This is a genomic window from Enemella evansiae (genome assembly GCF_002250705.1).
GTDB lineage: Bacteria > Actinomycetota > Actinomycetes > Propionibacteriales > Propionibacteriaceae > Enemella > Enemella evansiae.
Window position 1 is genome coordinate 1 of sequence record NZ_NMVP01000002.1, and the last position, 56,717, is coordinate 56,717.

Here is a 56,717-nt window from a genome sequence, read left to right on the forward strand (position 1 = left end):
ACCAGCCCGGCGCCGATCAGCGCGCGCGCGGTGGCCCGCTGTTCGCCGAACGGGCGCTGCTGCGGTACCGCGACCAGCCGGGCCCCGGCGGCCCCCGCGTCCGCCACGGCGTTCTGCCCGGTCTGGCAGACCACCACCTCGGCCCGGCACAGCGCCGGCCACGGGTCGGCCAGCCAGGTCCCCTCGGCGCCGCCGAGCAGCTGCCACTGCCAGCCGTCACCGGCCGCGCCACCGGCTCCGGCGGTACGCCAGGGCTGCGTCCCATCGGCGGGGTCCGAGCCGCCGGTACCGCCGAGCAGCAGCACCCGGCCCGGTTCCGGATCGGCGACCCGCGCCCGCCCGGCGAACCGGGAGAGCCCGCCGACGGCGTGCAGCCGGTCGCGGTGATCGGCCAGGTGGCCGGTGTCGTACCAGTCCGCGGGCCAGGGGGCGAGCAGCGCGTCGGCGAGGGTGTGAACCCAGCGGTGCGGCGGGTCGTCGCGCTCCCCCGGCAGCACCATGGTGATCACCGGGATGCCGTGCAACCGGGCCAGGCCGGCCACCTCCACCGAGACATCCACCACCATCGCCGCCGGCCGGTGCCGCTGGATCCAGGCGGAGATGGCGGCCATCCGGTCCCGCAGACCCGGGTGCCGGCGCGGCACCCAGTGCAACACCCCGCGCGCTGTCGGATCCTCCTCGGCGGGGTCGCTGCCGGCGGGGTCGCTGCCGAGCTCGGGCGTGGTCCAGTCCGGGGGCAGTTCGACCCAGTCGGCGAACGGGCCCGGCTCGGGCGGGCGTTCCCGGGAGGTGAGCAGGGTGACCGGCCGGTCCAGTGCCGCGGCCACCACCCTCGCGCGGGTCAGGTGGCCGGAGCCGTGATGGTGGGCGTACCAGCCGATCACCGAACCCATCAGGCGGATTCCTCGGCCACTTCGCTCGCCAGCTGGTCGATCATCGACCGCGAATCCGACCAGCGGCCGGCGGTCACCCCGGCGAGCTCGGCATAGCACCGCTCCAGCAGGTCGATCCGGCGCGCGACCGAGAAGCGTTGCTCGGCGGTCCGGCGGGCGATCCCGCGCAGCGACGGGTCGGCGGCCAGGTCGCGCGCGGCATCGGCCAGCGCGGCCACGTCATCGGCCGGTACCAGCCGGACCGCGGGGGTCCGCTCCCCGGTCTCCCGCAGCCCACCGCGGGCGAAGGCGGCGACCGGCGTTCCGCATGCCAACGCCTCGGGCAGCACCAGCCCGAAGGGTTCCTCCCATCCGGGAGTGACCAGGGCGCAGCGGCTGCCGCCGACCAGCTCGACGAGTTCGATGGCGCTGCGCTCCCCGACGTACTCGATCCCGTCGCCGAGCGCGGGCCGCAGCACCCGCTCGAAATAGCGCGGGGCGCCGATCCGGCCCGCCAGCTGCAGCGGCAGTCCCGCACGGCGGGCCGCGGCGACGGCCAGATGGGGCGCCTTCTCCGGGACGATCCGGCCCGACCAGACCAGCCCGGTACCACCGGGACCGGGCCGCCACAGCGTGGTGTCCACCCCGTTCAGCAGCACCCGCGAGGTGACCCCGGCGCGGGCCCAGCTGGCTCGGGTGTGCTCACTGACCGAGAAGAAGGCCTGCCGGGCGCGGCTCTGTCGTGGCCGCGCGGCATGCAGCCCGGCCAGCATCTCCGGCAGGACCGGGGTGTGCAGGGTGGTGATCATCGGCAGCCCGAGGCGGCCGGCGAGCCGCAGCGGTGCACCGGACAGGCTGTGGTTGTGCAGCACGTCGACCCGGGGGCGGATCGCGGCCAGCGCTCGCATCGCCCGGGCGTACACCGCCTCCTGACGCAGCAGCCCGCCCGCCGGCAGCCGGTCGTCGCTGCGGTCCGCGCCGACCGGCCAGCGCAGCGGGGTGAAGGCGAGCTCTGGATAGCGCGGGTCGAGCTGTTCGGAACCGTGCGGGGCGACGAGCAGCACCTCGTGGCCGCGGGCCCGGAGCAGGCGTACCTGATCCATCACATGGCCCTCGAGACCGCCGGGGGCGGGCTGGCGCAGCGGGTATCGGTAGGGGCCGAGGACCGCGATCCGGAGCGGCCTCATGCGGGGACCCCGCGGCGGGCCACCTCACGCCACAACCGGGCGTGCCGCTCGGCGACGGCCTGACGTTCGGCGAGCCGGGTCGCGCGGTCCGCCGGGCGGACCCGGTCGCGGCCGGCGAGCAGCCGGGCCAGCGCGGCGCGCAGCGCCTCCCGGTCACCGGGGGGCCAGCTGGCGAGCAGGGCCGGGTCGGGTTGCTGATCGGCGTGCTGGCCGATGTCCGGGACGGCGACCGGTACGCCGAGGTCGCGGCACAGTTCGAGCAGCCCGGAGTGGGTGCCGTGGGCGTAGGGCAGGACGAGGACGCCGAGAGTGACCAGCCAGCGTTCCAGTTCGGCCTCGGTGAGCGGCTGGTGTTCCCACCAGCGGACGTGCGATCGGGCGGCGTACGCCGTCAGCGGTCCCCGGACGCCGGGATGGACGCTCACCGTGCAGACTTCGCCGAGTTCCGCAGCCACCGCGACCACATCGGCCACCGCACCCAGATCGGTCCCGGCGCGCAGCGATTTGAGATGCAGTCCGATGCCGGCGGGCGGCGCCGCGGGGGCCGGTGCCGGGTGGTCGAGCAGGGTCGGGTGCGGCAGCACCGTCGCCTGTCGGTCGTGCTCGGCGGCGATCAGCCGCGCGGCCCCGTCGGTCAGGGTGACCACCTCATCGGCGGCTGCCAGCAGCAGGGCGAGCTGCTGCTGGTGCCGCGTCTGGTCGGTGAGCTGAGGGTTGGCCAGGTCGTGCACGGTCACCACCAATCCGATCCGGAGCTCGCGTACCACGGTCAGTACGCGGGCCAACTCGTCGACGGTCAGCGATTCGTAACCGAAGTGCACATGTAGCACATCAGGCCGCTCGGCGCGCAACCAGTCCTCGGTGAGCACCACCGGCGGCCACCACTGGCCGGGCGGGCGGCCCGCGGGGATCGGATCGGGCAGGACCCGGACCCCCGGTGTCGACGGGGTGATGCCCCGCACGTACGGGTGCCCGGCGGGTACCGATGCGACCCGCAATGCGCTCTGAGAATCCATGTCGCCCTGTAGGTACCCGAGGGGGGGCTGGCCGATACCGTGAGCGGATGCAGGATGATCCGATCCAGGTGGTGCTGGGCCCGCCGGAGCACGGGGTGACCCGCTACGCCCGGCAGCTGGCCGATGCCGGCGGCGGGCCGGTGCAGGTGCAGCGGCAGCTCGTCGACGCCGCGCCGCCCGCGGCGCCGTACCATCTGCAGCTCACCCCGCAGCTGGTCGGGCCGACCCCGGAGGAGGCGGCCGAGCGGTTGGTGGAGTGGTGTGCGCGGTCGCCGGCGCGGCCGACGATCACCCTGCATGACGTGCCGCAGCCCTCCGACGGGGCGCAGATGTTCCCCCGGAGGGCGGCCTGTGTCCGCCGGTGGTTGGGGCTGGCGCGGGCGGTCGCGGTGAGCAGTGCACACGAGGCGGCGCTGGTGCGCGAGTTCGCGCCGGAGGCGGCACCGACGGTGCTGCCGTTGCCGGTCGACCCGCCGCCGGATCCGCTGCCCCCCGCCCCGGACGGCAGCCTGGGGGTGCTCGGGTTCATCTATCCGGGCAAGGGCCACCAGGAGGCGATCGGTGCCGCGGCGGGTCGGGAGCCCCGGCCGCCGGTCCGGTTCCTGGGCGCTCCCAGCCCCGGGCACGAGGACCTGGTGGCCGAGCTGCGCGGCACCGCGGACCGGTCCGGCGTACCGCTGGAGGTCACCGGGCATCTCGACGAGGCCGCCTGGGCGGCGCAGATCGCGCGGGTCGGTGTCCCGCTGGCGCTGCACCGGCACCTGTCCGCCTCCGGGTCGATCAATTCCTGGGTCGCGCATCGGCGCCGGCCGTTGGTGCTGCGCTCCTCCTACGCCGAGGAGCTGGCCGCCCTGCGACCCGGGACGCTGCAGCTGATCGAGGTCGAGGAGATCGATGACGCGGTGGCCGCCGCGCTGGCCGATCCGCGGCGCACCGTGCTGCCCGCCGATCTGCCGCTCGGCCCGGACACCGCGGCGACGCTGACCGGGTACCGCCGGTTCTGGGCGGCCGCCGGATGAGCGCTGCCGCGGAGCTGCCGCAGGCCCCGGTACCGATCCCCGGTGGCTGGACGGTGCCGGAGAACCGTTGGGACCTGCTGGCCGGGCTGACGCAGGAGCCGCCGACGGTCAGCGTGGTGGTGCCCTACTACCGCGACCAGGCCGGGCTCGATGCGATCGTCGCGGCACTCGAGGCCCAGCGTTACCCGACCGACCGGATCGAACTGATCGTCGCCGACGACGGGTCCCCCGAGGCACCGCGGGTCGCGAGCGGGCTCGCCCATCGGGTGGTCCGGCAGGAGGACCGCGGGTTCCGGGCCGCCGCCGCGCGGAATCTCGGGCTGGCGGTGGCCGAGGGAACGGTGGTGGCGTTCCTGGACGGTGACTGCGTACCGGAGCCGGGCTGGTTGGCGGCCCTGACCCGGTTGCCGGCGCTGGCCCCGGAGGCCCTGGTGGTCGGCCGCCGGGAGCATCGCTGGCTGACCGGTCCGCGTGCCGGGGAGCCGATCGAGGCGCCGCGCTGGTTGGCGGACGGGTACGCCGCCAGCGGTGATCTGCTGCGTGCCGACGATTCGTCGTGGCGGTTCGTGATCAGCGCGAATCTGGCCGGTACGCGGGATTTCCTGCGGGAGCTGGGTGGTTTCGACGGTTCCCTGATCGGTTACGGCGGGGAGGACTGGGAGTTCGCCGAACGCGCCTGGCACGCCGGGGCGCTGCTGGCCCACGAGCCGGCGGCGGTGGTGCTGCACGACGGGCCGGACTGGGCCGGGCGTCCCGAGGACCGACGGTCGGCGAAGAACGCGGAGTCGCTGGCGCTGGCCCGTCGGATGCGGCATCCGATGGCGCGGCCGCTCGGTTTCGGTGCGGCGACGCTGGCGGCGCGACTGCGGTCGGGTACGCCGGCCGCGGCCCTGGTCTGTGTGGACAGCCTGCTCCGTGCCCATCCGCGGACCGCGATCGCGGTCGGGGCGGAGCTGGTCGCCGAGCTGCCGCCCGATCCGCGGGTGGTGGCCGAACTTCCCACCACACCTTCGACCACCGACCCGATCTGGCACCTCGCGATCGACACCCCGGTCCGCTTCGACGACACCCTGCCCCGGTCACTCGCCCGGCTGGCCGGCAGTGCCGACGCCCCCGGCATCCTGCTCGCCCCCGGCATCCGGCTCACCCGGGCCCGTGCCCTGGCCCGCGAGCGCCGCGCCGGCCGGCCGCTGTTCCGCACCGAGACCGTCCCCGCCCTTGCCCATCGGTTGCCCGCCGAGGTCGACCTGGAGGGCTGGTTCGGTGGTTGGTGGCCCTGAATCGGCCGCCGGTGGCAGCTCTGGCCCCTCCGCCCACGGTTCGAGGTCGGTTCCGCACCGACAGGGACAGCTCGGTACGCAGGGGCCGAGCACGTCGCAGTCCGACGGGCAGGTGCAGACGAACGGCGTCGGGGCGGGGACGGGCAGCAGACCCAGCGCTCGCTCCTGCTCCCACTTCGCCCGCCGCCGCTCCCGGCGCGCGTGCTCCGCGGCGATCACGTCCTGCGCGGTCGGATGATCCACCGGCACCTCACCTCGCCGCGCACGCGACTGCTCGCGACGCGCGCGCCGCGGGGCGCATGGAACCAGCCCGGAGAAATACGGATCGATCAGCTCCACATCGAGATGCGCGGGGAGGAAGCGGCCCTGTCTGTCGCGGACGGTGTCCGCCTCACCCATCGGCCGCACCGCGTTTCCGTCGGCATCGAGAACGTGCAGGGTGAACCCCGCCAGCTCCAGGGCGGCCACCAGTTCCGGTACCCGCGGTGAGCGCTGACCGGTCTCCCACCGGGCAAGGTGCGATGCCGACACTCCCAGCCGTTCCGCGAACTCTCGTTGATTCAGGTCCAGCGCGCGGCGCACCCGCCGCAACACTCCGCCGACATCGACCATGGATCAACGATGCCCCGCCGGGCGCCGTTTCGGCGTGCTCGGGTGTCTCCCCGTTGTTGTCCGACTCCGCGTTGTCCGAGTCCGCGTTGTCAGAGTCCGCAGGTGGCGTTGGGTTTTCTCCTCAGGCGCCCCCGCGAACGTGTACGGAAGTGCTGCCGTCCTGGCAGCACTTCCGTAGCGTTCTGAGCCACTACCCAGGAAGAGGACCGATCGGCGCGCCGACCAAGCCGGTCAGCAGCCGTGCCTGGGCCTGGCGTTCGGCGAGCAGCTGGGCCTGGACGTCGTTGGTGATCGCGGCGCGCAACAGCCGCTTGGTCTCGCGCAGCGCGGCGTCGGGGATCTCCAGGATCGCGGCGACCACCTCGTCGGTGACCGCGGCCAGCTTCTCGTTGGGCACCGCCAGGGTCGCCAGTCCGGAGCCGACGGCCTCCCCCGCGCCGACGAACCGGCTGGTCACGCAGATCTCCAGCGCCCGCGAATAACCGAGGGTACGCACCAGCGGCAGCGTTCCCCCGAGATCGGGCACCAATCCCAGCGACGGTTCGCGCATCGCCAACCGGACGTCCTCGGTGACCAGGCGCAGGTCGGCGGCCAGCGCCAGCTGGAAGCCGGCACCGATCGCGTTGCCCTGCACCGCCGCGATCACCAGCGCATCCACCTCACCCCACGCGGTGAAGCCCTCCTGGAACCCCGCGATCAGCTGCTCGGTCTCCCCGGTGCCCCGATTGGCGGCCACCGACAGCACCCGCGGTTCGCCCGGAATCCCTTCCGGAGAAAGCATTCCGCGGTCCAGTCCCGCCGAGAAGTCCTGCCCCTCGGCGTTCAGCACCACCACGCGTACGCCCTCATCCAGGGTCCGCGCGATCTCCGCCAGCCGCGCCCACATCGTCGGCGTCTGCGCATTCCGCTTCTCCGGCCGCGCCAACGTCACCGTCAGCCGCGCCCCCTGCCGATCCACCTTCACACTTTCCCCGTTCCCCGAGCGAGCGGAGCGAGTCGAGGGGTCACTCACGGAAACCCTCCAGGAAGTCCGCGATCCGGCCGATCGCCTCGGTCAACACCTCTTCGTCGGGCAGCGTCACCAACCGGAAATGATCCGGCTCGAACCAGTTGAAACCGGTGCCGTGGGTGACCAGGATCTTCTTCGCCCGCAGCAGATCGATCACGAACGCCTGGTCATCGGTGATTCGGTAGACCTCCGGATCGAGCTTCGGGAAGCAGTAGAGCGCACCGCGCGGTTCGACACAGCTGACCCCCGGGATCTCGTTGAGCAGCCGGGACGCGAGCTTCGCCTGGTCGTGGTAGCGCCCGCCGGGGGCGACCAGTTCACCCACCGACTGGTACCCACCCAGTGCGGCCTGGATCGCGTGCTGGGCGGGCACATTGGCACACATCCGCATGTTCGACAGCAGCGTCAGACCTTCCAGGAAGTCCGTCGCCAGATGCTTCGGACCGGAGATCATCACCCAGCCGGCGCGATATCCGCAGACCCGGTAGGCCTTGGACAGCCCGCTGAAGGTCAGGCAGAGCACCTCGTCCCCGGCATAGGTCGCGACATGGTGGTGCACCGCGTCGTCGAAGATGATCTTCTCGTAGATCTCGTCGGCCATCAGCACCAGCTCGTGCCGGCGGGCGATGTCGACCAGACCCTTGATGGTCTCCTCCGAATAGACCGCACCGGTGGGATTGTTCGGGTTGATCACCACCAGCGCCTGGGTGTTGTCGGTGATCTTGGACTCGATGTCGTCCAGATCCGGATTCCAGCCGTTCTCCTCGTCGCAGCGGTAGTGCACCGGCGTACCACCGCACAACGTCACCGCCCCGGTCCACAGCGGATAGTCCGGTGCCGGGACCAGGATCTCGTTGCCGTTGTCGGTGAAGGCCTGCAGCACCATCGTGATCAGCTCGGAGACCCCGTTGCCGATGTAGATGTCGTCGACCTTCACATCGCGCAGACCACGCGACTGGTAGTACTGCGCGACCGCGGTCCGGGCCGGCCGGATGCCGCGCGAATCCGAATAGCCCTGGGAGTCCGGCAGGTGGTGCACCATGTCGGCGACGATCGCTTCGGGGGCAGCGAATCCGAAGGGCGCGGTGTTGCCGATGTTCAGCTTCAGGATCTGGTGGCCCTCGGCCTCCAACCGCTCGGCCTCGACCAGGATCGGACCGCGGACGTCGTAGCGGACGTCCTGGAGCTTCTTTGACTGAACGATCGGGCGCATGGGCCTCAGTGTGTCACTGCGCGCCGAAGAGCAGCTGATATTCCAGCGGTGTCGGTCGCACCGAGAGCTTCACCACACGCCGCGGCATCGCCAGCATCACCTCGTCCTCGGCGAGCAACTGACAGGCCTTCACCTGCCGGGGGCTGAGGAAGTATGCCCGGCGCAGGTTGTCGATCACCCGGTTGTCGGCCGAGTTGACCAGCGTCATGTCCACCGAGCGCAGCGTGCCCACGGCCTGCGCCTCCCGCAGGTCGGTGGTCAGCAGGACCGCCTGCCAGGCGCCGATGCCGGCCTGGCTGCCGTCGTAGAGATCGGTGTCGTCGACGATCAGCGACGGCCGATAGGGCAGCCCCGCCTCCGGCAGCCGCGCCGCCGCGCCGCCGGGCACCACGTCCACGGTGCCGCCGTGCCGGCGTACCCGCTCCACCAGGCCGAGCCATTCCCGCTCCTGGGTGGGTAACAGCGAGATTTGGGCACCGAGGGAGATGCTGCGGAAGGTGAGCAGCCAGGCGACGTACTGCGGCACCGAGACCGCGAGCCGGGTCCCCCGCTCCCGGAACAGCCGGATCGTCACCGGACCCTTGGGACCGTTGCCGAGCACCAGCCCGCTGGGGCCGGTCCGGACGACCCCGCTGCGGCCGGTGTCGGCGACCAGCTGGAAGTTGCCGGGCGCGGCCCGGGCCGCCTGCTGCGCCTGCGTCGCCGAACGCGCCATCACAGCTGCACCCCGCGACCCAGCGGCACCGTCGCCAGCATCGTCGGCACCTGGGTGCCACCGGCCTGAGCGAGGGCGACCTCGCTGCCGACCCGATCGGCCAGATGGCCGACCGCGGCGTCGGCGGTCTGCTGATTGGGGGTGACCAACCGGACCCCGCCGGAGGCGTCCTGCTCGGGGCTGAGGGTGAAGGAGGTGACCGCGAACAACACCGGCGCCTGGGCGACCGCATCGAGCAGCACCTGGTAGGCGTAGGAGGGGTTGCTGCCCCAACGGCGGACCAGTTGACCGGAGTGCACCATGCCGTCGCACACCCAGTGGTCCCAGTGCTCGGCGGACCGCTCGGGGCCCATCGGGTCGGCGGTCGCACCACTGGTCAGGGCCAGCACCTCGGCGAGCTCGGCACCGCCGATCGCGTGCGAGTCGACGCCGTGCCGCTTGAGCAGCGACTGCACCCGGTGCAGCCCGAACCGCAGCGTCGCGTGGATGCCGTCCACACCGGCACCGCGGCGCTCCACCGCGGCCAGGCAGCGGGTCGGATCGAGGCGCAGGCAGATCCAGGTGCGGCGTACCGTCGGCGGCACCGGATGGGCGTTCTCGGCGTACGCCCGGGCGGCCTGCGACCCGGGGCCGAGCAGCAGCGAGGTCGGCGCCGGCACGGTGTAGGTGATCACCTGGATGCCGGCGAAGATGATGTCATCGGAGACCGTCAGGTCGGCCAGCGAACCGAGATCGAGTTCGGCACCGGAATCGGCGAGCAGATCCTCATCGGCATCCAGCGCCAGCACCGCGCTCCAGGCGTCACCGTCCGAGATCACCCCGGTCTCGTCGCCGCGGCCGCCGACGGTCTGACCGATCTCGAAACCGGGCACCCATTCCGCCAGCGGGACCAGGTCCGCGGGCACCCGCGCCGGGCGTACCCGCTGCCGACCCGAGTAGGCCAGCCGCAGCCGCAACCAACCGATCAGCGACCGGCCGCCGATCACCGGGGCCAGCAGGACCAGCAGCAGTACCAGCAGCAACCCGCCGACCAGGATGCCGAGCCGGGAGCCCGCGATCAGCGCGAGCACCGCCAGCAGCAGCACCCCTTCGAGCAGCACGAGCCGGCCGCTGTGCCGCAGCAGCCACGAGCGCCGATGCGGCGGGGCTGCTGATTGCACTGACTTTCCCTTCGTCGAGGCGAGCGCCACTACTCTAGGGCCGGCAGGGTCGGGTGACACCGCAGCGCAGCAGAATGTGCCCTGCGAACGATGGTTGAGCGAGAGGAGCCCGGCCGCAGATGGCGACCCGCAAGGATCTCCTCAAGGCGCACACCTTCACCGCGCAGCGGTTGGTGTCAGCGCTGGTGGACCGCGACCCCGACAACCCCCAGCCGCCGCTGCGCCGGGTCGGTACCGGCATGTTCATCGGGGTGATGCTGGGCATCCTGGTGCTGGCCGGTTTCGGCGTGGTCGGGTTGATCAAGCCCGGCAGCTCCAAGAACTGGAAGAACGACAACACGATCGTGGTCAGCTCCGACAGCGGTGAGGTGCTGGTCTATCTGGGCGGGAAGCTCTACCCGGCGTACAACATCACCTCCGCCAAGCTGGCCAGCGGTGGCGGGGATGTGAAGTCGGTGAAATCCTCATCCCTGCGGGATTTCCCGCGGGAGCGGACGATCGGCATCAAGCAGGCACCGACCCAGTTGCCCGAGCGGTCGGCGCTGGTCAGCTATCCGATCCGGGTCTGCTCGGTGACCGCACCGGCCGGTACCAGCACCGGGTCCGGCACGCAGGCCCGGGCGACCACCCTGGAGCTCGGCCAGGGTGAGGTACCGGCGACCTCGACCGCGTTCGTGGCCCGCGCCGACGGCAGCAACGGCAAGGAATATCTGATCGCCGATGGCACGGCGTACGAGATGCCGAACCATGCGGTGGCGATCCAGCTCGGCTTCGGCGAACAGGCGGTACGCCCGGGCAATGCCTTCCTGGGTGCGCTGCCGAAGGGGCCGCCGCTGAACCCGATCGACATCGCCGGGGAGGGGGAACGCTCCCAGCGCCCGGTCGGTGGGGTCGATCCGACCGTCGGCACGCTGATGCACGTCGAGGGCCCCAGCGCGACGACCTGGTATGTGCTGTTGAGCGACGGGTTGAGCGAGATCTCCCCGCTCGAGGCCGCGGTGCTGACCGCAACCACCGGCAAGAAGTCGCAGCCGATCAAGGCCGCCGAGGCCAATGAGGCCCGCAACACCCGGGTCCGTTACGCGGGCCGGCAGGGCATGCCCGCCCAGCTGCCGCAGCGCAGCCAGATCCCCGGCATCGAGACCGCCAGCGTGTGTGCCAGCTGGCCGGCCGCCGGGCAGAGCCCGCGGATCGCGTTCGGCGCCCCGACCCCGGTGGTGGATCGGCGCAATGCCGACCCGGCGCTGGCCGACACGGTGGTCCAGCCCTCGCTGCGCGGCGCCCTGGTCCGTCACGACGGGTCGGTCGGCCCGGCCGACCCGGGCACGCTGATCGTCGGCGGGCTGCGGTACGGCATCGCCGACAACGACTCCAAGAACGCGCTCGGCTACGGCGAGGTGACCCCCGAGCCGATCCCCGCGCAGGTGCTGCGGTTGATCCCCGAGGGCCTGCCCGCCGGCCAGTCGCTCTCGGTGTCCGCCGCCCAGCAGCAGTCCTGACCCGACCCACGCGGCCACTACTCAGCCACCTAGGCACATGTACTCACGCGCTACTCAAACTCAAGCAGGGCGGGATTTTCCGCTCGATTCCTGACCCCACCGGCTCCTAGTGTCTTCACCAGACGGCACCACCGAACCCGGTGCACCGGCCTTCCGGCAGAGGGAGGTTGGCCCCGACAGACGACTCCCCGGAGGAGAAGAAAATGGGATCTCAGCAAGTATCGGCCAATGACCTCAAGGTAGCCGCCGGCGAGGCCGAGGACTTCTACGGCAAGATCGAGGGTGTTCAGAAGAACCTCTACACCCAGATCGACGGCCTGATGGCCGGGTGGCAGGGCCAGGCCGCGCGGGTCTTCCTGACCGCCTTCAAGGAGTTCGATGAGGAGTTCAGCCAGGTGCAGAACAGCCTCAGCGAGCTGCACCAGAAGCTGGGTCAGACGAGCTTGACCTACCAGCAGAACGAGGCCGAGCAGAGCCAGGTTGGTCAGGATCTGATGAACCTGATCAACAGCAACCGCAAGTGACCCGCTGACCAACCCACACGAACTCTGAGGAGCCTGAACAATGAGCGATGATTCCGTTCTCGTAAACAAGCAGTACATGCAGCAGGGCATCCAGGACCTGGATTCCGCCAAGAAGCAGATGGTCGACCTCAAGGAACAGATGGTCCAGACCCTCGGCAAGCGCCTCGACTCCTGGCAGGACGGCGGCGACGGCGCCGCCCCGAAGCAGGCGTACCAGCAGGTGCTGCGGACCTGGGACGAGTCGATGAAGGAGATGGAGAACATCGCCAACGCGATGCGCACCAATCTCGACACGATCGCCGGCAACTACGCCAGCAACGAGATGAAGACCGCCTCCTTCTGGGAGACCGGCAACTGAGTCTCTGCCGAGACCGTACGCCCGGGGCGCGACCGATCGGTCGCGCCCTTCGGCGTCTCCACGGGCCGCTCCCCACGCACATCGAGTAGGCGCCATGCGAAGCGAAGCGGAGCAATGGCGCCGTGTCGAGATGAGCGCCCCACCCACGCTGGCTGAGCGAGCGAGGAACGAGCGAGACGAAGCCACCTGGCGGGACACCCGTCCACCCGTCGCCGCCCTCCTCGCCCAGGGATCGCGTACTGGGAGGAAGATTCCTCCGATCATTCCTTCGAAGTGGGGAACCGAGTAGGACACGATAGGGGTCGGAGGCCGTGTTGACCCCGACCCGGCTGACACCGAACAGCGAGAGATGGAGAGCGCGATGCTTCTGGCTGATGGCGGGGGCGGTACCCGCCCCCACGTGACGTCCGACATCCAGGTCGACCCCGGGCAGATCCGTCAGTTCGCGAAATTCCTCGACGAGATGACCGGTGAGATCCGCACCCTCCGGGATCGATTGCAGGACTACACCCCCGAGGGGACCGAGAAGGTCTCCTTCGGCAACTACACCGGTTCGGCACGCGCCGCCGAGCAGCACCGGGCCACCGTGACGAAGGGCCACGGCGCCCTGCGCGGGCTGCACCAGCGCTCCGACGACATCACCGAGGCGACCCGGCGGCTGGCCGGCCAGTACGACGACCTGGAGGAGCTGAACAGCGCCACCGCGGCCCAGGTCACCAACGAGCTGAATCGGAAGAAGGCCTGAGACATGCGAATGATGTTGGACGGGGGCGGATCGTCCAGCGCGTACTCCCTCTACACCCAGCGCGAGATCATGGCGGTCATCGGGTCTCTCGATTCGACCGCCCTGGATCGGACCGAGCGGATGTGGCGCGACACCGCGTCCGCGGCCCGCGAGATCCATGGCCTGGTGCGCAAACGCCTCGACGATCTGACCGGCCCCGGTGGGTGGACCGGACCGGGCGCCGAGGCGTACCGGAACTCGATCAAACGCGACGTGCTCGACAAGCTGGAGGCGTACGCCGCCGACGCGACCCGCAATGCCGACGCACTCGCGCCGGTGAACCAGTCGGTGTCCTCCTCGATCGGCGCCGCGCTGCTCAACGACATCCCCTGGGACCGCGACACCAACTGGGAGGTGACCCGCAAGGAGGTCGAGCAGTCGCTGTTCGGCAAGGTCGATGAGATCTTCACCGGCGAGGACGAGGACTACGAGAAGGCCAAGGAGCAGGCGCCCTATCTGGTCCTGAACGGGCAGCGGAACACCCTCGACTCGGTGGAGCCGAAGCGTTGGGAGACCCTGCTGACGGTCTATCCACAACAGCAGCAGTCGCCGCAGATCTTCCGGCAGACCGATACCCCGGTGACCCCGCAGGTGCATCGCTTCGATCAGTTGATGGAGGCGCTGGGCCTCAACTCCAACCAGGTCCAGACGGTACGCACCCGCGCGGACTCGGTGGATGAGCAGTTGCAGAGGTACCAGCCGACCGACCAGCAGCATCCCGACGACGACCGGCGCACCAGGGCGCCCGGCAGCGGCACCAACGACCCGACGCCGAACTCCACCGGTACCGGGCCGAGCGCGCCGTCGACGAACACCGCGCCGCCGTCGACCAACAGTCTGAACCCGAGCGGCCCGGGCGGACCGAACGAGCTCGGTCCGGGCAAGCCCGGTGACCCCAGCCTGCCCGGTGGTCCGGGCGGGCCCGGTGGCCCTGGTGGGCCGAACGGTCCGGGCCAGCCCGGCGGGCCGTTCCCCGGCGGCACCCATCCGGGTACGCCGGGTGGCCCGGGTTTCCCGGGTGGCCCCGGGCTGCCCGGTGGTCCGGGTGGCAGCGGTTTTCCCGGTGGCGACCCCGGTGACCTCGGCATCGGCGGCCCCGGTGGGTTGCCGGGTGGCGGGGCACCCGGTGTCGGCGGGTCCGGCCTCGATCCGGCCGAGCTGAGCAACAACCTGCCGGGCACCGAGAGCGCCGGGTTGCTGACGGCCCCGGGTTCCGCGGCCGGAATGAGCAATCTCGGCGGCCCGGGTGTTCCCGGTCTCGGTACGCCGGGAGTGGGCGGCGTCGGTGGTCCGGCGATCAATGTCGGCAGTGGCGTGGTACCGACGATGGGGATGGGCCCCGGTGGGCTCGGCTCCGGTGGACTGGGCAACAGCGGCCTCGGCGGCGCGGGCAACGGCCTGGGTCGCGGTGGCGCCGGCGGACCCGGTGCCGGGGGCAACCCGCTGGCCGGCCGCTCGGGCAACTCGTTCGGCATCGGTCCGAACGGCAAGGGCATCGTCAACCCCGGTTCGGTCGGCCCGGTGGCCGGCCCCGGTGGTGCGGCCGGCGGCCCCGGTGGCGGGGCATCCGGTGCCGGTACCGCTCCGGGTGGGATGCCGATGGGCGGGCGCCGCAACGACCGCAAGGACGAGGAGAAGGACGAGAACCCCTACAACTCCTGGCTCGAGGAGGACGAGGACGTCTGGTTCGACGACCCGGACGGCCGCTCCCGCTGACCCCTCCCGCCACGGTCCTCGAGTAGCAACTCCCGGCAGCGCGCCAGCGATGCCCCGTGTCACACTGGGCCCATGCCCGAGTTGCCCGAGGTGGAGTCGCTGCGGCGGTTCCTCACCGAACGCCTGGTCGGCCGGGTGATCGCCCGGATCGACCTGACCGCGTTCAGCGCGCTGAAGACCTTCACCACCCCGCTGAGCGCGATGCACGGACTGGAGATCGAGCGGGTCGAGCGGCGTGGCAAGTTCCTCTGCCTGGACGCCGGTGGCACCTGGCTCTGCTTCCATCTGGCCCGCGCCGGCTGGTTGCGCTGGCGCGCGGAGATGCCGACCGCCCCGGCCCGGCCGGGCAAGGGCCCGCTGGCGCTGCGGCTGGTGCTCGACGACGGGTCCGGGTTCGAGCTGACCGAGGCCGGTACCCAGCGCAAGCTCGCTGTGCACGTGGTCAACGATCCCGACGAGGTCACCCAGATCGAGACCCTTGGCCCGGAACCGATGGCCGACGAGTTCACCTACGAGGTGTTCGCGGAGATCCTGAACAAGGCCGGCCGGGCGCAACTCAAGGGCGTACTCAAGGACCAACGGGTGATCGCCGGAATCGGCAACGCCTATTCCGATGAGATCCTGCACGCCGCGAAGCTGAGCCCGTTCAAACCGGCCAACGGGCTGACCGATGCGGAGCGGGAGCACCTGTACACCTGCCTGCGCGCCGAGCTGGCCGATGCGGTGCAGCGCTCGGCCGGACTGGCCGCCAAGGACCTGAAGGGTGAGAAGAAGCTCGGCATGAAGGTGCACGGCCGCGCCGGTGAGGCCTGCCCGGTCTGCGGCGACACCATCCTCAGCGTCTCCTTCGCCGATTCCAGCCTGCAGTACTGCCCCACCTGCCAGACCGGCGGCAAACCCCTGGCCGACCGTCGGATGAGCAAGCTGCTGAAGTGAGGGCCACGCTCATCGAGATGCCGAACGCCGGGTGAGCGAGGGAGGAACGAGCGAGTCGAAGCCGAGTCCCTCGTCTCGTCGCTTACCGCCCGGTCAAACCCCAGAATCCAACCCGCGTTTCTCGTCGTGGCCCGCAAACCCGCATCCGCTCGTCACTGCTCACGAACTGGAGTCGAAAAATGGGGTTCGACCACCCGGTAAGTGACGGGGGGTCAGGCGCGGCGGCGGTCCACCAGCTGGCCCTTGGCGTACCGGGCCACCTGCAGCGTGTCCCAGCCGTCGAAGGCGGCGCCGACGCCACCACCCAGCACCGGTACCCGCTTGGTCATCGCGACGACCATCCGCTTGCCGGTGACCCGGGCCAGCAGGTCGCCGGCGACCCGGTCGGAGATCTTGGTGTCCAGCCCGGCGTCGTAGACCGGCGCGGTGGCGACCACCAGCGGGCTGCTCGGCAGCTCGGAGTCACCGAGCAGGTTCTCCAGGTTGTCGCCGACCAGGCACATCGCGATCGCCGTGCGTACCCGCGGATCGGTGACGTCGTAACCGCGCAGGTGCGCGATGGTGGCGACCACGCGGGCCTGCAGCACCGCGATTCCGGCGATGTTGGCCGGCAGCGAGACGAGCGAGGTGACCAGTCCGCCGATGTTCGTCACGAACCCCTGGGCACCGGCGAGGGCGACGTGCTGCTGGATGAGCACATTGATCGCCTTCTCGGCATCGCCCTGCTTCTGCAGCTGGCGGCCGGCCGAGTCCCGGGCGGGCGGCAGGTTGCCCATGCCGTCGATCGCGACGGTCATGATGCGACGCAGCACTTTGCCCGCACCATTGGGTGCGAAGCCTCCCGACGGCACGAGGCCGCCGAGGGTGTCCCTGACGTTGTTGGCCATCGTCATCCTCTCTGGTCGCCCGCACTCCTGCGCGCGGCACCTTCCAGCGTACGCAGGACCCGTGCCGCCACCCACCCCGGAATGACCCGGAACGGTCCCCCACTGACAGAATGAGCGGATGCTGCTGTTCGCCAATCCGGCCACCTGGCCGCACTCGGACCTGGTGGCCGCGACGGTCGATCTGGACCCGCGCACGGTGCTGGCAGCATATCGCGAGGGGGTGTTCCCGATGCCCCTGGAGCCGGATCTGATCGGCTGGTTCTCCCCGCTCGACCGCGGCGTCCTGCCGCTGGACGGCCTGCGGGTGACCCGCTCGCTGCGCAAGTCGATGAAGCACTACCGGGTGAGCGTCGACCAGGCGTACGAACAGGTGGTGGACGGCTGCGCCGACCCGCGCCGGGAGGCCGGTTGGATCGATGCCGACATCCGCCGGGTCTATGGCGAACTGCATCAGGCAGGGGTGGTCCACTCGGTGGAGGTGTGGGACGCCGCGGACCGGCTGGTCGGCGGGTTGTACGGGGTGTCGATCGGCGGGCTGTTCGCCGGTGAATCGATGTTCCACGATCCTCAGCACGGTCGGGATGCCTCGAAGACGGCGCTGGTGGAACTGGTACGCCTGCTTTCGGCCGACGGCGTCCCCCGGTTGCTGGACGTGCAGTGGCTGACCCCGCACTTAGCCAGTCTCGGTGCGGTGGAGTTGTCCCGGCGGGATTACCTTTCCCGGTTGCGGAAGGTGTTGGATCAACCGCCGCCGGCCTGGCCTGTCGCCGACTGACCGTACCCGGCGGGTCACGACCACCTCCTTGCCCCCGGACGACGGGACGTCTAGGCTCCCCACATGGAACGCCATTCCACACCGCCCGTGGCGATCCATCCCGCGGTGCTCGAATCGCTGCCCGATGCGCCGGCCACCCTGACCGCCGCCGGGATGGCGTACGAGACGCTCACCGACGAGACCGACGCCCGCGTACTGATCGTCGACGGCTCCGACGTGGGCCCGGCCCAGCTGGACCGGGCGCCCCGGGCCGAGCTGCTGGTACGCGCCGGGATCGGGATGGACCGGATCGACCTCGCGGCGGCGGCCGAGCGCGGTATCACCGTGGTGAACACCCCCGGTTACGGCACCAACGAGGTCGCCGACCAGGCGCTGATGCTGCTGCTCGCCTGCATCCGCCGGCTCGACTGGCAACGGGAACGGGCCGGTGCGGACTGGCCCTCGATCACCGCCGAAGGGGTCCCCCGGCTGGCCGACAGCACCGTCGGGCTGATCGGGCTCGGGGCGATCGGCCGGGCGATGGCGCGCCGCTGCCGGGCGCTCGGCTGCACGGTGATCGCGGCCGATCCGGCGCTCACCCCGGAGACGGCCGGGATCGCCGAGGTCGCACTGGTCGGCCTCGAGGAGCTCGCCGAACGCAGCGACATCATCAGCCTGCACGCCCCGCTCACCACCGACACCCACCACCTGGTCGATGCCGCCTTCCTGGCCCGTACCCGGCCGCACCTCACCCTGGTGAACACCGCCCGCGGTGCCCTGGTGGACACCACCGCCCTGCTGGCCGCCCTGGCGGCCGACCCGCTGCGCACCGCCGGCCTGGACGTGCTGGACGGTGAACCGACCCCCGACCTGGCGCCACTGCGGGACCACGATCGGGTGATCATCACCCCGCACCTGGGCTGGTACTCCGAGGGCTCCCGCCGCCAGTTGGGCCAGCTCGCCGCCGAGGCGGCGCTGGACCATCTCCGAACCCACCGCCCCGACCCGATCAGCCGCTGAACCCGGCGCCCGAATCAAGGAGAGAATCCCCGTGACCACCACCTTCCCGATGCCCCGGCGCTCGGTCTACGACCCGCCCGCGGCCTACAGCGAGGGGCCACCGGTGCAGGAGGTCGAGCTCTATGACGGGCGCCGGGTCTGGCTGGTACGCAGCCACCAGCTGGTCCGTGAGGTGCTCGCCGATCCGCGCTACTCGGCGGACCGGGCCCGGGCGGACTTCCCGTTCTCCAGCCCGGCCCGGGTGGCGTTGGAGCGGTTCGCGATCCCGTTCGTGGCGATGGACGACCCGGATCATGCCCGGATCCGGCGGGTGTTCACGAAATTCTTCACCGTCCGTCGGGTGGAGCAGTTGCGCGGTGACATCGCCGGGATCGTCGCCGCGGTGGTCGACGAGCTGCTGGCCAGCGAACCACCGGTCGACTTCGTCCGCACGGTCGCGGTGGAGGTACCGGGGAACGTGATCTGCCGGATGCTCGGCATCCCGCCGGAGCGCAAGGGCGTGTTCATGGGCCTGGACAATGCCCGTAACAGCCTCGGTACCGCCGGGGAGGCGATCGAGCAGGCCAGCCAGGAGATGCTGGACTTCGCCGCCGAGCTGATCGCCAGCAAGCGCAGCGATCCCGGTGACGATCTGATCAGCCAGTTGGTCGCCGACGAGCAGACCGGTGAGAAGCTGACCGAGACCGAACTGCTGCGCTCGGTGCGGTTGCTGATCACCGCCGGCCACGAGACCACCGCCAACCAGATCACCCTCGGCGTACTCGGCCTGCTGCGGTCCCGCGAGCAGTGGCAGCGGCTGATCGACGAGCCCGACTTGATCCCCGGTGCGGTCGAGGAATTGCTGCGCTGGGTGAGCATCTTCCACATCTCACCGATGCGGGTCGCGACCGCCGATGTCGAGTTGGGTGGGGTACGCCTGACCGCCGGCGACGGGGTGATCCCCTGCTCCGCGGCCGCCAACCGTGACCCGGACACCTTCGCCGACCCGGACCGGCTCGATGTCGGCCGCGACGCCCGCGGCCATGTCGCCTTCGGCTTCGGGATCCACCAGTGCCTGGGCCAGAACCTGGCCCGGGTCGAGATCGCCGAGGTGCTGAAGGCGCTCACCTCCAGGATCCCGTCGCTGGACCTGGCGATCCCGGCCGAGCAGGTCGAACTGCGCGACTACGCCTTCCTCAGCGTCACCGCGGCACCGGTGACCTGGCAGACCGAGGAGACCGGGAAGGAGATGCGATGAGGATCAGCGTCGACACCGACAAATGCGTGGGCGGCGGCCAGTGCGTGATGACCGCCGACGACCTGTTCGACCAGGACGACGACGGCATCGTGGTGCTGCTCGACGCCGAACCGGGCGCGGACCGCCTGCCCGAGGCTCGTACCGCCGCCCGGCTCTGCCCCTCCGGCGCGATCGAAGTCGAGGAGTGAATCCGGCCGGACGCTGGTTGAGCGAGCGCCAGCGAGTCGAAGCCACCGGCCCGGTCCTGATCGTCGGCGCCGGGCTGGCCGGCTGGACGGTGGCGACGACGCTCCGCGAGGAGGGGTACGCCGGGGAGCTGGTCGTGCTGGGTGCGGAGCCGCACCCGCCCTACGACCGGCCGCCGTTGAGCAAGGCCGCGCTGCGGCGTACCACCGCACTCGAGGAGCTCACCCTGCCCGGCGCCGACCGTGCCGCGGACCTGGGCATCGAGCTGCGGCTGGGTGCGCGGGCGGTCGGCTGCGACCCCGGCGCCCGCACGGTCACGCTCGCCGACGGGACCCGGCTGGGCTACCGCGAGCTGGTGATCGCCACCGGCGTCCGGCCCCGCACCCTGCCCGGCGCGCTCACCGTGCGCGGCCGCGACGACCTGGCGGCGCTCTGGGCGCTGCCCGCGGACGCGCATGTCGCGATCGTCGGGGCCGGGTTCCTGGGCAGCGAACTCGCCGCCACGCTGCGTACCCTCGGCCATCCGGTCACCCTGTACGCCGGCTCCGGAGCACCGCTGACGAACCAGCTCGGGCCCGAGCTCGCTACCGTGCTGGCCCGCTGGCACAGCCACCACGGCGTGCAACTGCGGCACGGCCGGGTCGAGTCGGTGACCGGGATCGCCGCCGACGCCGTGGTCGCCTGCCTCGGCGCCGAGCCGAACACCGAATGGCTCACCGGCAGCGGCCTGGCACTGGGTGACGGGGTGGTCGTCGACGCCGAGGCCCGCGCCGGGGCGCACGTGTGGGCGGTCGGCGACGTCGCGAATCACGCCGGGGCGGCGGGCCGGGTCGAGCACCGGATGGCGGCGAGCACCGCAGGCGTACGCCTCGGCGTACACCTGGCCGCCCTGCAAGCCGGCGCGGAACCACCGGCGCCGCTGGCCGCGGTCCCCTATCACTGGACCGATCACTACGGCGCGACCGTGCAGGCCTACGGCGAGATCGCCGGCGAGGTGGACCGGGCCGTCGTCGCCGGGTCACCGGATGAGGACAAGGTGGCGGTGCTCTGCGGCCGCGACGGGATCGTCGTCGTCGGCGCCGTCGGCGTCGGGCTACCGAAGGTGCTGGTCCGCGCCGCGAAACTGATCCGGGGCGCTGCGGCGTACGACCCGGACGGCTTCGCCGACTCGCTCAGCCCTGCTCCAACCCAGCCCCACCCAACTGGGCGTTGATGTCGCCGACCCGACCCTGCTCGTCGAAGCCGACCCGCACATTGCCCTCGGGGAAACCGATGTTCAGCGCCGCGAACCCCGGCTCCCAGCCGTAGGGCAGATTGCGCGCCTGGGCGTACCCCTGCACGGCCCGGCGATGATCGGTGATCCAGCCGTCGGCCTGCAGCGCGGTGGTGAGGATCCGCGGGAAGGTGATGCCCGAGGGCGCGGGCGGGATGAATCCGGCGGCATCCACCAGCATCACCACCCGGGTGGTACCGGTGGTCATCACCTGGGCGGTCGGGATGCCGATGATCCGGCAGGACACCGCGGCCATCCGGGTGGCCCAGCCGGTCAGCGCCTCCTCGCCGCCCTCGTCGGCGATCGGCAGCTCGCCGGTGGTGAGCTCGGGGATCCCGCGGGTGGCGCCGAAGTCGCGGACGCGGGTACTCATCTGCGCCACGGGCGCCTCGGCGAACGCCGGATTGGCCCAGGCCCAGAGTGCCGAGCGCGGGGATTCGGCGATCGAGCCCAGCAGGTGTACCCGGGCCACCACCTCGTCGCGCTTGTGCAGCTTGGGCTGGTAGGTGATCTGCTGCTTGGCCAGGTCGACCCCGGTCTGGCCGACCCCGCCGCCGGTCTGCTCCTCGAGCCAGTCCAGGAACGCCTGGTGGTCCTCGACGTAGACCAGGATCGAGTCGTCCATCACGTCGGCGAAGGTGAGATCAGCCATGCTCAGAGCCTAATCACCGACGGCTTCGCGGCCGCGGCGGACGATCTTCGGATCGGGCTGGCCGATGATCGCCTCGTTCTTGTCCGGATAGTCGAACTGGGACAGGTACGCCCGCATCGCCTCGACCCGGGCGCGTTTCTTGTCGTTGGACTTGATGGTCGTCCAGGGCGCCCAATCGGTGTCGGTACGCAGGAACATCTTCTCCTTGGCGTCGGTGTAGGCGTCCCACTTGTCCAGCGACTCGAGGTCCATCGGGGACAGCTTCCAGCGGCGGACCGGGTCGATCTGGCGGATCGCGAACCGGGTCCGCTGCTCGGCCTGGGTGACCGAGAACCAGAACTTGGTCAGGTGGATGCCGGAGTCGACGATCATCTTCTCGAAGGCCGGCGCCTGCTCCATGAACCGCTCGTACTCCTCGTCGGTGCAGAACCCCATCACCCGCTCCACGCCGGCCCGGTTGTACCAGGAGCGGTCGAACAGGACGAGTTCGCCGAAGGTCGGGAAGTGGTTGATGTAGCGCTGGAAGTACCACTGGCCGCGCTCGCGGTCGTTGGGTTTGTTGAGTGCGACGACGCGGGCGCCGCGCGGGTTGAGGTGCTGGGTGAAGCGCTTGATGGTGCCGCCCTTGCCGGCGGCGTCGCGGCCCTCGAAGACGATGATGTGGCGCAGGTCGTTGTCCTCCGACCAGTACTGCACCTTCAGCAATTCGATCTGCAGTTGATATTTCAGCTCATCGTATTCGTCGCGGTCCATCCGCTCGGTGTACGGATAGTCCTCTTCCCAGGTCTCGACGGCGTTGCCACCCGGGTCGATCAGGTCGGGATCCTCGTCCTTGCCGTTCTTCACGGTGTACCCCTCGGCGCGGAGCCGATCGATGTACTCCCGCAGGTTCTGCATCATGAGGGCAGCCTAACGAGCGCGTTCCAACGCCCCGGCCCCGCTCCCTGAGCGAGGAGCGCAGCGACCCCACCCGCTCCCTGAGCGAGGAGCGCAGCGACCCCACCCGTTCCCTGAGCGAGGAGCGCAGCGACCCCACCCGTTCCCTGAGCGAGGAGCGCAGCGACCCCACCCGTTCCCTGAGCGAGGAGCGCAGCGACGAGTCGAAGGGATGTGAAACGCTGCCCCGGTGAGCAACGAGTTGCTGGAATTGGCCACCCGATTGGCGACCGAGGCCGCCGATCAGGCGTACCGCTGGCGCGATGAGGGGGTCCAGGTCGCCGATCTGAAGTCCAGCCCGACCGACGTGGTGACCGCCGCCGACCGGGCCACCGAGGCGTACCTGCGTGCCGAGCTGGCCCGGTTGCGCCCCGCCGACGCGTTCTTCGGTGAGGAGGCCGGCGCCTCCGGCGGTGGCTCGGGGCTGACCTGGGTGGTCGACCCGATCGACGGCACCGTGAACTACCTCTACCGGTTGCCGGCCTGGGCGGTCTCGGTCGCGGTCGTCGAGGGCGACCCGGCGACCGGGCGTACGCTCGCCGGTTGCGTCGCTGCCCCCGCACTCGCCGAGGTGTACGCCGCAGCGGCCGGCGAGGGCGCCACCCGCAACGGGCAGCGCCTCCAACTCACCGAGAAGACCGAGCTGGCCACCGCGCTGATCGGCACGGGTTTCGGCTACGACGCGGTACGCCGGACCCGGCAGGCCGAGCTGGTGGCCCGCCTGATCGGCCGGATCCGCGACATCCGCCGGATCGGGGCGGCCAGCCTGGACCTCTGCGCGGTCGCCGCGGGGCAGCTGGACGGCTACTACGAGGCCGGGCTGCACCCGTGGGATCACGCCGCCGGGGCCCTGGTGATCCGCGAGGCCGGCGGCCGGGTCGGCGGCGGCCCGGTCACCGACCGTGAGAGCGAAGGATTGCTGGTGGCGGCCAACCCCGGTCTCTACGGTCCGCTCAACGAGGCCCTCACCGCGGCCGGCCTGACCCCCGTTTGAACCGGTCACGGCCGGGTAGTACACCGGCTGTGAGCAGCAACCCGCCACCACGACTGTTCCTCGACGACGGTCCCGAGATCGTGTTGAGCGAGGGGCACCGGCTGCAGGCCGCGCTGTCGGTGCTGCCCGCGGGGCTGCGGGACCTGCCCGGGACCCAGCTGGCCGACCGGCTGGATCTGCTGGGCCAGACCGCGGCGCGGGCCCGGGCTGCGCTGGCCGCCGAGCTGGAGATCACCAACCGGGCGCTGGATCGGCTGCCGGAGCCGGTCGAGCGGCGGCGCACCTGGTCGCTCGACCCGCACGGATCCTCGACCGGCCGGATCCGGTTCGATGTCGACCGCTGGCTGGAGTTGTACGCCTCCGCGCGCTCCGCCGCGTACCGCCGGCAGCTGATCGACCTGGTCAGCGAGTGCCCGCTGCTGTTGCTGCTGCGCGCCTGTCTGCTCGCCCGGCCGCAGACCAGGATCCGGCTGATCGGGGCCGGCGACCGGTCGGCGCCCCCGCCGCACGGCCCGGTGGTCGTCGTCGAATCGGCCCGCCGGGCGATGCGGCTGCGCGCCCGGCTGGCGGCCGAGCATCCCGGCCTCAGCGACCTGATCCGGGTGGTGTCGATCCCGATGGGCCCCGATGGTGACGACCCGGAGGGTCTGCTCACCCTGCTCGGCGAACTCGGGGTCGAGTCAGCTGACCTGCAGATGCTCGGTGTCGAGGACGGCCCGGAGCCGGTCGACGAGCCGTGCCAGTAGCCGCGACACCTGCACCTGGCTGACGCCGAGCTCCTGGCCGATGGCGGACTGGCTGCGCTCCTCGACGAACCGCATCCGGAACAGGGCCGCGTCCCGATCGGTGAGCCCGGCCAGCGCGACCCGCAGCGACGCCCGGTCGAGCACCCGGGCGTAGTCGTCGCCCAGGGCGGCGATCTGCACCAGATCGTCCGGGCCGGTCTGGGCGGCGGCGTACGCCCGGCGGCTCAGTCCGGCGGCGCGGACCCGGTCGGCCGAGACCGAGAGCGCCTCGGCGACCTCGTCGTCGGTGGCGTTGCGGCCCAGCTGCTGGCCCAGCGCGGTACGGGTCTGGCTGACCTCGCTCTGCAGTTCCTGCAGGGCCCGCGGCGGGCGTACCAGCCATTCGTGATCGCGGAAGTGTCGCTTGATCTCACCTTTGATGGTGGGGACGGCGTACGCCACGAAGCCGGCCGCCGAGCCGAGCCGGTAGCCCTGGACCGCTTTGACCAGGCCGAGCCGCGCGACCTGCAACAGGTCGTCGGAGTCGGCGCCGCGGCCGCGGTAGCTGCGAGCGATGGATTCCGCCAACGGGAGACCGGCGACGATGGCCGCCTCCTGCGGCGATGCCGCACCACCGAGCACGTCGTCACCCGGCTCTGCCAGGAGAAGGTTTTCGATGGTGTCGTTGAGCGGGTTGCGAACACCGGTGCCGAATCGATGCGGTGCCATGGCCGTGCCCTTCAGAATCAAGCATTCCAAGCGCAGCACCGCTGTTTGACCACGCCCTGTGACTACAAGAGAAACATCTGCGATGCCTCAGGCACAATACCAGAAGTCTGAGGGCTCCCCCTGAGCTTCCCCTGAGCGGGAACCCCCGGTCAGTCGACGACCGCGGCCGAGTGATCGCGAGAGGCCGCCAGCCCGGCCGCGACCACGCGCAGCTTCACGTTGAGCTGGTTGGATGCCTGTCGCAGCATGGCGAACGCGCGGTCCTCGGTGACACCGTGCCGCTCCATCAGAATGCCCTTCGCCTGGCCGATCACGTCGCGGCTGCTGAGCGCCTCCCGCAACCGGTCGGCGGTGATCCTGGCCTGGGTGAGCCGGATCGCGACGCCGGCGATGGCGGCGATCAGCACCGCCTGGTCGCGGTCGCGCGCCTCGAAGGCGAAAGCCTGACGGGAGTAGAGATTGAGCGCTCCGGGCGGGCTGTCGACCTTGGCCGGATCCGGGTGGGCGCTGAGGCCGGCGGCGAGGATCGCGCCCACGCCGAGCTGGGCGGCCCGCGGGCCGAACACCGGCCAGTGATCGCTGACGGCCAGATCGGCCGAGCCGGAGGTGGGGGCGGAGGTCGCGGCCACCTCGATGCAGGGGCCCTGCTGGGTGCTGTACTGCACCGCATCGACCGCGCGGACCCAGTCGTCGGAGGCGATCATGGTGAACGGCTTCATGTCTTCGCCGAAGATCGTGATGCTGGCGCCCTCGACCCGGTCGAGCAGGCGGACGGCATAGTCCACCACCCGACTCAGCACCTCATCGAGGCTGGGTTGCCCTGCCGTGAATTCATCGAGAACGGTGCCGACCGAAGTGTCAACGGCCAAGCTGATTTCAGAATCGAGCATCGGTTCTCCCCGTCTCAACGGCGCGCCGCGCATCGTGCGCTACTTGGTAAGAATCTAGCGCACGCAGCGTGGCAGAGCCCGCGGGTCTACGCCGCCGGTGGACTGGTCCGGCAACCCGCGGGCCCGGTGGCTCGAGTGGATTCGCCACGGAGTCCTCCCCCATCGGGGGGATCGTGGACGCCTCAGCGGCGAGCCACCTCACAAGTCCTTTGATCAATCATCGGTAGGACCACCTCCTTTCCTGCGTGAGACCAACGGTAGGTCGGGTGAGGGCTGTGGGCAAGGGACTTTTTGCCCGAGTGGTCAGCCCGGCCGGTGATCCGGTCAAGGTGGCAGACTCGCCGGTATCGGCCGAACCCCCGGGAGGTGTTGATGCGGGCGCTGGAGATCCACACCCCGAACGGTTGGCTGCGTGGCGTGGCCGACGGCGAGGTCGCGCACTGGCGGGGCATCCCGTTCGCCGCACCACCGGTCGACGAGCTGCGCTGGCGGGCGCCGCAGCCGGTGGTGCCGTGGTCCGGTTTCCGGGAGGCCGCGGAATTCGGGCCGATCTGCGCCCAGCCGCGTTCGGGCGGATTGGGCAGCGCGGCGATGCGCCGGATGCCGCAATCTGAGGATTGTCTCACCCTGAACGTCACGGCGCCGGCCGAGCCGGAGTCGGATTCCCTGCCGGTGATGGTGTTCATCCACGGCGGGGCCTATGTGAACGGCGCTGGTTCGGACCCGGCCTACGACGGGTCGACGCTGGTCCGCCGGGGTCAGGTCGTCTACGTCTCGATCAACTATCGACTGGGCGCCCTGGGTTGGATGCACTTCGACGAGTACGCCACCGCGGATCGCCCGATCGACTCCAACCTCGGGTTACGGGATCAGCTCGCCGCGCTGGCCTGGGTGCAGGAGCAGATCGCACTGTTCGGCGGGGATCCCAACCGGGTAACGGTTTTCGGTGAATCGGCCGGCGCCATCTCGATCACCACGATGCTGGCCAGCCCGGCCGCGGAGGGGTTGTTCGCAGGCGCGATCGCGCAGAGTTCGGCGCCCCGGGTGGTACCGCCGCTGGAGCAGGCGCACCGCTGGACCAAGGAGTTTCTCGGTTACCTGGTGGCGAATCCCGAGGATGAGGACGAGGTCCGCAGCATGCTGGCCGAGGTGACCAGCACCGAGCTGAGCCTGGCCCTGTCCCGGTTGTCGGCGGCCGGGCTGCGCGACGAACCGGCCGCGATCCCGGTCGTTCCGGCGGTCGACGGTGAGCTGGTGCCGCGGCTGCCGGTGGCCGCGATCGCCGCCGGGGAAGGAATCCGGGTGCCGCTGGTGATCGGCACCTGTGATCGGGAGGGGACCTTGTTCTCGCACTTCTCCCCCACCCATGCCAGCCTGAAACCGACCTGGAAGCAGATGGTGACCAAGGCGCACTCGTTCGTCGATCCAGTTGCCGATGTGGAGCACGGTGACGGTGACGAGACCCCGCCCGCGACCCAGCTGCGAGAGATCTATCCGGGCTATCCGAAGCGCGGCGCCCTCGCCGACCTGGCCGGCGACGGGGCGTTCTGGTATCCGTCGGTGGAAGTGATGGCGGCGCACAGCCGGTACGCCCCCACCTTCGCCTATCGCTACGACTATGCGCCCCGGCTGATGAACATGATGGGGGTGAACGCCACCCATGGCGGGGAATTGCTGCCGGTGTTCGGAATCTACGACTCCGATATCGGCCGGTTCATGACCGCCCTCGGCGGCCGCGGGCATTACGAGTCGTTGTCGGCGACCATGCAGGACCAGTGGCTGTCCTTCGCGCACCGGCAGCGCCCGCTGGCCGACTGGCCGGGTTACGAGCTCGAGTACCGATTGACGATGATCTTCGACCGCGACACCCGTGTCGAGGCCGACCCCCGGGCCGACCGCCGCCGCGCCTGGCAGGCCGTCACCGCCACCTCCGCCACGCTCATCGAGTAGTAATCCCGGCGCAGCGAAGCGGAGCCGGGATCGCGTGTCGAGATGAGCCCCTCACCGCATCCCGACGCGCTCGTCCAACTCCTCGGGCGTCAGCGCGGCCAGCTCGTCCAACAATGCGATCTTGAAACTCCCCGGGCCCCGGGAGTGTGCCGCGGCATCCTCGGCGGCGATCGTCAACCAGGACAGGGCCGCGAGCGTCGCGGGCCAGGGTTCGGCGACGGCCAGGCAGGCGGCCATCAGCCCGCCGAGCGCGCATCCGGTACCGGTGACCCGGGCCAGCCACGGATGCCCCCGGTCGAGGGTGCCGCTGCGGTTGCCGTCGGTGACCAGGTCCCGGGCGCCGGTGACCGCGACCACCGCACCGTACCGTTGGGCCAGCGCGGTGGCGGCCTGTTCGGCGGCGGTCACCGCGTCGGTCGCATCCGGTCCGGAACCACCGGCGCCGGAGCCGGCCAGCGCGAGCACCTCCGAGGCATTGCCCTTGACCACGCTCGGTCCGAGCCCGACCAGTTCCCGCGCCAGCGGGGTGCGTACCGGGGCCAGCCCGATGGCGACGGGGTCGAGCACCCACGGCGTACCCTTATCGGCCGCGATCCGTGCCGTGGCGGGGATTCCGGACGCACCGTCGGTGCTGAGCGTGCCCAGGTTGACGAGCAGGGCGTCGGCCACGGTGACCAGGGTGGGCGCCTCGTCGACGGTCTCGGTCATCATCGGCCGGGCGCCGGCGGCGAGGAGGGCGTCGGCGACGAAGTTCATGGTCACCGCCGCGGTGAGGCAGTGCACCAGTGGCCGCTGACGGCGTACCTCGGCGACCACCGCACCCAGCTCAGCCATCGGTCAGCTCCCGCGGCCGCAGCGCCGGACCGAGGGCACCGCAGCCGGCGACCAGCAGGCCGCCGAGCACCAGCAGCGCGATCGGACCGCCCTGTCGGCCGAGCAACGATTCCAGGGCGGGCAGATAGAACGGGTAGAGCGCCGGGATCACGATGGACAGACTGTACGCGGTGCCGTACCCGGTGGAGCGCACGTCGGCGGGGAAGCCCTCACTGAGGTAGGCGCCGATCGGCCCGTAGGCGGTCACGGTGATCACCTGGAGCAGGGTCGCGCCAGCGGTGATGCGGGCCAGCTCGTGCCCGGACAGGGTCCAGTACCACAGGAACGGGGCGCCCACGGCACCGAGCAATCCCCACAGCACAAAGAATCTGCGCCGACCCAGGTTGGTGGACCACTGCCCGGCCAGGGCCATCACGATCGCCTGACCGACCGCGGCGAGGCCCATGATGGTGGCCGCGGTCGTCGCGCTCACCCCGGTCGCCGGGCCCAGCCGTCCGGCGAGCACGATGACCGTCATCTGGGTGAGGAACCACAGCCCGCTCATCAGCGCGAACAAGCGCCAGAAGTCCTTGGCGTGCGGCCCGAACATGACCCGGCGCAGGCGGCCCCGGCCGGTCCGCGCGGGCGTACCGCGGCCGGATCCGGTGACGTCGTGGACCCGGCGGTAATAGATCAGCATCGCCACCGAGCCGAGTGCCCCGGCGACGAAGGCCAGCCGCCAGCCCCAGCCGGCGTACGCCTGCGGCCCGAGCCCGACGAGCAGGCCGGCGGTCGCGAAGGCGATGCTCGCCTGCGCCCAGGGCGCCATCGACATGATCAACCCGGAGACCAGTCCGCGCCGCCGCGGGCTGGACCATTCCATCGCGAGCGGGATCGCCGCACTGTACTCACCGGCGATGAAGACCCCGCCGAGGAAGCGCAGCACGATGATGCCGGCCACCGCGAAGCCGCCGATCGCTTCGTGGGTGGGAATCGCGGCGATCCCGAGCGCGCAGAGTGCGGTACCGGCGATCGCGATTCTGGTCGTTCGGGTACGCCCCAGTCGGTCCGCGATCGGGCCGAACACCAGGCTGCCGATCGGGCGGCCGAGCAGCATCGCCATCACCACCACCGCGCCGGTGGCGGCGGCCGCCTGCGGCCCGGCGATGGTGGGCAGGGCGGGCGCCAGGGCGACCAGCGGCAGGAAGATGTGCAGCTGGTCGACGTAATTTCCGGCGATCCCGCCCCGCAGTGCCGCCCGGCCGGCCGGCGGCAGGGCACGCTGAGGTGTGGTCGGTGACGCGGTCACCGCTCGGCCCGGTTGCCGGCCACCTCCGGCTCGAGGTAGACGCGTTTGCCGAGTTCGATGAACTGCCGCGACTTCTCGGCCATCCCGGCTTCCGCCTCGCTGGCGGCGAGCTGGTCGGCGTAGTTGTCGCGGATGTCCTGGCTGATCCGCATCGAGCAGAACTTGGGCCCGCACATCGAGCAGAAGTGCGCGGTCTTGGCCGGTTCGGCCGGCAGCGTCTCGTCGTGATAAGCCATCGCTGTCTCCGGATCCAGCGACAGCGCGAACTGGTCGTGCCAGCGGAATTCGAAGCGGGCCTTGGACATCGCGTCATCGCGGTCTCGCGCGCCGGGGTGGCCCTTGGCGATGTCGGCTGCGTGGGCGGCGATCTTGTAGGTGATCACCCCGGTCTTCACATCGTCGCGGTTGGGCAGCCCGAGATGTTCCTTGGGGGTGACGTAGCAGAGCATCGCGGTGCCGTGCTGGGCGATCACCGCGGCGCCGATGGCCGAGGTGATGTGGTCGTAACCGGGTGCGATGTCGGTTACCAGCGGGCCGAGGGTGTAGAAGGGCGCGCCGTGGCACCAGTCCTGCTGGAGGCGTACGTTCTCCGGCACCAGATCGAGCGGCACGTGGCCCGGGCCCTCGACCATCACCTGCACGTCGTAGGCCCAGGCGCGTTCGGTCAGCTCGGCGAGGGTACGCAGCTCGGCGAGCTGGGCCTCGTCGTTGGCGTCCGCGGTGGACCCGGGCCGCAGCCCGTCACCGAGGGAGAACGCGACATCGTAGCGGGCGAAGATCTCGCATAGTTCGTCGAAATGCTCGTAGAGGAAGGATTCCCGGTGATGCGCCAGGCACCAGCCGGCCATGATCGAGCCACCACGGGAGACGATGCCGGTGACCCGACGGGCGGTCAGCGGGACGTAGCGCAGCAGCACACCGGCGTGGATCGTCATGTAGTCGACGCCCTGTTCGGCCTGCTCGATGACGGTGTCGCGGAACACCTCCCAGCTGAGCTGGTCGGCCTCGCCGTTGACCTTCTCCAGGGCCTGGTAGATGGGCACGGTGCCGATCGGGACCGGCGAGTTGCGCAGGATCCACTCGCGGGTGGTGTGGATGTCCTCACCGGTGGACAGGTCCATCACGGTGTCGGCACCCCAGCGGGTGGCCCAGCTCAGTTTCTCGACCTCCTCGGCGATCGAGGAGGTGACCGCGGAGTTGCCGATATTGGCGTTCACCTTGGTCAGGAAGGCTTTTCCGATGATCATCGGTTCGGACTCGGGGTGGTTCACGTTGGCCGGAATGATGGCCCGGCCGGCGGCGACCTCGCTGCGGACGAGTTCGACGTCGACGTTCTCGCGGAGCGCGATGAAGCGCATCTCGGGGGTGATCGTGCCCTGCCGGGCGTAGTGCAGCTGGGTGACCGTGCGGCCCTGCTTCGATCGGATGGGATCGCGGCGCTCGCCCTGCCAGGCCTGGGAGGCCTCGCCGCGGCGTACCGCGCTGCGGCCGTCATCGGCGAGATTGCGGGCGCGGCCGGCGTACGCCTCCACGTCGCCACGGGTGGCGATCCACTCGGCCCGGCGCGGCGGCAGGCCCCTGGTCGGGTCACTGCCGGGGCCGGCGGTGCGGTAGACGTGCACGTCGGGATTCGGCGTGCCGTCGGGGGAATCCGCGAGCGAGATGGCGGTGACGGGGACGTTCAGATCACCCTCGTCGAGGTGTTGCAGGTGATGCAGTGGATGGACCTCAGTCATGAGATGCCTCACTTCCTTCGCCGGAATGACCCGGACAGGTTCGAACGGTCCGGGCGGCGTCAGCCCGATCTCAGCCCCTTGCCAGAGGCCCCCGCGTGGGTTTCGCCCCACCCTACACACCTACGCTTGCTCCATGGACCGACCCGTCGCCCTCACCATCGCCGGCAGCGATCCCAGCGGTGGCGCCGGAATCCAGGCCGACCTGAAGACCTTGCATCAACTGGGCGCTTACGGCTGCGCGGTGCTCACCGCACTGACCGCCCAGAACACCCAGGGCGTCACCGGCGTCCACGTCGTGCCGGCCGATTTCGTCGCGGAACAACTGGAGACGCTGCTCGCGGACGTACGGATCGATGCGGTGAAGCTGGGCATGCTCGCCAACGCCGAGATCGCCGAGACCGTCGGCCGGTTCCTGGCGGCAGAGCCGTTGGCCTCGGCGTACTCGGTGCTCGATCCGGTGATGGTGGCGACCAGCGGTGACCGCCTGGTCGACGAGGACGCCACCGACGCGATCCGGAAGCTGGTGCCGCTGGCCTCGGTGATCACCCCCAACGTGCCCGAGGCGGCGGTGCTACTTGGCGTCGACGCCGCGGCTGATGTGGCAGGAATGCGCGCCCAGGCAGAGAAACTACGGGCCGAGCTCGGTGCTCAGCGGGTCCTGCTCAAAGGCGGGCACCTCGGCGGCGACCAGTCGGTCGACGTGTGGGCCGATGCCGATGGGGTACGCGAGTTTGCCGACGAGCGGGTTGACACGAAGAACACCCACGGAACCGGCTGCACCCTCTCCTCCGCCCTGACCGCGCTGCGCCCCCAGCTCTCCGATTGGCCGGGCACGGCGCGGATCGCGAAGTTCTGGCTCACCAGCGCCCTCGCCAACGGCGCCCAGCTCAACATCGGCCACGGCCACGGCCCCGTCGACCACTTCACCGAGCTGCACAATGACCCGGGGTACGCGGCCGTGAGCGTCTACTAACCAGTCAGCCTGGGGCCGCGCAACGATGACTGAGCGAGGGAGGAACGACCGAGTCGAAGTCACCGTAAGGGCCAGCATTCGTCGAGAGATCAATCCGCCCGACGTGTGGAGCCCGCTAGATGCCAGGGAATGCCGACTCGATCGCGGCTTTCAGCACCATCGCTGAACGCCGGTCGAACTGAATAGTCTGGCTGACCTTGCGCTCGGACACTCGCGAATCGGAACCGAACGTAGATATCTGCAGAAGTTTGGTGTCCCCTGCGTCCACCACGGTCCATTCGGCGTCTGTCTCGGTGGGATGCGCTGAGCTGTTTGCACTAACCTGATCGAGGTTTCGGATGCGTGCCATGCCCGGATGGTAGTGGCCGACGCGGGTCATGTCCGCGCGGGCCCAGCCTAGGGGTCGCCGCTCGTTCCGACGTGGCAGGTCCGCGGGTCAACTACGGGCAATCTGCAGGCGAACGCTGGCGTCACCCTTGGCAACTGTCCACTCCCTACGCTGAGTCAGCGTTCCTTGCGAGGCCAACCGCGTCCACTACTCGCAGCGCGACGCCCGCAGCCTCCTCGTGTTCCCAAGCCCTGATGACGGTCCATCCGGCAGCTTCCAACGCTCGGGTTACGCTCAGGTCTCGTTCGCGGGTCGCGGCAACCTTGTGTCTCCAGAACTCAGAGTTACGGGTTGCAGGGCGGTGGTGCAGGGGGCAGCCATGCCAGAAGCAGCCGTCAATAAAGACCGCCACCCTCGCCCGCGTGAAGACCAGGTCAGCCGTCGCCCTGCTGCTGGGCAGCGGTCGAGAGTTAACCCGGTATCGGAGCCCCGCCCCGTGAACAAGTCTCCGAACGCGCAGCTCGGGCCCCGTGTCCCGCCCACGGTTAGCCTGCATGACCGCCCGTACGGCTCGACTGCTTGCCCAACTCTCCGCCATAGGTCAAGTTTGCCCACTCCCGGCACGCCTACGCATGTCCCGGTCCGTGGCATCTAGGATTAGCGCCATGCGAAGTGTGGAGTTGTTCGCCGGAGGTGGTGGTCTGGCACTGGGCACGCACATGGCGGGCTTCACCACGGAGCTCGTCTCGGAGTGGGATCGATGGTGTTGCGATACGCTCCGCGAGAACCAGGTGGCAAATCACCCGCTCGCACAAGGCATGGATATCCGTGAGGGGGACGTCCGAGGCATCGACTGGAGCGATGTCGAAGACGGTGTGGCGTTGGTCAGCGGAGGACCTCCGTGCCAGCCTTTCAGTGGTGGCGGCAAGGGCCGGGCAGCCGATGATCCCCGCGACATGTTTCCTGCGACTGCGGAAGTAATCCGGGTACTACGACCTCGAGCATTCATCATTGAGAACGTGAGGGGGCTAACGCGAACTGCATTCGCCGACTATTACTCATATATCCAGCTTCGACTTGCTCATCCTGAACTTGCCCCCAGGGAAGGCGAAACCTGGGCCGACCATCTCGCACGACTTCAAGCAGAACATACCTCGATCCGTTCCGATCTGCAGTACAAAGTGATTCCAAATTTGGTGAATGCTGCTAATTATGGAGTTCCGCAGCAGCGATGGCGTGTATTCTTTGTCGGGTTCCGTTCCGACGTGGATGCTGAATGGGCATTCCCAGAACCGACCCATTCGATCGACGCCTTGCGCTACCAGCAAGACGTCACCGGTGAGTACTGGGAACGCCACCGGGTGCCCGCCAGGGACCGCGTCGACAGCCTCGCTTCACGCCGGAGGAGCGCGCCAGCGCTTGATGACGGTGAACACCTTGGAAAGCCGTGGCGCACGGTGCGTGACGCCATAAGCGATCTTCCCGAACCAACCGTCAACGGTAGTCGGAAGTTCCTCAATCACGTACTGCAGCCGGGAGCTCGCTCCTATCCTGGCCATACCGGGTCGCACATCGACGCACCAGCCAAGGCCTTGAAGGCCGGGGTGCACGGGGTGCCGGGTGGCGAGAACATGCTGCGGAATACGGATGGATCAATCCGATATTTCACGGTTCGTGAAGCGGCACGTCTCCAGACATTCCCCGACCGCTACCGCCTACACGGCCCCTGGGGGGAGGCTATGCGGCAGCTGGGCAACGCCGTGCCAGTCATGCTCGCTCAGGTGGTCGCCTCGTCCGTGCACGAGCATCTAGCGCTCGCGGACGTTCGTTCCGCAACGCTGGGTGCAAATAGACGCGCGACCCGAGTCCGACGGACCGGCGCGTGACCGAACCCTATAATCCACTCGCCATGGAGAATCTGGCCCACAGCATCGTTACTCGAATGATGGAGACTGAGCCCACAGCGCTCGACAGCGTCCCACGATTTAGTGGCGCGGGTGTCTACGCCATCTACTATCGGGGCTCCTTTCGGGCCTACGAAGGTCTGGCACTCGCGAATAGGGATAATTACACGGAGCCAATCTACGTAGGTAAGGCTGTGCCAAAAGGTGGAAGACGTGGGCTCGATGTAGCTGCGCCGACCGCTACCCGCGCCTTGGCGGATCGCATTAGACAACACGGGAATAGCGTCCGCGCTGCCACCAACCTCGATATTGCTGACTTTGCGGTGCGTTGGCTTGTGGTAGACGACATCTGGATCCCACTTGGGGAGTCGGCGCTGATTCGTGAACATCGCCCCGTCTGGAACGCATTGGTTGACGGATTCGGAAACCATGACCCAGGTAGAGGGAGAATCAACGGCGTTCGCCCACGGTGGGACATCGTTCATCCTGGCCGCGTGTGGGCTGACAAGTACCCAGAGCGATCTGAATCTAGCGGGGATATCGAGCAAGAGATCGTGGAGTATTTACGGTCACGTCTCTCGCTCTGATAGGCAGCACAGACGGTTCCAGACGTAACCGAGAATGTGTTTACTTCTCCGCCACCATCGCTCACGGCGTCTCTGCCTACGCTAGATCGGTTCAGGGGCTAGTCCTCTGCCCCAACCACTTCTCCGCGGCATCCCGCCCCCGCTGGATGAGCTCAGCTCGCCGCTCGGGGCTGATCGAGAAGTCGGTGGCACGGACATCGCCGGCGTCGACGAAGATGGTGCGGGCGATGGTGTCGGGGTCATCGATGTGGCGGGCGTCGGCGCCTGTCATCGCGGTGTCGACGACGGCGATGCCGATGTCCAGCGGGTTGTTCACCGGCTCCACCGGACGGTCGCCCTCGCGGGCGGACAGGCGTACCCCGATCGTCGGCCAACGTGCCTGGGCCCGATCAGGCTGGTCGAAGATCGTGATCGGGTAGTTCGACAGGATGCCGCCATCCACGAGGCTGGCCGTGCCATCCGGCGTACGCAACCGCACCGGCTCGAACACGAACGGAATCGCCGCCGACGCGCGTACCGCCTGCGCCACCGGCAACTCGTCCGGATCCAACTCATAACTCGCCGCATCCCACGGAAAGATCGTCATCCGCCGCTGCGACAGATCGCTGGTGACCACCACCAGCCGGTACTCCCGCTCCGGCGGCAGCGCCGACCCCGGATCGTGCCGCCGCAGGTCCCCGAACGTCCGTACCCCGAGATCGGCGAGCACCCCGGACAGCCAGTCCGCCAGATAATCCCCGCGATACAGGCCACCGCGGACCAACAGCGAGGCCACATCACCCACGGTGTGCAGCGGCCCGAGCAGCCGGCCCAGCGGCCCGGAATCCCGCAGCCGCTCCAGATCCATCGTGGCCGCCACCTCGCGTACCCGATCCGGCGACTCCCCCGCCCGCTGCAGCGCCGCCACCAACGCAGCCGAGATCGCGCCCGCCGAGGTCCCCGCGCACCGCTCGAACCGATAGCCGCGCTCGGCCAGCACCTCGAGTACGCCGCCGAAGGCGATGCCCTTGACGCCACCGCCCTCCATCACCAGATCGGCGGGTCGCGTTGCGGGGGTCTCATCGGGGGCCGTCGCCATGCCCACAATCTAGCCAGCGGTAGCCTCACCGCTATGAAGCTGTCGTTGCCGTTGACGCAGATCACCACCTCGAACACCGCGTTCGTGATCCCGGACGAGATCCTCGAGGAGCTCGGCGGCGGCAGACGACCACCGGTGCGCGTCACCATCGCCGGTCAGCAACTGGCCCTGCGGATCGCGCCGATGGGCGGGCGCAACCTGATCGGCCTGACCAAGGCCAACAAGGCCAAGCTCGGCGTCGAGGCCGGTGAGACCTACCAGCTCGAGATCGAACTCGACACCGCCGAACGCACCGTCGAGGTCCCCGACGACCTGGCCGCCGCCCTCGCCGACCGGCCCGCGGCCCGCGCCGCGTGGGACAACCTCAGCTACACCCGGCGCAAGGAAGCCGCCGCATCCCTCACCGGGGCGAAGAAACCCGAGACCAGGCAACGTCGGCTGGCCGGCATCCTCGACACCCTCGGCAAGGAGTGAGCATGTCCGAGCTCTGCTTCCTGCCCGCCACGCGGCTGGCCCGGGCGATCGCCGATGGTGAGATCTCCTCCCGGGAGGCGACGGAGGCGTTCCTCACCCAGATCGACCGGATCAACCCACGCATCAACGCCGTCGTCACCCTGGTCGCCGAGCAGGCGCTGGCGGCGGCCGACCGTGCCGACGAGTACGCCGCCGGCAACGACGAACTGCCGGTCCTGCACGGGGTACCGATGCTGCACAAGGACACCCACGAGACCGCCGGGATCCGTACCACCAGCGGTTCGCCGATCTTCGCCGACCACGTGCCGGCGTCCGACGATCTGGTCATCGAGCGGCTGCACACCGCCGGCGTGATCACCCTCGGCAAGACGAATGTGCCCGAGTTCGCCGCCGGCTCACACACCTTCAATCCGGTCTTCGGGCGTACCGACAATCCCTATGACACAAGCAGATCCGCCGGCGGCAGCTCGGGCGGGCAGGCCGCCGCGCTGGCCACCGGGATGACCCCGCTCGGTGACGGTTCCGACCTCGGCGGTCCGCTGCGCAACCCGGCCGCGTTCTGCAATGTCGTCGGCCTGCGCCCCAGTCCCGGCCGGGTACCGCAGGCGCCCGACGACTTCGGCCAGTACACCCTCTCCACCAGCGGTCCGATGGCGCGCAGCGTCGACGACCTGGCCCTGCTGTTGTCCGCGATGGCCGGCCCCGATCTGCGCGCGCCGGCATCCCTGTCCGATCCGGGTTCCGATTTCCGCACCGTTCCCGAGATCGATCCGACACGGCTGCGGATCGCGGTGTCGGCGGACTTCGGCGGTCTGTTCGGGGTGGATCCGCAGATCATCACGGCCGTCCGCCGAGCGGCGGAAACCCTTGCCTCATTGGGGGCCCGGGTCGAGGAACGGCTGCCCGACCTGCGCGATGCGAACGACGTGTTCACCGTACGCCGAGCGTGGCAGTTCGCCAGCCGGCTCGGCCCGGTCGTCGATCGCCACCCCGACCGGGTCAAGCAGTCCGTCCGCGACAACGTCGCCGTCGGCCGGGCGCTCACCGTCGCCGATCTCACCCGCGCGATGGTGCGCGGCGAGCGGCTCTACCAGCGGATGCGGGAGTTCTTCACCGGTTACGACGCCCTGCTCGTGCCCGCCACCCAGGTGCTGCCGTTCGACGCCGAACTCGAATACCCCACCGAGATCGCCGGGAAACCGATGGCCAACTATCTGGAGTGGATGCGCGCCTGCAGCGACATCACCGCTACCGGGATGCCGGCGCTGAGCCTGCCGGGCGGCTTCAGCGCCGAGGGCTGGCCGATCGGCGTACAACTCCTCGCCGGTCCGCGGGCCGACAGGCAGCTGCTCTCGGTCGCCAAGGTGCTCGAGCAGGCGACCGGGTACGCCGACCAGCGGCCGGGCGTCCTCGACGCGCCCGCCTGATCAGGCCTGCGCCAGCTCCAACACCTCGGCACCGGGCAGCCGCGCCAGATCGCTGCCCCGGATGGCGATCTTGGACCCGCGCACCCCGCCGCCGATCACCACCCAGCCGGCATCGGCGACCCGCTGATCGACCAGCACCGGCCAGTCACCCGGCAGCCCGATCGGGGTTATCCCGCCGTACTCCATCCCGGTCAGGCTGGTCGCGGTTTTCATGCTGGCGAAGGAGATCTTGCGGACCTCGAGATGCTTGCGGACGGTCTTGTTCACATCGGCCCGGTCGGTGGCCAGCACCATGCACGCAGCCATCCGGGTGGTCTCACCGCGGCGGCCCTCGACCACGACACAGTTCGCCGATTCCGCGAGCTCCACGCCGTACGCCTCGCAGAAGGTCGCGGTGTCGGCCAGCTCGGGATCGACCGGCGCGACCAGGCATTCAACGCCCAGCCCCTCGATCGCCAGCGCGGTCGGCGGGGCCACCAGCTCGGACCGGTCCAGGGCCGGCTGCCAGTCCAGGTTTCCGGGTGCATCGCTCATGCGGCCCAATCTAGCCAGCGCCCCGGCGCGAGGTGAGGCGTACCATGCTGCGAGTGCCTGCCTCACGCGTACGCCTCCGCGGCCTGCTCGCGGACACCCGGCCGCTGGGCAACGAGCACTTCCGCCGGCTCTGGCTGGCCAACATCATCACCGTGATCGGCGCCCAGCTGACCGTCGTCGCGGTCCCGGCGCAGATCTACGAGATCACCCAGGACTCCGCCTACGTCGGGCTGACCGGCATCTTCGGCCTGGTCCCGTTGATCGTCTTCGGCCTCTGGGGCGGGGCGCTCGCGGACGCCTTCGACCGGCGCAAGCTGCTGCTCTTCTCCACCTTCGGACTGATCGGCACCAGCGTCGGGTTCTGGGCACTGTCGGCCTTCGGCGTCCGGAACGTCTGGCTGATCCTCGTCGTTTTCGCACTGCAGCAGGCATTTTTCGGCCTCAACCAACCCGTCCGGGGTGCCGTGTTGCCGCGGCTGCTGCCCGGCGAACTGCTGCCGGCGGCGAACTCGCTCACCATGACCGTGGCCATGTTCGGTGCCATCGCCGGGCCGCTGGTGGGCGGCATGCTGATCCCCCTGCTCGGGTACGCCTGGCTCTATCTGCTCGACTCGGTGACGCTGCTGGCCACCCTCGGCGCGGTACTGAAGCTGCCGCCGCTGCCCTCGGAGCACGGGATCGGTGCGCCCGGGTTGCGGTCGGTGATCGACGGCTTCCGCTACCTGGGCACGCAGCCGGTGCTGCTGATGAGCTTCTTGGTCGACATCATCGCGATGGTCTTCGGGATGCCGCGGGCGCTGTTCCCCGAGATCGCACACACCGCATTCGGCGGCCCGCTCGGTGGTGGGCTGGCATTCGCGCTGCTGTTCGCCGGAATCCCCACCGGTGCGGTGCTCGGCGGGGTGCTGTCCGGGTGGGTCTCCCGGGTCGAACGACAGGGATTGGCGGTCGTGGTGGCCATCTGCGTCTGGGGTGCGGCGATGGTCGGCTTCGGGCTGGCGACCTGGCCGGCCGGTGGTCAGCTGCTGCCCTGGCTGGTGGTCGCTTTCGCGATGCTGGTCATTGGCGGGGCGGCTGACATGTCCTCGGCCGCGTTCCGGATGACGATGTTGCAGCAGGCGGCCAGCGACGCCGTGCGCGGCCGGTTGCAGGGTGTGTTCACGGTCGTGGTCGCCGGTGGCCCGCGGATCGCCGACGTGCTGCACGGGGCGGTCTCCTCCCGGATCGGCCCGGTCGCCACCACCGCCGGTGGCGGCGGTCTGGTGATCCTCGGCACGGTGATCGCGGCGCTGGCGATCCCGGTCTTCGTGCGCTATCGAGTGCCGCGCGGCCGGTGAACCGGTCGGGTCCGCAGCCCGATCCGGTACCGTCGTGGGCAGCAGGACGGCGGCAGCAGGTGGATGTGAGAGTGGAGCGGATGATGACGGACCCGGCAAGCACCGAGGGCGGAGCCGAGCCGCAGCTCGATATGGAATACCTGCCCTCGTTGACGGTCCCGAATGCCGACCGCTACTACCAGCAGTGGCAGTTGAACTCCCGCTCGGCCCGCGGCAACTATCCGCACCGTGAGGAGGCGTTCGGCAGCCGGCCCAACGAGGTGATGGACGTCTTCGAGCCGAATCGGCCCCGGGCCACGGTGCTGTTCATCCACGGCGGGTACTGGAAAGCCTTCTACAAGGAGGATTTCTCCTACCTGGCGCCGGAGTTGCTGGCGAACAAGTGCCGGGTGGTGATCCCCAGCTACGATCTCGCTCCGGAGGTCACGCTGACAGAGATCGTCGATCAGTTGCGGCGCTGCGTCTCCATGGTGGCCGAGCAGTGGTCCGATCCCCTGGTGATCTCCGGGCACTCCGCGGGCGGGCAGCTCGCGGCGATGCTGCACAGCACCGACTGGGAACAGCAACCGGGGCTCACTGCGCCGAAGATCACTGCCACCATTGGCCTTTCCGGGCTGTATGACCTGGAGCCGCTGCGTTACACCTCACTGCAGCAGACGCTGCAGATCACCGACGCCGAGGTCACCGAGCTGTCCGCGGTACGCCGGCACCCGACCACCCCGGCACCCTTCCTGGCCGCGGTCGGCCAGCTGGAGACCGAAGCCTTCCACGAACAGAGCCGGGAGCTCGCCGAGTGCTGGGGCGCCCAGGTCACCGGTCCGCGCTCGATGCCCGGGCACAACCACTTCACCGTCTGCGACGAGCTCCCCCGCCTGGTCGCCGAGGTGATCAATTAGGTGGTGCTCCGGCTGTGCGCGTAGCCGGACGGGCAGTACCGTTCGTCGAACCCAGTGGGACCGGATTTGATCATGGACTGGCGGGGGTACTGCCCGTCCGGTTACGCGCTCCGCGGCAGCTCATCTCGGGACGGCAGGTCCGGATGTGGCTTCGACTCGCTCGTCGCTCAGCCAGCGTGGGTGTCAGCCGGCAGCTTGGGTTGCCAGCGGACGTGGGTGGGGAGTTCACCGGTGTCCCGCTCCTGGATCAGCGCGAGCCGCGGGCGGACCGCGTCGGTCCGGGCGCTCGGTGGCTTCCGGCGCCCGGCCCGGTACTGGTTCGGCCACTCCGCACCCGGGCCGACGTACTCCTGCTCGGCGGCCGCGTGCAGGGTCCACTGCGGGTCGTAGAGATGGGTACGCCCCAGCGCGCACAGATCGGCGCGCCCGGCGAGCAGGATCGAGTTCACGTCGTCGTAGGAGGAGATCGCGCCGACCGCGATCGTGCTCACCCCGGCCGGCGCGGTGACCTCGTTGCGGATCCGGTCGGCGAACGGGGTCTGGTAGGAGCGACCGTACGCCGGCTGCTCCTCCTTGCCGATCTGCCCCGAGGAGACGTCGATGCCGTCGGCGCCGTGGGCGACGAAGGCCGCCGCGATCGCCATCGCGTCGTCGAGCTCGTTGCCGCCACCGATCCAGTCGACCGCCGAGATCCGCACCGTCAGCGGCTTCTCCGTCGGCCAGGCCTGGCGTACCGCGTCGAAGACCTCGAGCGGGTAACGCAACCGGTTCTCCAACGAACCGCCGTACTCGTCGGTGCGCTGGTTGGAGATCGGCGAGAGGAACGAGGACAGCAGATAGCCGTGCGCGCAGTGCAGCTCCAGCAGGTCGAAACCGGCCTCGGCGGCGCGCTTGGTCGCGGCGACGAACTCGTCACGAATCGTGTCCATCTCGGCCCGGGTGATCTCCCGCGGCACCTGGTTGTTCGGCCCGTAGGCCAGCGCGGACGGTCCGACGACCTCCCAGTTGCCCTCCGGCAGCGGGTCGTCGATGCCCTCCCACATCAGCTTGGTCGACCCCTTGCGACCGGAGTGGCCGAGCTGGGCGCCGACCTTGGCATTGCTGTGTCCGTGGCAGAAATCGACGATCCGGCGCCAGGCTGCGGTCTGCTCGTCGGTGTAGAGCCCGCCGCAGCCGGGGGTGATCCGGCCCTCGGGTGAGGTGCAGATCATCTCGGTCATCACCAGACCGGCACCGCCCATCGCCTTGCCGCCCAGGTGCACCAGATGGAACTCACCCGGCACGCCGTCCACCGCAGAGTACATGTCCATCGGCGAGACGATCACCCGGTTGACCAGCTCGAGCTGACCGATGCGGTGCGGCTGGAACATCGCCGGCACCACCTGCTCGGCCCCGGCCTGGCGCGCGAACGCCTCGTCCACCCGCCGCGCGAACTCGGGATCGCGCACCTTGAGGTTGTCATAGGTGATCCGCCGCGAGCGGGTGAGCAGGTTGAAGCAGAACGGGATCACGTCCTGATGGGTGTACTGGCCGAGATCCTCGAACCACTCCAGCGAGGCCTGCGCGGCGCGCTGGGTCGACTCGACGACCGGCCGGCGCTCTTCCTCGTACGCCTTCAGTGCGGTCTCGATGGTGGGGTTCTCGTACAGGCAGGCCGCCAGCGCGAGCGAATCCTCCATCGCCAGCTTGGTCCCCGAGCCGATGGAGAAGTGGGCGGTGTGCGCGGCGTCGCCGAGCAGCACCACATTGTCCTTCACCCAGTTCTCGTTGCGGACGGTGCGGAAGGTGATCCAGCGGGAGTTGTTGGAGAGCACCTGATGGCCCTCCAGTTCGTCGGCGAAGATCTCGGCGATCTTGGCGATCGATTCCTCGTCGGATTCACCCGGTGCGAATTCCTTGTTCTCGTTGACATCGAAGCCGGCACGCCGCCAGACGTCCTCGTGCATCTCCAGAAGGAAGGTCGATCCCTCATCGGAATAGGGATAGCCGTGGATCTGCATGACACCCCACGGGGTTTCCTTGATGTAGAACTTGAACGCCTCGAAGACCAGGTCGGTGCCCAGCCACATGTATTTGCACTTGCGCCAGTCCTCGGTGGGACCGAAGGTCTCGGCGTACCGGGGCCGGATGCTGGAGTTCACCCCGTCACAGGCCACCACCAGATCGTGGGTGGCGCTCAGCTCGTCGACATCGGGCGCCATCGTCTCGTAATGCACGGTGACACCCAGATCGGCGCAGCGCTGCTGCAGCATCTGCAGCAATTCCTTGCGGCTCATCGCCGCGAAGCCCTGGCCACCGACGGTGGTCAACTCGCCCTTGTAGTGGATGTCGATGTCGGTCCAGCGGGCGAACCGGTCGGCCATCATCTTCGCGATCTCGGTGTCGGCATTGCCGATTCCGCCCAGCGTCTCATCGGAGAACACCACCCCGAAGCCGAAGGTGTCGTCGGCGCGATTGCGTTCCCAGACGGTGATCTCGTGGTCCGCGCTGAGCTGCTTCATCAGCGCCGCGAAGTAGAGGCCGCCGGGGCCGCCACCGATGATTGCGATCTTCATCGTCTCACCTCTCCTGGGGGACTGCTGCGGGTTGCGCGGTCTCGGCAGCGAGCTGCTCGCGCAGTCGGAAGTGCTGCAGTTTGCCGCTGGGATTGCGCGGCAGGGCCGCGACGAAGCGGATGTCGCGCGGGTACTTGTAGGGCGCGATCTTCCGCTTCACGAAATCCTGGATCTCCTTGCGTTTCGCATCGTCGCCGACGATTCCGTCGCGGAGCACGACGAAGGCGCAGACCACCGAGCCACGGTCGGGATCGGGCCGGCCGACGACCGCGGTCTCGGCGACATCGGGATGCTGGTCGACCGCCATCTCGACCTCCGGCGCGCCGATGTTGTAACCGGAGGAGATGATCATGTTGTCCGAGCGCGCCGAGTACCAGAAGTACCCGTCCTCGTCCATGGTGAAGGTGTCGCCGGTGAGGTTCCAGCCGTCCTGGACGTAGTCCAACTGCCTGTCGTCGTTGAGATAGCGGCAGCCGATCGGGCCGCGGACCGCGAGCCGCCCGAGCGTACCGGGCGGGGCGTCGTTGCCGTCGGCGTCGACGATCTTCGCGCTGAAGCCGGGGACCGGGCGGCCGGTCGCGCCGGGGCGGATGTCGTCGTCGGCGGCGGAGATGAAGATGTGCAGCATCTCGGTGGCGCCGATGCCGTCGATCAGCCGCAGCCCGGTGCGGCGCTGCACCTCGTGCCAGACGTCCTCGGGCAGATGCTCCCCCGCCGACACCGCCCGGCGGACGCTGACGAGCTGGGAATCCTTGCCCTCCTTGAGGATCTGCCGGTACGCCGTGGGTGCGGTGAACAGGCAGGTCACGCGCACTTCGCCGAACTGCTCGCCTCGGCCGAATCGCTGCTCGGCCAACCCGATGCCGCCGCCCAGCTGGCCGCCCAGCGGGACCAAGCCCTGGCGCACGTCGGTTGAGCGAGCGCTAGCGAGTCGAAGCCAAGCGCAGCCGAGGACGTGGCTTCGACTCGCTCGTTCCTCGCTCGCTCAACCGGCGTCCGGGACGCTCGTTCCTCGCTCGCTCAACCGGCGTCCGGGCCGGCGCAGCAGAGCACCTCGCACGCCAGCTCGTAATCGGTGCGCGAGATCCGTACCGCCAGATCGAGCCAGGCGTCGATCTCGGCCTGCTCGTGCACGAACCGCAACGACCGCGGCCGGATCGGCCGGAGCCGGGCCAGAGTGGACAGCGTGGTGAACCCGAGCACCGAGGTGGTGTTCACCACGATCCCCTTGTGGGCAAAGAGATCGACCAGCTTCGCGAACGCGTCGTTCTCGCGCAGGCTGGCCCCGAGCCGGGCCGGCAGGGTGTCGGTGATCTCCTCCAGCTGCGGATGCCGTCGATGCGGGCGGGGCGCACCTTCTGCAGGGCCACCTGGATGGTGTCCTGGTAACACATCCACAGGGCGATCCAGCGGGCCGCCTCGGTGGTCAGCCGGGCCGCGCCGTCCGGGTCGGTCTCATAGCCCTCGAGCCGGGCGACCCGGTCCAGGTAGCGGTCGGCGTACGCATTGTCCTGATAGAGCGCGACCCGGGTGACGCCGCGGAGCAGCATCAGTTGCGCCGGTTCGGGGAAGGCCCGGGCGATCCGCTGGGCCTGGCTGCGCAGGTCGCTGCCGACCAGCCGGGTCGGGTCGTCGGCGGCTATCCTGCGCAGCTCGGCATCCTGCTCGGCCTGTTTCTCGGCGGCCGACTTCGGACGCGTACCGAGGGTCAGGAACACCTTCTGCGATGAGGATTCCGTCGGTTGCTCGGCCGCGTGCACCTCGGCCTGCGCCAACTCGAAGCCGGCACCGAAGGCCTTCAGCGACGCCTCGACCCCCTTGCCGGTGTCGCGGATGGTCTGCTCGAACTGTTCGCGGCTGAAATCGAGCGCCCCGGACCCGGCCAGGGCGCCGAACAGCGAGGCGCTGATCACGCTGCGGGCCTTGCTGGCCAGGGTGTTGAAGTCGGCGGAGATGAGCCGTTTCGCGGCGCGCTCGGCCCCGGCGATCAGTTCGCCGGAATCCACCCGGGCATCGGCCGGCCCGGACTTCTCCGCGATCGAGTAGACCCGGTTGGTGGAGGCGATCAGGGTGGTCCGATCGGGGGTGACGAAGCCACGCTGCACGGCCCGGCCGGCCTCCATCAGTTCGGAGGCGATCACCACATCCACCTCACCGGGGGTGGGCATGGTGGAGAGAATCGGTTCGCTGCGGGCATGCTGCTCGGAATCGGTCCGCGGCGGATACAGCTCGATGTAGTAGACGGTGGCACCGGTGCGCTGGGCGACGCCGGCGACCGAGGTGTTCTGGGTGGTCCAACCGGCCGCGCGGGCGGTGTCGGCGATCCAGTTGGAGAGTACGCCGCCGCCCTCGCCGCCCATCGCGAGCACGGCGATCGTGATCGGGCGCCGGAGGGCGGCCCCGCCGGCCGACCCGAGCCCGTACCCCATGGTGGTCGCCCCGAGATGGAACGGTGCCCCGGAGCCGAACAGGTGACAGCCGATGTCGGCGGAGACGTGGTGCTTGCCGGTCTTCTGCTCGGCCAGGGTGAGTGCGGAGAAGATCGGCGCTCCGGGCAGCCGGTGCACAGCCCCGGAGGCCGGGGCTGGACCACCTCGGCGGAAACCCTGCTGTTGAAGGGACTTTCCGGATCGTCGACATCGCGCAGCAACGCCGGCCGGGTGCGAACCAGCTCCGGGGCGTACCGGTCGAGGAACGCCGCGACGCCGCGGGTGACCACGGTCGGGGTGTAATCGCCGGCCTTCGCGAGCAGGTCCTTGCCGTGCAGCGCGGTGTCGACTCCGGCCCGCCGCAGCACCGCGTTGAGGTTCTGCTCGATGTAGTCGGGCTGTCCCTCCTCGACCAGCAGCACCGCCTTCTTGCCCCGGCAGAACCGGATCACTTCCTCATCGATGACCGGGTAGGTCACGTTCATCACATACAGCGGTACGTCGGTGTCACCGAATGCGTCGGAGCAGCCGAGCAGTTCCATGGATCGGTTGAGGGTGTTGTAGAGCCCGCCCTGGACGATGATCCCGACGTCGGCGGCATCCTCGGCGAGGAACTCGTTCAGCCCGTTCTCGGTGATGTAGCGCACCGCGGCCGGCCAGCGCTGGTCGACCTTCTCGATCTCGTGGGCGAAGCTCATCGGCGGCAGCACGATCCGCGACGGGTCGGTCTTCGGTGCCGACGCGGCCTCCTTCACCGTCATCACCGGACGGCGATTATCCTTGGCGGCAAAGGATCCGGTGAGATGACAGGACCGCAGCCGCAGCTCCAGCATCACCGGGGTGTTGGAGACCTCGGACAGTTCGAAGCCCTTCTCCACCGCGTCGACGATCGCGGAGATGTTCGGCCGCGGGTCGAGCAGCCACAGCTGCGACTTCATCGCGAACGCGTGGCTGCGTTCCTGCATGATCGAGGAGCCCTCGCCGTAGTCCTCGCCGACGATGATCAGCGCCCCGCCCATCACCCCGCCGCTGGCCAGGTTGGCGAGCGCATCGGAGGCCACATTGGTACCGACGGTGGACTTGAAGGTGATCGCGCCCCGCAGCGGATAGTGCACCGAGGCGGCCAGCATCGCGGCGGCGGTGGCCTCGGAGGCGGAGTTCTCGAAATAGACGTCCAGCTCGCCGAGGATCTCCCGGGCATCGCCGAGCACATCCATCAGGTGCGAGATCGGCGCGCCCTGGTAGCCACCGACATAGGCGACCCCGGACTGCAGCAGGGCCTTGGTCACCGCGAGGATGCCCTCCCCGTGGAAGTCCTCCCCGGCGCCCTTGCGCAGGTGCTTGACCTCGGTCGCGAAGGATCGCTCAGCCATGACCCCTCCCCAGATATGGCGTGCAGGAAACGTACGTCATCGAAGCAATCTAACCGAGGCGGTTGCCGACCGATAGCCCCGTGCCAGTCCTCGAACCCTGCTATCTGCTGGCAGTACCCAATCTGGACAAGGGAATCCCGGCCGCCGAACCCCGACGGAAGGCGGGCGGATGGCAGCGCGCATCGGCCATCCGCGAAGATGGCGGCATGACCGACCAGACGACCGAGCCGACCGACCAGACGGTGGAGCCGGAGGGTCGCACGCCCCGTCAGCTGACCCGCTACCTCTCCACCGAGGCGGGCAGCGCCGGCATCCTGCTGGCGGTCACGCTGATCGCGCTGATCTGGGCGAACTCGCCGTGGGGCGCCAGCTACGGCGAGCTCTGGCACACCGAGGGCACGGTGGCGCTCGGACCGCTGGAACTGAAGATGAGCCTGCAGCACTGGGTGAACGACGGGCTGATGGTGCTGTTCTTCCTGGTCCTCGGCCTGGAGGTACGCCGGGAGCTCTCGATGGGCGAGCTGACCGACCGGCGCCGGATCGCGGTACCGCTGGTGGCCGCCGGGATGGGCATCCTCATCCCCGCGCTGATCTTCCTGGCGCTCAACCCGAGCGGTGAGGCCGCCCGCGGCTGGGGTGCGGTGATCGGCACCGACACCGCGTTCATGCTGGGCGCGGTCGCACTGGCCGGTCCGCGCTGCCCGGCGCAGCTGCGGATCTTCCTGCTCACGCTGACGGTCTTCGACGACATCGCCGCGGTCTCGGTGATCGGCATCGCCTACGCCGAGAACATCAATTTCCTCGCGGTGGCGGTGATGATCGGCTGCCTGGTGGCGTTCGCGCTGCTCAGCCGGGCCGGCGTCTGGCGCACCTGGCCGTTCGGGGTGACGGTCTTCGTGCTCTGGCTGGCGACCCTGCTGTCCGGGCTGCATCCCTCGGTGGCGGGCATGCTCGCCGGGTTGATGATCCCCGCGCACGAGCCGACCCGCAGCGACGTGGACGATGCGACCAGCCTGTTCCGCGCGTTCCGGCAGTCCCCGCTGCCGGACTCCGGCCAGCAGGCCCAGCGTGGCCTGCAGCGGGTGGTGTCGGTCAACGAGCGGTGGCAGGTCGCGCTGCATCCGTGGACGAGCTACTTCATCGTGCCGCTGTTCGCGCTGGCCAACGCCGGCGTCGCGCTCGGCGGGGGCGTACTCACCAACGCGTTGACCTCGACGCTCACCTGGGGTGTGGTGATCGGTCTGGTCGTCGGCAAGTTCCTCGGCATCGGCCTGGGGACCTTCCTGGCAACGAAACTGAAGCTCGGCAACCTGCCCGAGGGGGTCGGTTTCGGGCAGGTGCTCGGCGGTGCCGCGATGTCCGGTATCGGCTTCACCATGTCGCTGCTGATCATCGGTCTCGCCTTCGACGACCCCGCCCTGCAGACCGAGGCGACCGTCGGCGTACTGCTGGCCGCGGTGCTCGCCGCCATCGTCGGCTTCTCGACCTTCCAGATCGCCGCGCGGGTCTTCGGCCAGACCGAGGCGAGCCTGCCCTACCTCCTCTCCGAACCCGTCGAGATCGGCCGCGATCACTTCCGTGGCAACCCGGACGCCGAGCTGACGCTGGTGGAGTACGCCGATTTCGAGTGCCCGTTCTGCGGGGAGGCGACCGGCATGCTGGAGGATCTCACCGAGCGCCTGGGCGTCCGCGGCCGCTACATCTACCGGCATCTGCCGCTCACCGATGTGCATCCGCACGCCTTCGCCGCCGCCGTGGCGTCCGAGGCGGCATCCCGACAGAACGCGTTCTGGCCGATGCACAACAAGCTGTTCGGCAACCAGGACCACCTGGAACGGGACGACCTCATCCGGTACGCCGAGGAGCTGGGTCTGGATGTGGACCGATTCGCCGCCGACCTCGACGACCCGGCCCTTGCCGACCGGGTGCGTGCGGACATGGAGACCGCCCACGACAGCGGCGCCCGCGGTACGCCGACCTTCTTCGTCGGCGAGCGTCGGCACCAGGGCCCCTACGACGCCGCCCGGTTGGAGAGCGAACTGGTCGCCAGATTCGGCCGGCCGCCGTACCGCCGCGGCGAGATGACCAACGACGACGAACTCTCCGCCCAGGAGTCCGATCCCGAGCGGTTCAACGAGCCCTGAGCCGCAGGCTCAGCGAGCGGCGCCGGAGCCGATCACCGCGACGCCCTTGATCTCGATCAGGGCCTCCGGCTGCCAGAGCCGGGTGATGCCGATCCCGGCCATCGCCGGGTACTGAGAGCCCGCCATCTCGCGCCAGAGCCGCCCGATCTCGCGGCCGTTGGCCAGGTAGTCGTCCACGTCGGTGAGATAGATGGTCACATCGACCAGATCGTTCGGTTCGCCGCCGGCCTCGCGCAGCGTGGTGAGCACATTGCCGAAGGCCTGCTTGAACTGCTCCACGATGCCACCGGGCACGATGTTCATGTCGGCGTCCAGCGCGGTCTGGCCGGCCAGATAGACGGTGTCGCCGACCTTGGTGCCGTGCGCGAACCCCGACGGCTTGGGCAGGCTCGCGGGGTTGACGGTTTCCTTGCTGGGCACGTTCGACACGGGTTCTCCTCACCTGGCCGTACCCCTGTTCAGGGCCGGATGAAGGTGATAATATGACCGATGCATGACGATCGCAACACATCCGCTACATCGGGAGGTTCCATGCCCGCCATCACACCGCACGCCGATGACCTGAATTCCCTCCCTCCGTTGGCATCCCGGTATGTCGACGTCGAGTCGCTGCCGTGGCAGCCGACCGCCTCGGAGGGCATCACCATGAAGGTGCTGCTGTCGGAGCCGGAGACCGGCCTGCTCACCGCGCTGTTCAAGTGGGAGCCGGGGGCGGTGCTCTACAAGCACGAGCACGTGGAGATCGAGCAGACCTACGTGCTCGAGGGCAGCATCGTGGACGCCGAGGGCGAGGCCACGGTCGGGAACTTCACCTGGCGGCCGAAGGGCAACCAGCACAAGGCGCACTCCCCCAACGGCGCACTGGTGCTGAGCTGCTTCCTCAAGCCGAACAAGTTCCTCGAGGGCCCCTCGGCCGGCAAGGAACTGCTGCCGGAGGAGTGAGCGGGCCCCTCAGGCCGCTTCGGGGACGAGTACGCCGCGGGCGTGCCGTTCGGCGAGCGGCGCCAGGGTGTCGTTCAGCTCGGCGAACAGATCGGCGGCCGCCTGCCCGGGCCACGGCTCGGGCAGGTAGGCCAGCGGCAGCCCCGGATCCAGATAGGGCAACCGGCGCCACTGGGTGATCAGCGGCAGATAGTCGCGGAAGGCCTCCCGGGCCAGCTCGCCGCCGGCCCCGGAACGCCCACGCCAGCGCCGCCGGACCGGTTCCCAGCGCTGCAGGAATTCCTCGTACAGCAGGGAAAGCGCGGGCAGGTCCCACCACTTCGCGACCTTGTCGGCGAGGTCGACCGGGCCGAGCGCGGCGCCGGAGAAGAAGTCGACGTAGCTCGCCAGCTGCTCCCGTTCCAGCTCGGCCAGCGTGGACTCGAACAACCATCCCGGTGCGATCCACAGCCCCGGGGTCACCGAGCCGAAGCCCCGCTTGGTGAACATCGTCCGGATCCGGTGCCGCAGATGGCGTTGCGCCTCCGGCACGGTGAACGCGGCCAGCATCCACGGCTCGTCGACCCTCGCCCGGCGGGGATCGAAGATCCGTCGGTCGCCCTCGGCGAAGACCTCCTGCAGGGCTGGTACCAGGGCGTACCCGGCCTGGCCACCCGGCCGGGTACTGGTCAGCACCCCGCGCTTCTTCAACCGGGACACCGACGAGCGCACCGCGGCGGACTCCGCGCCCAGATCCCCGAGCAGCTGGATGAGCCCGGAGACCGCGATGCTGCCCCCGTTGCTGCGGCCGTAGAGCCCGAAGATGCTGACGATCAGCTGCTGATGGCGGGGCAGTCCCTCCAACCGGTCACCGTCCTGCTGCACGCTCATCGGCGCAGACTATCGCCCCAGCCGCCGGCGGAGCCGCTGCAGCCGCGGTGCGTCCCCGGCGAGCAACTGCTGGGCAGCCAGGTGCCCCGAACCGCCGCCCAGACCGGGCCCCGGGTGGGTGCTGGCGCCGATGTGCCACAGCCCCGGAACGACCGTGCGGTGCCGGCCGGTCGCGGGCCCGGGCCGCCAGAGCAGGTTCTGGTGCAGCTCCGCCGAACCGCTGTAGGGGTCGCCGTGCTGGGCGTTCGGGTTCCACCAGGTCAGATCGGGCGGGGCCAGCGCGTGCACCTCCCGGACGCTGTCGCGCACCCCTGGGGCGTACTCCTCGAGCTGGCGAAGCACCCGGTCCAGGAAACCCGCGCAGAGCTCGGGGGCCCAGCCACCGGTGGTGTCCAGCTCCCCGGCCGCATCCCCGCCGGGGGCGTACGGGACCTCCTGGAGCTGCAGCCACAACTGCCCGCGACCGGTGGGGACCCGGGTCTCATCGAGCAGGAACTGCTGGCCGACGACCACCGTGGGCCGGCGCGGCAGCAGCCCCGCGCTCGCCTCGGCGCAGGCGATCCCGGTCGATGCCGAACCCGAGGAGAGATGCACCAGCGGTACGCCGGCGAGTTCGCCGGCCTGCCACTGCAGCGGCCGGTCCAGCGAGAGGTGCACCTGCATGGCGCCGCGGCCGTAGCGGTAGGCCTGCGCCTCGGCACGCTGCCTCGGTGGCGCATCGGGCAGCAGCTCCTGCCAGAGCGCCTGCGGGGTCACCGAGCACAACACCGCCCGCTCCGCCCGCAGCCGCTGCCCATCGTCGGCGACCACCCCCACGGTGCGCCCGTCCTCGACGATCAACCGTTCCACCCGGCGACCGGTCAGCACCGTCACCCCGCGTTCGGCGAGCAGCCTCTCGAAGGCCGCCACGAACTCCCCCGCACCCCCGGTGACCACCGGCAGTCCGGCGCCGTGCATGGTGGCCGCGAACAACGGCACCATCAACCCACCGCTGGCGGCATCCGGGTTCAGCCCACCGTGCAGCAGCCAGGGCACCCAGAGCTGGTCCACCTCACCGCCGGTGAACATGCGCGCACACCAGGCCCGGCCCGACATCGCGGTGTCCCGGGCCCAACCCTCGACCCGGGCGAGGCCGCCGCGGCGCAGCAGCCGCCAGAGCGGGCCCGCGGCGGCGGGGGAACGCAGCTCGGTGCCCAGCAGCTCACCGATCACGTCGAGATCGGCGCCGAGCCGCTCCAGTGCCTTCAGGTACGCCGACCGGTCCGCCTCGGCGGCGAAGCCGGCCGCGGTCTGCTCCGGGTCGCGGTGGGCGACGACCACCGAGTCCGGACCGACCGAGGCCGTCAACGGACCGTCGGTGTTGCGATAGCTGAGCCCGTGCCGGGCCAGGTCCGCACCCAGTTCGGCATAGGCGCCGCCGGTGTGGAAGAGCGGATGCCAGCTGGAGAAGGTGTCGTGGATGAAGCCCGGCTCGGTCAGCTCGGCGGAGGCGATGAAACCGCCGATCCGCTCGTGCTCGTCGATCAGGCAGACCCGCCAACCGGCACCGGCCAGTTCCGCGGCGGCCACCATGCCGTTGATGCCGGCACCGACGACGATCGCGTCGTGGTCCGCAGCCCGGGTCCGCTCCTGCTGGATCTGGCCGTTCTGGGTCATTGCCTCCCCGCTCCGGCGGTCTGGCGCGTCGCTGCCGCCTGGTCACCGGGCCGGTCCGATGCACCGGCCGGTTCCAGTTTCGCACCGGCACGGCGTGCGTGGCGAGCGATCAGGCGCTGCGGGATGTCGCGGTAGTCGCTGGCTGCCGGCGGTCGCAGCCACTGCCCGACCCGGACCGCAGGGGTGACGTCGAGACCGATATCGGAGAGGATCTCGTCCACGTTGTGCATCGAGAACGGGATGATGTTGGTGCCACGGGCGTGATGACCCTCGGTGCGTTCGGCCATCCAGCGCAACCGCTCGGTGACCAGCCGGCGCCGCTCGGCCACCGGCGGCAGCTCCAGTTCACCCATCAGGTGGGCGCCGATCCAGATCGCCGCGGCCTCGGCCGAGAGCGGGGAGAAGAACGAGGAGTTGTAACCACAGAAGGCGATTCCGGGCACCTCGTGCGGCAGGATCTGGCGGTAGAGCTCGAAGTTGCCCCGGTCGTCGGTGATCCGCTGCTGCAGGTCCGAGGACAGGAACGGCACCTCCTGGCGGAAGCCGGTGGCGCAGACGATCACCTCGGCGGGCACGGTCTCACCGGTGCTGAGGGTCGCGGCGGGCATCCCGTCGTCGACGGTGAGGGCGGTGATGGTGGCGTCCCGCACCACTCGCAGGTCACCGGATTCGACTTTCTCATAGAAACCCTCGGTGACCAGGGAGACGGTCGAGCGGGCGATCCGTTCGAAGGAGCCCTCGGGGACCAACCCGAGTCGGCGCAGCTTGAGCTGTCTGGTGGCGACCTGTTGGACGCTGCCGAGCATCGAGGTGGTGACCGGTTTTCCCCTGCCGTGCATGAATTTCTCGATCCCGCGCAGGTGCTGGTACTCGAACAGCGCCTCACCGAGCCGGGTGAGCATCAGGTGCTTGAAGTTGAGGACGCCCATCAGCATCCGGGGCATCTTCCACAGCAACTGCCGGGCGACCACGGTGGTGGTCGCCGCACCCTCCGACAGCGAGACCGCGACATCGCAGGCCGATTTGCCATAGCCGACGACGACCAGGTCACGGCCGCGCACCTCGTCGACCGACTGCACCTCGCTGGGTGCGCAGACCCGCCCACCCGCGGCCTCGAATTCGGTACGCCCCGGCCAGTCGGGGATGGCGGGGGTGGAGAAGATCCCGTTGGCGACCACCACGAAGTCGAAGTCCTCGCTGGTCTCTGCGCCGTCGTGGCGGGTGGTGATTCGCCAGCGGGTGTCACCGGGTCGGCGCTGGCTCGACCCGGGTTCGGATTCCTCGACCGAGACCACCTCGGTGGCGAGCCGCAGGTGCGGTCGCAGACCGAACAGGGTGGCGTACCCCTCGAGATAGGCCTGCACCTGGGCGCCGCTGGGCCATTCGGGATACGAGTCCGGCATCGGCAGGTCGGAGAGGTAGTAGGTGTCCTTGTTGTTCTGTGTGCACAGGCCGGGATAGCGGCGGGTGCGGCTCCACACGCCACCGACGTCCGGGCACTTCTCGAAGACGGTGACCTGGTGGCCGAAGTCGCGCAGGTGTTTGGCGGCGGCCAGGCCGGCGAATCCGGCTCCGATGATGGCGATCAACATGTCGTCCTCGTCTCGGTGATCATTCGCTGAGTTGCGGAATCGCGGGGACGGCCTGTTCCGGTCCCATTGCGGAATAGCCACCGTCGGCGGCCCAGTCGGCCCCGGTGACCACGGAGGCGGAATCGCTGACCAGGAAGGAAACGACGCGACCGACCTCGATCGGGTCACCGACCCGACCGGTGAGGTGGAAGGGGGCGGCCACCCGGTCGGTCCTGGCCCGATCGCCACCGGAGAGGGTGTCCATCACCTTCGACCAGGTCCACCCGGGGCTGACCGAGTTGACCCGGATCCCGTCACCGGCCAGGTCCATCGCCATCGAGCGGGTGACCTGCACCAGCGTCGCCTTGGTGGCCGGATAGACCCAGCGGCCGGTCTGGGCGACCGAGGAGGAGATCGAGGTGAAGTTGACCACCGCGCCGTGGCCGCTGGCGGCGAGCTTCTCCCGCGCGGCGCGGACCAGCTGCACCGCCGAGACGACATTCACATCCAAGGCGCTCAACCAGTCCTGGCGGCTGGTGTCCGCACCGTCGTCGAGGTAGCTGCAGGCCAGGTTGACCACGATGTCGATCCGGTCCTGGTCGGCGACCAGGTCGGCCAGCGCGGTGTCGTCGGTGATGTTGACCCGCTCGAATCCGACACCCAGTTCCTCGACCAGCGGCCGGGCCCCCTCGGCGTCGATGTCGACCACGACGACCTCGGCACCGTCGGCGTGCAGGGCGCGGACCACGCCCTGCCCGACCAGGGTCGCACCCCCGGTCACGAGTGCAGTCCGCCCGGCCAGCGGCTTCTCGGTTGCCTGCTCGGTGGCTGTCTCCATGGCATCGGAACGCTAGGTCGGCCCCGGTGCGGGTGCTATCCGAATTGCGACCGGCACACCGAATCAATGCCGGGATCATGTCGACAGTCTTCATAACGACACAGATCCCGCCTAAGGTGTGAGCCACCGCACAACGAACGTGGCCGGGTGAGGAGGGCGAGATGCGCGAAGCCGTGCTGGAACGCCGCACCCTGCACACCACCGCCGTGGAACGCGCGCGTGAGGAGATCGGTGAGGTCTTCTGCCCGCACCGGTTGCAAGCCGGACCCGACGGGGTGGATGTCCGGTTCAGCGCCCATCGCAGCGGCGGGGTCGCGGTCGTCGGACTGGACTACGGGCATCGGGTGCGGATCACCCCGGGCCGGCTCGAGGACTTCTATCTGGTGATGGTGCCACTGGCCGGCCGTGCGCTGATCGACCACGGCACCGACCACTTCGTGTCCACCCCGGCCAATGCGGCGATCCTCTCGCCGACCGAGGCGGTCGACATGCACTGGGGTGAGCACAATCCGCAATTGCTGTGCTGGTTGGACCGCGAGGCGGTCGAACAGGAGCTCGCCCTGCTCGCCGACGACGAGCCGGCCGGGCCGTTGCGATTCCAGGCCCAGCTGCCGGTCGAGGATCCGGCGGTGCGCTCCTGGCTCGGTTCGGTGCGCCGGCTCTGGCAGCAGTTGAGCGACCCGACCGCGCAGCGCCCGCGGCGCTGGGAGCGTACCGTGCTGACGACGCTGCTGCTGACCCAGCCGCACAACCATTCCGAGCTGATCCGCACCCGGAGCGGCAATGCAGCGACCGTGCATCGGGCCACCG

54 protein-coding genes, 1 pseudogene and 1 riboswitch (1 of these 56 running past the window's edge) are annotated in these 56,717 nt (G+C 69.8%); of the genes and pseudogenes, 26 read left to right on the forward strand and 29 right to left on the reverse strand.

The window, feature by feature from the left end; translation table 11 throughout:
- The 3 genes from BI335_RS03860 to BI335_RS03870 all read right to left on the reverse strand — a co-directional run.
- Positions 1-893 (reverse strand): hypothetical protein (locus BI335_RS03860; RefSeq protein WP_094429739.1); only part of this gene is annotated, 893 nt, incomplete at its 3' end.
- Positions 893-2,059: a glycosyltransferase gene (locus BI335_RS03865; protein ID WP_094405975.1), complete on the reverse strand. Its 1,167-nt coding sequence runs from the start codon at positions 2,057-2,059 to the stop codon at positions 893-895. The genes BI335_RS03860 and BI335_RS03865, both read right to left, overlap by 1 nt.
- Positions 2,056-3,075, reverse strand: a complete 1,020-nt coding sequence (locus tag BI335_RS03870) for a glycosyltransferase (RefSeq protein ID WP_094405974.1) — start codon at positions 3,073-3,075, stop codon at positions 2,056-2,058. Before BI335_RS03870 ends, BI335_RS03865 begins: the two co-directional genes overlap by 4 nt.
- A gap of 47 nt (positions 3,076-3,122) precedes the next feature.
- Here BI335_RS03870 and BI335_RS03875 point away from each other — a divergent pair, with 47 nt between their 5' ends.
- Complete coding sequence (locus BI335_RS03875) at positions 3,123-4,094, forward strand: hypothetical protein (protein WP_094405973.1); 972 nt, start codon at positions 3,123-3,125, stop codon at positions 4,092-4,094.
- A complete protein-coding gene (locus BI335_RS03880) occupies positions 4,091-5,374 on the forward strand; it encodes a glycosyltransferase (protein WP_094405972.1) in 1,284 nt (427 codons plus the stop codon). The genes BI335_RS03875 and BI335_RS03880 overlap by 4 nt, the downstream gene beginning before the upstream one ends.
- A 435-nt stretch (positions 5,375-5,809) precedes the next feature.
- On the opposite strand, the pseudogene BI335_RS22445 reads toward BI335_RS03880, so the two are convergent.
- The 5 genes and pseudogenes from BI335_RS22445 to eccE all read right to left on the reverse strand — a co-directional run.
- A pseudogene (locus tag BI335_RS22445) lies at positions 5,810-5,986 on the reverse strand (helix-turn-helix domain-containing protein); the annotation flags it as partial.
- A gap of 190 nt (positions 5,987-6,176) precedes the next feature.
- Positions 6,177-6,950 carry an enoyl-CoA hydratase/isomerase family protein gene (locus BI335_RS03890; protein ID WP_208109201.1) on the reverse strand — a complete coding sequence of 258 codons (774 nt, stop codon included), beginning with the start codon at positions 6,948-6,950 and terminating at the stop codon, positions 6,177-6,179.
- Between the two features lie 40 nt (positions 6,951-6,990).
- Positions 6,991-8,208 (reverse strand): pyridoxal phosphate-dependent aminotransferase, encoded by a 1,218-nt coding sequence (locus tag BI335_RS03895; protein ID WP_094355099.1) that lies wholly within the window; start codon positions 8,206-8,208, stop codon positions 6,991-6,993.
- Between the two features lie 13 nt (positions 8,209-8,221).
- Positions 8,222-8,923 (reverse strand): hypothetical protein, encoded by a 702-nt coding sequence (locus BI335_RS03900; RefSeq protein WP_094429742.1) that lies wholly within the window; start codon positions 8,921-8,923, stop codon positions 8,222-8,224.
- The gene (gene eccE, locus BI335_RS03905) at positions 8,923-10,083 is read right to left on the reverse strand and encodes a type VII secretion protein EccE (protein ID WP_172421724.1); all 1,161 of its coding nucleotides are present in this window, start codon (positions 10,081-10,083) and stop codon (positions 8,923-8,925) included. The genes BI335_RS03900 and eccE overlap by 1 nt, the downstream gene beginning before the upstream one ends.
- Before the next feature lie 119 nt (positions 10,084-10,202).
- On the opposite strand from eccE, the gene eccB reads away from it, so the two are divergent.
- The 6 genes from eccB to BI335_RS03935 all read left to right on the forward strand — a co-directional run bounded on the left by eccB (position 10,203) and on the right by BI335_RS03935 (position 15,900).
- On the forward strand, positions 10,203-11,582 hold the full coding sequence (eccB, locus tag BI335_RS03910; protein ID WP_094429743.1) for a type VII secretion protein EccB: 1,380 nt from the start codon (positions 10,203-10,205) through the stop codon (positions 11,580-11,582).
- Between the two features lie 203 nt (positions 11,583-11,785).
- Positions 11,786-12,106, forward strand: coding sequence for a WXG100 family type VII secretion target (locus BI335_RS03915; RefSeq protein ID WP_094355103.1), 321 nt, complete (start codon positions 11,786-11,788; stop codon positions 12,104-12,106).
- 40 nt (positions 12,107-12,146) lie between these two features.
- Positions 12,147-12,464: a WXG100 family type VII secretion target gene (locus tag BI335_RS03920; RefSeq protein ID WP_144009065.1), complete on the forward strand. Its 318-nt coding sequence runs from the start codon at positions 12,147-12,149 to the stop codon at positions 12,462-12,464.
- Between the two features lie 400 nt (positions 12,465-12,864).
- Complete coding sequence (locus tag BI335_RS03925; protein ID WP_133625962.1) at positions 12,865-13,209, forward strand: hypothetical protein; 345 nt, start codon at positions 12,865-12,867, stop codon at positions 13,207-13,209.
- A gap of 3 nt (positions 13,210-13,212) precedes the next feature.
- Positions 13,213-14,964: a hypothetical protein gene (locus BI335_RS03930; RefSeq protein WP_144009066.1), complete on the forward strand. Its 1,752-nt coding sequence runs from the start codon at positions 13,213-13,215 to the stop codon at positions 14,962-14,964.
- 72 nt (positions 14,965-15,036) lie between these two features.
- Complete coding sequence (locus BI335_RS03935) at positions 15,037-15,900, forward strand: Fpg/Nei family DNA glycosylase (RefSeq protein ID WP_094403250.1); 864 nt, start codon at positions 15,037-15,039, stop codon at positions 15,898-15,900.
- Between the two features lie 212 nt (positions 15,901-16,112).
- Here BI335_RS03935 and BI335_RS03940 read toward each other — a convergent pair whose 3' ends face one another.
- Positions 16,113-16,793, reverse strand: coding sequence for a hypothetical protein (locus BI335_RS03940; RefSeq protein ID WP_407644070.1), 681 nt, complete (start codon positions 16,791-16,793; stop codon positions 16,113-16,115).
- Between the two features lie 112 nt (positions 16,794-16,905).
- On the opposite strand from BI335_RS03940, the gene aat reads away from it, so the two are divergent.
- The 5 genes from aat to BI335_RS03960 all read left to right on the forward strand — a co-directional run bounded on the left by aat (position 16,906) and on the right by BI335_RS03960 (position 21,197).
- Entirely contained in the window at positions 16,906-17,562 is a 657-nt protein-coding gene (gene aat / locus BI335_RS03945; RefSeq protein ID WP_094355109.1) for a leucyl/phenylalanyl-tRNA--protein transferase, read from the forward strand.
- Positions 17,563-17,625: 63 nt separating this feature from the next.
- A complete protein-coding gene (locus BI335_RS03950) occupies positions 17,626-18,561 on the forward strand; it encodes an NAD(P)-dependent oxidoreductase (protein WP_094429746.1) in 936 nt (311 codons plus the stop codon).
- 31 nt (positions 18,562-18,592) lie between these two features.
- Positions 18,593-19,798, forward strand: a complete 1,206-nt coding sequence (locus BI335_RS03955; protein ID WP_094429747.1) for a cytochrome P450 — start codon at positions 18,593-18,595, stop codon at positions 19,796-19,798.
- On the forward strand, positions 19,795-19,986 hold the full coding sequence (locus BI335_RS21315) for a ferredoxin (protein WP_172421725.1): 192 nt from the start codon (positions 19,795-19,797) through the stop codon (positions 19,984-19,986). The genes BI335_RS03955 and BI335_RS21315 overlap by 4 nt, the downstream gene beginning before the upstream one ends.
- A complete protein-coding gene (locus BI335_RS03960; protein WP_172421726.1) occupies positions 19,983-21,197 on the forward strand; it encodes an NAD(P)/FAD-dependent oxidoreductase in 1,215 nt (404 codons plus the stop codon). Before BI335_RS21315 ends, BI335_RS03960 begins: the two co-directional genes overlap by 4 nt.
- Here BI335_RS03960 and BI335_RS03965 read toward each other — a convergent pair.
- Complete coding sequence (locus BI335_RS03965) at positions 21,157-21,909, reverse strand: DUF6882 domain-containing protein (protein WP_094429749.1); 753 nt, start codon at positions 21,907-21,909, stop codon at positions 21,157-21,159. The two genes, BI335_RS03960 and BI335_RS03965, sit on opposite strands and share 41 nt — an antisense overlap.
- Positions 21,910-21,918: 9 nt before the next feature.
- On the reverse strand, positions 21,919-22,809 hold the full coding sequence (gene ppk2, locus BI335_RS03970; protein WP_094429750.1) for a polyphosphate kinase 2: 891 nt from the start codon (positions 22,807-22,809) through the stop codon (positions 21,919-21,921).
- Between the two features lie 226 nt (positions 22,810-23,035).
- On the opposite strand from ppk2, the gene BI335_RS03975 reads away from it, so the two are divergent.
- Both BI335_RS03975 and BI335_RS03980 read left to right on the forward strand, forming a co-directional pair.
- Positions 23,036-23,839 (forward strand): inositol monophosphatase family protein, encoded by an 804-nt coding sequence (locus tag BI335_RS03975; protein ID WP_094429751.1) that lies wholly within the window; start codon positions 23,036-23,038, stop codon positions 23,837-23,839.
- 29 nt (positions 23,840-23,868) lie between these two features.
- Positions 23,869-24,585, forward strand: coding sequence for a hypothetical protein (locus tag BI335_RS03980; protein ID WP_094429752.1), 717 nt, complete (start codon positions 23,869-23,871; stop codon positions 24,583-24,585).
- On the opposite strand, the gene BI335_RS03985 is transcribed toward BI335_RS03980, so the two are convergent.
- Positions 24,520-25,293: a sigma-70 family RNA polymerase sigma factor gene (locus BI335_RS03985; protein ID WP_094429753.1), complete on the reverse strand. Its 774-nt coding sequence runs from the start codon at positions 25,291-25,293 to the stop codon at positions 24,520-24,522. The genes BI335_RS03980 and BI335_RS03985 overlap by 66 nt on opposite strands.
- 149 nt (positions 25,294-25,442) lie before the next feature.
- Positions 25,443-26,093, reverse strand: coding sequence for a GAF and ANTAR domain-containing protein (locus tag BI335_RS03990; protein WP_172421728.1), 651 nt, complete (start codon positions 26,091-26,093; stop codon positions 25,443-25,445).
- 462 nt (positions 26,094-26,555) lie between these two features.
- Between BI335_RS03990 and BI335_RS03995 the strand changes: the two genes are divergently transcribed.
- Positions 26,556-28,133: a carboxylesterase/lipase family protein gene (locus BI335_RS03995; protein WP_094429787.1), complete on the forward strand. Its 1,578-nt coding sequence runs from the start codon at positions 26,556-26,558 to the stop codon at positions 28,131-28,133.
- A 51-nt stretch (positions 28,134-28,184) separates the two neighbouring features.
- On the opposite strand, the gene thiM is transcribed toward BI335_RS03995, so the two are convergent.
- From thiM to thiC, 3 genes are all read right to left on the reverse strand, one after another.
- Positions 28,185-28,967: a hydroxyethylthiazole kinase gene (thiM, locus tag BI335_RS04000; RefSeq protein ID WP_094429755.1), complete on the reverse strand. Its 783-nt coding sequence runs from the start codon at positions 28,965-28,967 to the stop codon at positions 28,185-28,187.
- Positions 28,960-30,255, reverse strand: a complete 1,296-nt coding sequence (locus BI335_RS04005) for an MFS transporter (protein WP_229119437.1) — start codon at positions 30,253-30,255, stop codon at positions 28,960-28,962. The genes thiM and BI335_RS04005 overlap by 8 nt, the downstream gene beginning before the upstream one ends.
- Positions 30,252-31,991, reverse strand: coding sequence for a phosphomethylpyrimidine synthase ThiC (gene thiC, locus BI335_RS04010; protein WP_094429756.1), 1,740 nt, complete (start codon positions 31,989-31,991; stop codon positions 30,252-30,254). Before thiC ends, BI335_RS04005 begins: the two co-directional genes overlap by 4 nt.
- Positions 31,987-32,096: riboswitch (TPP riboswitch) on the reverse strand. It overlaps the preceding gene by 5 nt.
- 28 nt (positions 32,097-32,124) lie before the next feature.
- Between thiC and thiD the strand changes: the two genes are divergently transcribed.
- Positions 32,125-32,964: a bifunctional hydroxymethylpyrimidine kinase/phosphomethylpyrimidine kinase gene (gene thiD, locus BI335_RS04015; RefSeq protein WP_094429757.1), complete on the forward strand. Its 840-nt coding sequence runs from the start codon at positions 32,125-32,127 to the stop codon at positions 32,962-32,964.
- A gap of 115 nt (positions 32,965-33,079) precedes the next feature.
- Here the strand turns inward: thiD and BI335_RS04020 are convergent, their stop codons facing one another.
- Together BI335_RS04020 and BI335_RS04025 are read right to left on the reverse strand one after the other, a co-directional pair.
- On the reverse strand, positions 33,080-33,313 hold the full coding sequence (locus tag BI335_RS04020; RefSeq protein ID WP_094429789.1) for a hypothetical protein: 234 nt from the start codon (positions 33,311-33,313) through the stop codon (positions 33,080-33,082).
- A gap of 145 nt (positions 33,314-33,458) precedes the next feature.
- The gene (locus BI335_RS04025) at positions 33,459-33,890 is read right to left on the reverse strand and encodes a very short patch repair endonuclease (RefSeq protein WP_094429758.1); all 432 of its coding nucleotides are present in this window, start codon (positions 33,888-33,890) and stop codon (positions 33,459-33,461) included.
- 67 nt (positions 33,891-33,957) lie between these two features.
- Here BI335_RS04025 and BI335_RS04030 point away from each other — a divergent pair, with 67 nt between their 5' ends.
- Positions 33,958-35,178, forward strand: a complete 1,221-nt coding sequence (locus BI335_RS04030; RefSeq protein ID WP_094429759.1) for a DNA cytosine methyltransferase — start codon at positions 33,958-33,960, stop codon at positions 35,176-35,178.
- 59 nt (positions 35,179-35,237) lie between these two features.
- Positions 35,238-35,783: an Eco29kI family restriction endonuclease gene (locus BI335_RS22450; protein ID WP_411266747.1), complete on the forward strand. Its 546-nt coding sequence runs from the start codon at positions 35,238-35,240 to the stop codon at positions 35,781-35,783.
- A gap of 91 nt (positions 35,784-35,874) precedes the next feature.
- Here BI335_RS22450 and BI335_RS04040 read toward each other — a convergent pair whose 3' ends face one another.
- Complete coding sequence (locus tag BI335_RS04040; RefSeq protein WP_094429761.1) at positions 35,875-36,861, reverse strand: patatin-like phospholipase family protein; 987 nt, start codon at positions 36,859-36,861, stop codon at positions 35,875-35,877.
- 33 nt (positions 36,862-36,894) lie between these two features.
- Between BI335_RS04040 and BI335_RS04045 the strand changes: the two genes are divergently transcribed.
- Both BI335_RS04045 and BI335_RS04050 read left to right on the forward strand, forming a co-directional pair.
- Complete coding sequence (locus tag BI335_RS04045) at positions 36,895-37,335, forward strand: YdeI/OmpD-associated family protein (RefSeq protein WP_094429762.1); 441 nt, start codon at positions 36,895-36,897, stop codon at positions 37,333-37,335.
- Between the two features lie 2 nt (positions 37,336-37,337).
- Positions 37,338-38,762, forward strand: a complete 1,425-nt coding sequence (locus BI335_RS04050; RefSeq protein WP_094429763.1) for an amidase — start codon at positions 37,338-37,340, stop codon at positions 38,760-38,762.
- Here BI335_RS04050 and BI335_RS04055 read toward each other — a convergent pair whose 3' ends face one another.
- A complete protein-coding gene (locus tag BI335_RS04055) occupies positions 38,763-39,296 on the reverse strand; it encodes a YbaK/EbsC family protein (protein ID WP_094429764.1) in 534 nt (177 codons plus the stop codon).
- Positions 39,297-39,349: 53 nt separating this feature from the next.
- Between BI335_RS04055 and BI335_RS04060 the strand changes: the two genes are divergently transcribed.
- On the forward strand, positions 39,350-40,633 hold the full coding sequence (locus tag BI335_RS04060) for an MFS transporter (RefSeq protein WP_229119439.1): 1,284 nt from the start codon (positions 39,350-39,352) through the stop codon (positions 40,631-40,633).
- An 80-nt stretch (positions 40,634-40,713) separates the two neighbouring features.
- Positions 40,714-41,529, forward strand: coding sequence for an alpha/beta hydrolase (locus tag BI335_RS04065; RefSeq protein ID WP_094429790.1), 816 nt, complete (start codon positions 40,714-40,716; stop codon positions 41,527-41,529).
- 167 nt (positions 41,530-41,696) lie between these two features.
- Here BI335_RS04065 and BI335_RS04070 read toward each other — a convergent pair whose 3' ends face one another.
- The 4 genes from BI335_RS04070 to BI335_RS21780 all read right to left on the reverse strand — a co-directional run bounded on the left by BI335_RS04070 (position 41,697) and on the right by BI335_RS21780 (position 46,513).
- Positions 41,697-44,084: a bifunctional salicylyl-CoA 5-hydroxylase/oxidoreductase gene (locus tag BI335_RS04070; protein WP_094429766.1), complete on the reverse strand. Its 2,388-nt coding sequence runs from the start codon at positions 44,082-44,084 to the stop codon at positions 41,697-41,699.
- 4 nt (positions 44,085-44,088) lie between these two features.
- Positions 44,089-44,991, reverse strand: coding sequence for an AMP-binding enzyme (locus BI335_RS04075; protein ID WP_094429767.1), 903 nt, complete (start codon positions 44,989-44,991; stop codon positions 44,089-44,091).
- A 113-nt stretch (positions 44,992-45,104) separates the two neighbouring features.
- Complete coding sequence (locus BI335_RS04080; protein WP_144009067.1) at positions 45,105-45,302, reverse strand: DUF6537 domain-containing protein; 198 nt, start codon at positions 45,300-45,302, stop codon at positions 45,105-45,107.
- Complete coding sequence (locus tag BI335_RS21780) at positions 45,299-46,513, reverse strand: indolepyruvate oxidoreductase subunit beta family protein (protein ID WP_324252821.1); 1,215 nt, start codon at positions 46,511-46,513, stop codon at positions 45,299-45,301. The genes BI335_RS04080 and BI335_RS21780 overlap by 4 nt, the downstream gene beginning before the upstream one ends.
- A gap of 1,579 nt (positions 46,514-48,092) precedes the next feature.
- On the opposite strand from BI335_RS21780, the gene nhaA reads away from it, so the two are divergent.
- Entirely contained in the window at positions 48,093-50,030 is a 1,938-nt protein-coding gene (gene nhaA, locus BI335_RS04090; RefSeq protein ID WP_094429791.1) for a Na+/H+ antiporter NhaA, read from the forward strand.
- 9 nt (positions 50,031-50,039) lie between these two features.
- Here nhaA and BI335_RS04095 read toward each other — a convergent pair whose 3' ends face one another.
- A complete protein-coding gene (locus BI335_RS04095) occupies positions 50,040-50,459 on the reverse strand; it encodes a RidA family protein (RefSeq protein WP_172421730.1) in 420 nt (139 codons plus the stop codon).
- A 102-nt stretch (positions 50,460-50,561) separates the two neighbouring features.
- Between BI335_RS04095 and BI335_RS04100 the strand changes: the two genes are divergently transcribed.
- Positions 50,562-50,972: a cupin domain-containing protein gene (locus BI335_RS04100; RefSeq protein WP_094355147.1), complete on the forward strand. Its 411-nt coding sequence runs from the start codon at positions 50,562-50,564 to the stop codon at positions 50,970-50,972.
- 9 nt (positions 50,973-50,981) lie between these two features.
- Here the strand turns inward: BI335_RS04100 and BI335_RS04105 are convergent, their stop codons facing one another.
- The 4 genes from BI335_RS04105 to BI335_RS04120 are packed head-to-tail and all read right to left on the reverse strand — an operon-like array spanning position 50,982 to position 55,907.
- The gene (locus BI335_RS04105) at positions 50,982-51,842 is read right to left on the reverse strand and encodes a PaaX family transcriptional regulator (protein WP_094429769.1); all 861 of its coding nucleotides are present in this window, start codon (positions 51,840-51,842) and stop codon (positions 50,982-50,984) included.
- A gap of 9 nt (positions 51,843-51,851) precedes the next feature.
- Complete coding sequence (locus tag BI335_RS04110; protein ID WP_094429770.1) at positions 51,852-53,498, reverse strand: phytoene desaturase family protein; 1,647 nt, start codon at positions 53,496-53,498, stop codon at positions 51,852-51,854.
- Positions 53,495-55,090: a flavin-containing monooxygenase gene (locus tag BI335_RS04115; protein ID WP_094355150.1), complete on the reverse strand. Its 1,596-nt coding sequence runs from the start codon at positions 55,088-55,090 to the stop codon at positions 53,495-53,497. The genes BI335_RS04110 and BI335_RS04115 overlap by 4 nt, the downstream gene beginning before the upstream one ends.
- A 19-nt stretch (positions 55,091-55,109) precedes the next feature.
- A complete protein-coding gene (locus tag BI335_RS04120; RefSeq protein WP_094355151.1) occupies positions 55,110-55,907 on the reverse strand; it encodes an SDR family oxidoreductase in 798 nt (265 codons plus the stop codon).
- Between the two features lie 161 nt (positions 55,908-56,068).
- Here BI335_RS04120 and BI335_RS04125 point away from each other — a divergent pair, with 161 nt between their 5' ends.
- Positions 56,069-56,717: the 5' portion of an AraC family transcriptional regulator gene (locus tag BI335_RS04125; protein WP_094355152.1), read on the forward strand. It continues 305 nt past the right edge of the window; only the first 649 of its 954 coding nucleotides appear in the window; it begins with the start codon at positions 56,069-56,071; its stop codon lies off the right edge, out of view.

Coding starts and splice junctions, on each gene's coding strand:
- BI335_RS04120 (WP_094355151.1), bottom strand. CDS start 55,907: ATGGAGACAGCCACCGAGCAGGCAACCGAGAAGCCGCTGGCCGGGCGG.
- BI335_RS03870 (WP_094405974.1), bottom strand. CDS start 3,075: ATGGATTCTCAGAGCGCATTGCGGGTCGCATCGGTACCCGCCGGGCAC.
- BI335_RS21315 (WP_172421725.1), top strand. CDS start 19,795: ATGAGGATCAGCGTCGACACCGACAAATGCGTGGGCGGCGGCCAGTGC.
- thiC (WP_094429756.1), bottom strand. CDS start 31,991: ATGACTGAGGTCCATCCACTGCATCACCTGCAACACCTCGACGAGGGT.
- BI335_RS03915 (WP_094355103.1), top strand. CDS start 11,786: ATGGGATCTCAGCAAGTATCGGCCAATGACCTCAAGGTAGCCGCCGGC.
- BI335_RS04110 (WP_094429770.1), bottom strand. CDS start 53,498: ATGACCCAGAACGGCCAGATCCAGCAGGAGCGGACCCGGGCTGCGGAC.
- BI335_RS04020 (WP_094429789.1), bottom strand. CDS start 33,313: ATGGCACGCATCCGAAACCTCGATCAGGTTAGTGCAAACAGCTCAGCG.
- BI335_RS04100 (WP_094355147.1), top strand. CDS start 50,562: ATGCCCGCCATCACACCGCACGCCGATGACCTGAATTCCCTCCCTCCG.
- BI335_RS04070 (WP_094429766.1), bottom strand. CDS start 44,084: ATGAAGATCGCAATCATCGGTGGCGGCCCCGGCGGCCTCTACTTCGCG.
- eccB (WP_094429743.1), top strand. CDS start 10,203: ATGGCGACCCGCAAGGATCTCCTCAAGGCGCACACCTTCACCGCGCAG.
- aat (WP_094355109.1), top strand. CDS start 16,906: ATGCTGCTGTTCGCCAATCCGGCCACCTGGCCGCACTCGGACCTGGTG.
- BI335_RS03950 (WP_094429746.1), top strand. CDS start 17,626: ATGGAACGCCATTCCACACCGCCCGTGGCGATCCATCCCGCGGTGCTC.
- BI335_RS04115 (WP_094355150.1), bottom strand. CDS start 55,090: ATGTTGATCGCCATCATCGGAGCCGGATTCGCCGGCCTGGCCGCCGCC.
- BI335_RS04105 (WP_094429769.1), bottom strand. CDS start 51,842: ATGAGCGTGCAGCAGGACGGTGACCGGTTGGAGGGACTGCCCCGCCAT.
- BI335_RS04030 (WP_094429759.1), top strand. CDS start 33,958: ATGCGAAGTGTGGAGTTGTTCGCCGGAGGTGGTGGTCTGGCACTGGGC.
- BI335_RS04065 (WP_094429790.1), top strand. CDS start 40,714: ATGATGACGGACCCGGCAAGCACCGAGGGCGGAGCCGAGCCGCAGCTC.
- BI335_RS03875 (WP_094405973.1), top strand. CDS start 3,123: ATGCAGGATGATCCGATCCAGGTGGTGCTGGGCCCGCCGGAGCACGGG.
- BI335_RS03985 (WP_094429753.1), bottom strand. CDS start 25,293: ATGGCACCGCATCGATTCGGCACCGGTGTTCGCAACCCGCTCAACGAC.
- BI335_RS03935 (WP_094403250.1), top strand. CDS start 15,037: ATGCCCGAGTTGCCCGAGGTGGAGTCGCTGCGGCGGTTCCTCACCGAA.
- ppk2 (WP_094429750.1), bottom strand. CDS start 22,809: ATGATGCAGAACCTGCGGGAGTACATCGATCGGCTCCGCGCCGAGGGG.
- nhaA (WP_094429791.1), top strand. CDS start 48,093: ATGACCGACCAGACGACCGAGCCGACCGACCAGACGGTGGAGCCGGAG.
- BI335_RS03930 (WP_144009066.1), top strand. CDS start 13,213: ATGCGAATGATGTTGGACGGGGGCGGATCGTCCAGCGCGTACTCCCTC.
- thiM (WP_094429755.1), bottom strand. CDS start 28,967: ATGGCTGAGCTGGGTGCGGTGGTCGCCGAGGTACGCCGTCAGCGGCCA.
- BI335_RS03895 (WP_094355099.1), bottom strand. CDS start 8,208: ATGCGCCCGATCGTTCAGTCAAAGAAGCTCCAGGACGTCCGCTACGAC.
- BI335_RS03880 (WP_094405972.1), top strand. CDS start 4,091: ATGAGCGCTGCCGCGGAGCTGCCGCAGGCCCCGGTACCGATCCCCGGT.
- BI335_RS04050 (WP_094429763.1), top strand. CDS start 37,338: ATGTCCGAGCTCTGCTTCCTGCCCGCCACGCGGCTGGCCCGGGCGATC.
- BI335_RS22450 (WP_411266747.1), top strand. CDS start 35,238: ATGGAGACTGAGCCCACAGCGCTCGACAGCGTCCCACGATTTAGTGGC.
- BI335_RS04055 (WP_094429764.1), bottom strand. CDS start 39,296: ATGAGCGATGCACCCGGAAACCTGGACTGGCAGCCGGCCCTGGACCGG.
- BI335_RS03920 (WP_144009065.1), top strand. CDS start 12,147: ATGAGCGATGATTCCGTTCTCGTAAACAAGCAGTACATGCAGCAGGGC.
- BI335_RS03940 (WP_407644070.1), bottom strand. CDS start 16,793: ATGACGATGGCCAACAACGTCAGGGACACCCTCGGCGGCCTCGTGCCG.
- BI335_RS04045 (WP_094429762.1), top strand. CDS start 36,895: ATGAAGCTGTCGTTGCCGTTGACGCAGATCACCACCTCGAACACCGCG.
- BI335_RS21780 (WP_324252821.1), bottom strand. CDS start 46,513: ATGGGGTACGGGCTCGGGTCGGCCGGCGGGGCCGCCCTCCGGCGCCCG.
- BI335_RS03900 (WP_094429742.1), bottom strand. CDS start 8,923: ATGGCGCGTTCGGCGACGCAGGCGCAGCAGGCGGCCCGGGCCGCGCCC.
- BI335_RS03995 (WP_094429787.1), top strand. CDS start 26,556: ATGCGGGCGCTGGAGATCCACACCCCGAACGGTTGGCTGCGTGGCGTG.
- BI335_RS03965 (WP_094429749.1), bottom strand. CDS start 21,909: ATGGCTGATCTCACCTTCGCCGACGTGATGGACGACTCGATCCTGGTC.
- BI335_RS04040 (WP_094429761.1), bottom strand. CDS start 36,861: ATGGCGACGGCCCCCGATGAGACCCCCGCAACGCGACCCGCCGATCTG.
- BI335_RS03865 (WP_094405975.1), bottom strand. CDS start 2,059: ATGAGGCCGCTCCGGATCGCGGTCCTCGGCCCCTACCGATACCCGCTG.
- thiD (WP_094429757.1), top strand. CDS start 32,125: ATGGACCGACCCGTCGCCCTCACCATCGCCGGCAGCGATCCCAGCGGT.
- BI335_RS04025 (WP_094429758.1), bottom strand. CDS start 33,890: ATGGCGGAGAGTTGGGCAAGCAGTCGAGCCGTACGGGCGGTCATGCAG.